Origin of the sequence: Allolucifera butyrica (assembly GCF_900476375.1) — a bacterium.
Taxonomy (GTDB): Bacteria; Bacillota; Negativicutes; order Sporomusales; family UPPP01; genus Lucifera; species Lucifera butyrica.
The window spans coordinates 1-53,267 of sequence record NZ_UPPP01000079.1 but is presented as its reverse complement, the minus strand read 5'-3'; the positions used below and the strand labels follow the sequence as shown (position 1 = coordinate 53,267).

Genomic DNA, 53,267 nt, shown 5'->3' with positions numbered 1-53,267 from the left:
TAACTTTACTACAAAAATTAATGATGTAACGGCCACGGTAGGACGGCAATCGTTCTATGTTGACGCGCAGAATGTGTTTATGTCTTCTCTGATTCTTGGTTTTGACGGCATTAAAGCCACAGCTCCGGTTGGCAATCTTAACCTGACCACAACGTTCGGCCACTGGATCAACGGAGTTACCTTTGACGGCGCTTCTGCCACAGGCAATCTGCAAAAATACGCCAACACCCTGGATGTAAGAAGCGTGTCAGTAGGATCCAAAGCGGGCAAGTTCGACTGGTCATTAGGATATTATGACTTGCATAATCCATCACTCGGAGTCGATCCGTTCAAATGGACGGTAGTAAACACCAACTATCTGTTCAGCCATAATATCGGCTTGAACAGCGAATACATTAAAAACAGCGCGAGCGATAGCGTGATTCCGTTCCCAGGCAAGAAAAGCGATGCTTATTCCATAAAAGTAACGATCGGTGATCAGAACCTCGACAAACCCGCAGCCCATAATTTCTCGATCAACTATGTCAATAAAGGCGCTAACGCTTTTGCCAACCAGTTCTCGGCGATGGGAGATTCCACCGGCAACAGTGATGCTGCAAACGGCTTAAACTTTGTTAACTGGGATCTTCAGTACGGCTATGCCTTCAGCAAAACCTTCAATACCGTTCTTCAGTACAGCCGAGTTATTCCGGAAAACGCAGGGGAAAGCGTCTCCGGCGCTGATAACCATTTCTTCCGCGCTGTATTGAATCTGAATTTTTAATAGTAGTAAGTCTTGAGAAAAGAGACTTGACTGTATAGATTTCCCTATACAAGTATTAGTCAAATACTATTAACTGGCCTGTGTTGGCAAATATAATAATTATGCTGGGAGGTGCGGCCCCTTTGCGCCGGCTATAAAAGCAGGGCTGCAAGGGGACCGCAGATTCCGTCTACAGAGATATAAGAGTAAAATGTGCCAAAATAGAGCGGTGTTACAAATAGTAACATTAATATGTGACATTGCCCAAAGCGGTAAGGTTGATATTTAATTCCCATTCTCTAAAATTTTGGCCTTTTTTGTTATTTTTCAATGCTTCAGAGTTTTCAGTATTGAAATTTATTTTGAACAATTAATATGGCACGTTTTTTGCACTAATAAATTATAAAGAGATTTAGCAGGAATCAAGCTTGGAAAAAATAATACGATGTGCAACTGAACGGGAAAGGGGTTAATGAGATGTTGGTGACCAATAAAGAAAACTTGTACCAGGCAAGAAAAAGCGGGTATGCAATTCCGGCAATCAATACGCAGGGAGGAAATTATGATATTATTTGGGCGGTTTGCCGGGCAGCGGATGAATTAAAGTCACCAATTATTCTGGCTCATTATGTTTCGACAGGCGCCTATTCCGGAAATGACTGGTTTGTCCAGGTGTCAAAGTGGTGTGCCAATAAAGTGTCTGTCCCGGTATCGATTCATCTGGATCACGGCGATAGTTTCGCCATATGCAAAGAAGCCCTGGAACTGGGCTTTACCTCCATCATGATTGACGGTTCAACAATGTCGATTAAAGAGAATGCCAAACTTACCAATCAAGTGATTGGCGAGGCCAAAAAATTTGATGTGCCGGTTGAGGCGGAAATCGGCGAATTGCTTCGTTTAGATGGGGCTGGACAGGCTTTAGAAAATAAAAATCTTGTAAACCCTGAGCAGGTAAAGGAATTTTTATCTTACTGCCAGCCGGATTCACTGGCCATCGGAATCGGAAATGCCCATGGGTACTATAAAGGGGAACCGGATATAAAATTAGAGATTCTCGAAGCTGTGAAAGAATTTACCGATATTCCACTGGTGCTTCATGGTTGTACCGGTATGGCCGAAGGCATAATAAAAAAAGCCATTAGTTTAGGCATTGCCAAAATCAACTTTGGGACGGAAATCCGGTATAAGTATGTGCAGCATTACAGTGAGGGTCTTAACACGCTGGATCATCAGGGACATTCCTGGAAGTTGTCGCAATATGCAAATGAAAAATTAACCGAAGATATTAAAGGCATCATTCGTCTGGCAGGTTCCGAAGGGAAGGCGTAACTATTAAAGCTAAGCTAGGAGGAGATTATTTTGAGCAGACAATTAAACCTCGGATTTATTACAACCTTATCCGGGAGATGGCCAAGAGAGCTTCCTGAGAAACGCAGGGAAGAATACGGAAGCTGGCTGCAGGATAAGCTGGCCCAGGTAAATATTATCAAAGCGGACCGGTTAGGCGATTCCCCGCAAGCCTTGGAAGCCATAGCCAACGATTTTAAAGCCAGGGCAGTGGATGCGATTGTTATGGTATATGGCGCCTTCACCGGGGACGATGCTCCTGCTTATTTGGCTGAAATACTGGGGGTTCCCATCATTTTATGGGCTCCCAAAGAGCCGGAATTTGATAAAGATACAAGGCTGTGGGCCAATGCGTTGGTGGCTGTCACTATGAATTCGGCTGCTTTGAAGAAATTGGGTCACACCTGTTATGCCGTTTATGGCGATAAAGAGGATCCCGCTACTGCCAGCAAGGTCATCGAGCTTGTGTCAGCCTATGCCACAGTTAAAAAATTGCGGGGAACCATGCTTGGACTGCTGGGATATCGTCCTACCGCTTTTTACAACTGCAGTTTTGATGAAAGCCTGATTCGCAAAGTTTTTGGTATCCGTATGGAAGAAACCGATTTGAAGGTTGTCTTTGATAAGATGGATAGCATTCCCCGGGAAATATACGAAAAAGATATGTCTCATATGGCCTCGGCCTATGCCACAGATCAATTGCCTGATAAGCATTTGGAGAATCACTCCAAGTTGTATCTGGCCTTAAAAGAAGTAGTAAAACAACAAGGCTATGATTTTGCCACCATCAAATGCTGGCCTGAAATGGGGAATTTACATACTACCCCCTGCGCCGTACTGGGCCGTCTGGCCGACGACGGGGTGCATATTGGCTGTGAGGGTGATGTGGATGCGGAAATCACCCAGATTGTCCAAAACTATTTGACGGGTTTGCCGACCTTCATCACGGATATGATTAATGTAGATGAAGCAAAAAATATTATGACCTTTTGGCATTGCGGCAATGCAGCTCCGTCTTTGCGTAATCCCAACCGGGAATACAGCATTAACAATCATCCGCTGGCAGGACAGGGTACTGCATTTTACGGCAGCTTAAAAGAAGGAAAGGTAACCATCGCCAGATTTTGCAATATTAACGGAACATACAAGTTGTTTTTGCTGCGGGGCTGTGCCGTGGATATGGACCGCTATACCAAGGGAGTTATGGCCAATGTGAAGGTTGAAACACCGGTAATTAAAATCGTGGAACAGATTTGGGAGGAGGGAATTCCTCATCATTACAGCATTGTTTGGGACGATATCGCTGACAAAATGATCTCTGTTTGCAAATTGCTAAATATTGAAGTGCTGGAAATGTAAACTATAGGCGCCTTTGAAATCCGCTCGAATACGGCGAAGAATCGAAAGGCGTAAAAAATACCGTGTTAGAAAAGGAGCTAAAAAATGCCAATTAGAAAAAGTTTTTTTGGCACGGCAATGAATGGCGAACCTGTACATTTATATACACTTACCAATAAAAACAGTTTATGTCTGGAAATAACCAATTTAGGCGGGCGCCTGGTCAGGCTGTTTTTGCCTGATAAAAATAATCAGTTCGCCGACGTCATAATGGGTTTTGACCGGATTGAAAGCTATCTCATTCGCAATCCATACTTTGGAGCATTGGTCGGACGTTTTGCCAACCGGATTTCCCATGCAAAGTTTGACCTGAACGGAGTAACTTATCAGCTTGATGTAAACGCGGGAGTTCATCATCTGCACGGCGGGCAGGGCGGTTTTGATAAATTAGTCTGGGATGCCTCCACGATTGTGGAAGAGGAGCAAGAAAAGCTGCTTCTAAAACTCAAAAGTAAGGATAACGAGGATGGCTATCCCGGCAATTTGGATGTTGCGGTGAAATATGCCTTAACCGATAAAAATGAGCTGATAATTGAGTACGATGCTGTTAGCGATAAAGACACTTATGTGAATCTGACAAACCATAATTATTTCAATTTGGCAGGACATTCCTCCGGTAGTATCCATAATCATTTCATTGAAATGAAAGCAAGTCATTACACCCCGACCGATGAATTTGGCATGCCTACGGGTGAAACCGCTCCGGTAGAAGGTACCCCTATTGATTTAAGAAAGAAGACCAGAATGGGGGACCGAATTCATAGCTTATTTCCGCAAATTATCAAGAACGAAGGATTCGACTTAAATTATATTCTTGATAAAACGGAAGAGTTTCAAAGTGTTTGCAAGGTTTGGGAACCGGATAGCGGGCGCACGATGGAAGTTTTCACAACGAAGCCGGCGATGCAGTTTTATACAGGTAACAATATAAAAAATAGCTTTGTGTTTGTTGGCAAACAAGGATATCTATATACGCAGCATTGCGGTTTCTGCCTGGAAACTCAATATAATCCCAATAGTCCTAATATTAGTACTTTTCCTGATGTTGTACTAAAAGCCGGCGAAGAATATAAACATAAAACCGTTTATGCCTTTGGCGTAGAATAGGTAAGCAAAACGGTAACGGCATTCATTTTGTAATCGTATCTATAGCTTCAATAACTATGTTAGTCATCGAAAACAGGTCCAAATAAAGAAAATACAAAGATGAGGAGAATTGTAAGTGGAAAATAAAAATTATTCACGTACTACCATGTTTGCCATAATATTGTTTGGTTCTGTAGGCGGACTTTTGTTTGGTTATGATACTGGAATTATTGGCAGTGCCTTAGTCTTTTTGAAGACACAATATCATATGACCCCAATGGAAGTATCCATGGTTACCAGTGCAATCATTGTTGGCGCATTTGTCGGCTCGCCGCTTTTTGGGACTCTGGCTGATAAATATGGCAGAAGACCGATTATCTTTATTATGGGCAGCGTATTTGCAATTGGTTCAATTGGGGCATCAAGGATCGATTCTTTAACTGCATTAATCATATGGCGTTTTGTCTTAGGTCTTGCTGTTGGCGGCGCGTCGGCAATCGTTCCTATGTATTTGTCTGAAATGGCTCCGACAAGAATTAGAGGGGCCATGGCAACATTTGACCAAATAATGATAAACACAGGTACAGTCTTATCTACCGTTGCCGGATATACGCTGGCAAGCTCAGGAAACTGGAGAATGATGTTTTTATTAGCCGTGATTCCCAGTATAATTATGATTTTAGGTATGGTATCAATGGCTGAAAGTCCAAGATGGTTGATTATGAAAGGACGCGTGGATGAAGCAAGGAAAATCCTGTTAAGAACAAGAACGCCGGAAGAAACGGAAGAAGAGATTAAAGGGATCGTCGCGATTCTATCGATCAAGAGCGAAGGCGGTATGAAGGAGTTTAAGAAACCTTATTTGAAAAAGATCTTGATTATGGGTTCTCTTGTTTTATTCTTTCAACAAATGACCGGTTTTAATATTATGGTGTTCTATTTACCGACAATCTTAATCGGAATGGGGATTGCCGCCAAGAACGCAATCGGGTTTACCGTCGCTTTTGCATCGTTAGGTATCGTTGCAACTTTATATTGTGCTAAGATCGTAGATAAAGTCGGCAGAAAGAAACTTTTGGAACAGAGTAGCCTTGTTATCGGTTTCTGTCTGCTGGCAATGGCAATATCCTTATGGATATTCGGCAACGATGTCAAACATGTTATGTTTGTTGCCATACCCGGTTTGATCCTTGTAAGAATTTACTTTAGTACCGGGTGGGGCGCCGGGGCATGGATTTACGTCTCCGAAATATTCCCTATCAGAGTAAGAGGCTTGGCGACAAGCAGTGCGGTTTGTACAAACTGGTTTGGAAACTTTTTGGTTGCATTTACATTCCCGCTGCTGTTATCAAGTGTCGGTTTAGCCTGGTCCTATTTTATATTCTTCGTTTTAAATATGATAAGTTTTGCATATACCTACTATAATTTATATGAAACTAAGGGACAAAGTTTGGAACAAATCGAAGGGCATTTCCGGGAGAAATACGGAGATCAAGTCGGCGCTTAATAAACTTGTGTCAATGCCAATTGAAAATGTATATTTTGCCGGATGAAAAATGTTCAACAACATTCCACCACAATCGTTCACCGGGAACTCTGCCAAGAGCTATCCCGGTTTTTCTTTGTTACAGTATGTAGCATTAAAATGGAACAGTGCTGTGTTACAATTTGGAACGCGAAAATAGTGCATCCTTAGGAGTAAATACTATATTTAGAGATTTTTCTTATATTTTACTCTATTCTTGTACCCTACAATCCGCATGATTAATTTGGCATGCATTTTGCATTAAATTATTACAGATTGGATACGAAACTGCAAAATAAGTTGTTAACTATTCTCTGCAGCAGGAAAAAGGGATTATCTTATAAGAAGGAGGAGGAAGTATCGAAATCTATAAGCTGAAATGCGTTTACTGCTATTTATAATGGCTTTAATATGGAGTATATGATGGCCGTAAGGAGACTTGGTAATGAAACATATTTTTGTTAATTTAAAACGCTTTGAAGTTGCACGCAAATTCGGTGGATTATGCGATGTGGATATACCGGAAAAGTGGATACAAAACGTGCTGGAAGAATGTATTAACCTTGGCCTCGGTGAGATTTCCAATACTCAAATATCATTTCTTTTGCCGGAGGCGCTAATTATTCCGGCAGTTAATAAGTTAAAAGAATTCCCTGGCGAAAAGACTGGAATGATAAATATCGGGTGTCAGGGTGTTCACAGAGAGGATATTAAGGTTGGCGGGAATTTTGGCGCATTCACTACCGTTTTTCCTGCTACAGCAGCGAAAACAATTGGCTGTGAATGGGCAATTATTGGCCATTCGGAAGAACGGAAAAATATCCGGGATATTATGGAGCATGGTCTTAAGAGCAGCGGTAATTACCCGTCTGAAGCAACTTCTGAGGCAGTGAATAAACTTATTAATAAGGAAGTCTTAGCTGCATTAGGCGCAGGATTAAAGGTCCTTTACTGTATCGGAGAAACAGCAAACGAGCGAGGGGATGGAACATTTGCCGAACAGGCCGGGCGCATAAAGGCGGTACTGCAAAAACAACTCCAGCTTGGTTTGCACGGCGCCATAAATGGGCTGGGTAGTAATGTTGCTATCGGCTACGAGCCGATTTGGGCAATAGGACCGGGTAAAACACCGCCCGATGCCGCTTACATTGATTTTGTATCCTCTTTTATTAAGGCAGAGGTTAAGAAGCTATATGATTCAGAAATTGCGGTTGTCTATGGCGGTGGACTGAAAGAGGAAAATGCCGGAGATATTGCGCAAGTGAAAAATATCGATGGCGGGCTTGTTGCATTAACCCGCTTTACCGGGCAGGTAGGTTTTTATTCCGAGGACCTGAAAAAAATCATTGACAAATATTTACAATAATGGAGTGTTAATAATGAAACGAATTGAATTTGAGTATGGGCATGGAACCCTGGAAGCTTTATTACCCGAGAATACTGATATTTTTCTTCCTGGAGAAACGGTTGCGGATCCTCCTTTTATCAATAATGTGGAAGAAGCCACAAGAGAATCAATCTTAAATCCCATCGGCGTTTTGCCAATAGCCAAACAGGTAAAAAGAGGATCCAAAGTAGCTATTATTTTTCCGGATAGAGTAAAGGGTGGAACGCAGCCTAATGCCCATAGAAAAGTAGCGATTCCAATTATTATCGATGAATGCCTAAAAGCAGGCGTAGAAAAGAAAGACATAACGCTGATCTGCAGTAATGGACTACATCGAAAAAATACAAAAGAAGAAATCAGATCGTTATTGGGAAAAGAAATTTTCGATGGATTCTGGTATTCGCATCAGATTGTTAACCATGATAGCGAGGATTGGGAAAATCTCGTGGATCTTGGTTATGACCGGCATAACAACCGGGTTATAATGAATAAGCAGGTTTATGAATCGGACTTGGCAGTTTTGATCGGACATACTTTAGGAAATCCCTATGGCGGATATTCAGGCGGATATAAGCACTGTGCCACGGGAATCACACACTGGAAGAGTATTGCGTCACATCATGTGCCGGATGTAATGCATGGAAAAGATTTTACGCCGGTTAGTAATCATAGCATGATGCGCAGCAAGTTTGATCAAATCGGTCAATTCATGGAAGAGCGTATGGGGAAAAAGTTCTTTGTTTGCGATGCAGTTCTGGACACCTATCAACGTCAAATAGCCATATTTACCGGATATGCCAAAGAAATTCAGCCACTTTCCTGGGAAATTGCCGACAAAAGGACGTATGTCCCCTTCGCAGAAAAGAAGTATGATGTCCTGATTTTCGGTATGCCGCAAGCTTTTCATTACGGAAACGGCATGGGCACCAACCCTATTCTTATGATGCAAGCAATATCTGCGAATATCATCCGGCATAAGCGGATTTTGAAAGACAATTGCGTAGTTATTTGCTCATCGATTTGCAATGGATACTTTCATGATGAAGAGTTTCCTGCTTACCGGGAGGTTTATGATTTATTCCAAAAGGACTACAACAATATTTTGCCGGATGTGGAAAAACAGGGTGAATTTCTGTCCAATAGACAAGAATATATTGATAAATACAGGTTTAACTACGGATACCATCCCTATCATACATTTTCCATGATTTCTTGCGGACACATTGCGGAAATGAATTGCTCGGCAATATACATTGTTGGTGCGCAGGTTCCCGGATATGCAAGAGGAATGGGAATGAAAACAAGAGCGACCTTTGAGGAAGCACTGCAAGACGCAACGAGGTATGTGGGAAGTAATCCGAATATACTGGCTCTGCCGAAGAGTTTCAAATTAGCGGCGGTTCATTTAACGATGAAGGAAGAATAATCTATAAGTTCTGGATATGTTGATCCAAGACACAAGGAGGGTATAACAAAGTGCCTATTGCAACTTTAAAGGATGTACTAAAGTCTGGTCAGGAAAAAGGGGCAGTCGGAGCTTTTAGCACCTACGACTTATTTACCGCCCAAGGAGTGATTGCCGGGGCGGAAAGGGCAGGGCTGCCGGTAATTACCATGGTTGGTGCGCCGGTACTTGACAAGCCTGGAAATGAAGAAGTGGGGAAGATTGTCGTTCAGCTTGCGGAACAGGCCAAGGTTCCGGTAGTCGTGTTATTAGACCACGCTAAAAGTTTTGAAAGCTGCGTGAAAGCGATTCGTCTGGGATTTAGTGCAGTTATGATCGATGGTTCGCATTTGAGCATTGAGGATAATGTAAAAGTGACGAAAAAAGTAGTAGAAGCCGCAAAGGCTGTTGGCGTATCCGTTGAAGGGGAGTTAGGCGCATTGGCAGGCGCAGAAGATGGTGAGACCGTCATGCGGGCCAAAATGACCAATCCGCTTGACGTTCCCAGTTTTGCTGAGGCAACCGGTGTGGATGCGTTGGCTATTTCGATAGGCAATGCCCATGGCTTGTATAAAGGCAAGCCAATGCTTGATTTTAATATTTTAGAAAAAAGTTGCGCTTCTACTGAGACGCCGCTGGTATTGCACGGTGGAACAGGAATAGACCGCAAACAGTTTGCCCGGAGCATTCAGTTTGGCATGAGAAAAATTAACATCGGCACTGAGATTAAAGTGACTTATATGGATACCTTTACTCAATTGCACACCGGAAACCGGGAAGCCTATGATTTAATCGGAGTGCCGCAGGCTTGTAAACAGGCTGTGGCCAATGTGGTTGAGAGTTATGTACGCTTCTTTTCTAACGGATGGAAGGAGGAAATATAATGAAAAATATAACACTTGACTGCTCCAGATTGCATTCCTATATCAGTAATGATGAATTGAATCAGGTTCTTACTGAAAACAAAGCGCTTATACAAGAAATTCTAAAACCGGTAAAAGAAAACAGCAATGATCTGGGTTGGGTAAATATAGATGGGATTGCAAACCATGAGCTGTTAGCTGACATTAAGGAAAAGGCAAAAGAGATCAGAGAAAAGGCCGATGTATTTCTGCTAATCGGCGTCGGCGGATCGAATCAGGGGGCACGGGCTCTTATTGAAGCATTAGGGGATAGTAAGGTTGAGATTTTATACACTGGCAATAATTTATCACCTAACTATCTCCATAAAATTATGGCTAAATTAGATGGCAAATCGATATATGCCAATGTGATTGCCAAAAATTTTGCAACCCTTGAACCGGGAATCGTATTTAGAGTGATTCGAAATTATATGGAGAAACGGTATGGCGAAGAAGAAGCAGGGAAAAGAATTATCGCCACAGGCTCACTAAATAATAGTAGTCTTGAGATGCTAGGCAGAAAAAAGGGATATACTTTGCTGCCATTTCCCCTGGATGTGGGGGGAAGGTACTCGGTCTTGTCTGCCGTGGGCCTTTTGCCAATCGCTGTGGCCGGAATCGATATCGATGAGCTGTTACAGGGAGCCAAGGCCATAAAAAATAGAATACACACGCAGGAGATAACGAAAAATGACGCTGTGGTGTATGGGGTAATTAGAAATATTTTACTTAGCAAGGGCTATCATATTGAGATTTTGGCCCATTTTGAACCCTTGTTTACCTATTTTTCCAAATGGTGGGTGCAACTTTTTGGCGAGTCTGAAGGGAAAGCGGGTAAAGGCATTTATCCAACGGCTTGTTCCTTTTCAGAGGATCTCCATTCATTAGGCCAGTATATCCAACAAGGCCAAAGGATCTTATTTGAGACTTTTCTTAATCTTGAAGACCAGGGTTCACAATATATAGTTCCTCACGAAGAGTCTGATGATGACGGTTTTAAGTATATCGACAGTAAGGATTTTGCTTATTTGAATAAAACGGCTTATGATGCTACAGTACAAGCTCATTCATCAGGAGGCGTTCCTTGTGTTGTACTTAATGTACCACAATTGACGCCATACTATTTTGGACAACTATTTTACTTTTTTGAATATGCTTGTTATATCTCTGGTTCAGTATTACGAATTAACCCCTTTGATCAACCCGGAGTAGAAGCGTATAAGGAAAAAATGTTCGCCCAGCTTAAAACGAAGAAATAAATCTGGAAGATATAATAATTAAATGGGTGGTAGGTAGAAATGAGTCAAACAAAGAGTGCAAATTTGGCTGTTGTCCATGGCGGAGGGCCAACCAGTGTATTAAATGCCAGTCTGTATGGTGTGATTGAAGAGGCTAAAAAACATGGAGCAATTAGCGGAATATTAGGAGCAAAAGGCGGTATTGCCGGTATACTGAAGGAACAATTTATCGACTTTAGAAAACAGTCGGCAGAGAATATCGAACGATTGCCGTTTACGCCTGCCTCAGCGATTGGCACTTCCAGAAAAGAACTGTTTGAAGAAGACTATGAAAATATTGTTAAAATCCTAGTCAAGAATAATATCAAATTTTTATTGTTTAATGGCGGCAACGGTTCAATGGATACATGCGGGAAAATTTATAAGGCTGCCAAACGGTTTGATATTAACGTAATAGGCATTCCTAAGACAATCGATAATGATATTGCAATTACAGATCATTCGCCGGGATTCGGTAGTGCTGCCAGGTATATTGCCGCTTCCACGGCGGAGGTGGCAGAGGATGTCAAAGCGATGCCAATCCATGTATGCGTTATTGAGGCAATGGGCCGAAATGCCGGATGGATTACGGCTGCGTCCGCTTTGGCCAGAAAAAATAAAGAGGATGCTCCCCATTTAATTTATCTGCCTGAGAGGCCATTTAATCAAATGGAATTTTTGCAGGATGTCAAAAAACTTTATGACAAGCTTGGCGGTGTAGTCGTTGTTGTTAGTGAAGGGCTAAAAAATGAAAAAGGGGAATCCATTGTACCGCCGTTATTTACGCAGGGACGCAGTGTATATTTCGGTGATGTAAGCGCTCACTTGGCCTTAATGATTGTTAAGGAATTAGGCATAAAAGCAAGAAGTGAAAAGCCGGGAATCTTTGGCCGGGCATCCATTGCCTATCAATCTTTTATAGACCGGGAAGAGGCGAAATTTGCAGGAGTATGCGCGGTTAAAGCATTGCTAAAAGGAGAATCAGGGAAGATGGTCGGATTTTCCCGGGTTTCTAATTCTCCCTATAAGTGTAACACCATCCTTATACCGATAGAAGAAGTAATGATGCATGAAAAAAAGATGCCCGATAACTTTATTAATGACAGAGGAAACGATATTACCGAGGCGTTTATAGAGTATTGTCAACCGCTCATTGGTGAGGCGCTGCCGCAGTTTACAGACTTTAGATAAAGTTGCAAGTGTAACGAGCCTGGCTAGCCGATAACTGTTTCCCGTCCTAGTAGCTGACAAGATGCTGAGATGTAGGAGTGCGAAGTATGGATAATAAAAAAGTTACTGCCGTCTCTGTTATGTTGCTATTATTATCACTAGTTACTATTTGGTTTGTTGAGAGCAGGCAAATAATAAATATAGTTCAAAGTTTTGTAGTTTTAAGTTTTTTTTACATGATAATCAAGCGATTTGTTCTCAAGCTAGATGGAAATACAGGCATTAATGAAGTGACTCAATTAATAAAAACGGGAAATTTAAGAAAAAAGCTGGTGAGTACTCACCAGCAACATGAGGATATTCAGTATATTTTTAATGAGTTTATCTTGATTACTAAGAAATTTCGCAAGGCAGTGAAAGACATTGCCAAGTTGGCAAATGTCGTGAGTGAAACGGCGAATGATTCCGTGGAACTGTCGGAAGGGATGCTGACTGCAACCGGCGCGGTGGCAAAAGGCGCTGAAGCGCAAGCTGGGGATACGGAGTCCTGTTTGCGGACCATTTCGGTTCTTTCCGGTAAATTTGACAACGTATGTACTGCCGTAGAAAAAACGGAAAATAAAATGCAATTACTGCTAAATGAAAGTAATTCAGGAAATGTAAATGTACAGGAAACCATTCAAAAGAGTAAAGAGACCCAGACAGTCTTTTTAAACGTGATCGACAGGGTGGAAAAGCTAAAACAAAGTGCGAATAATGTCAATGTCATTGTAACGACAATTACCGGTATTGCCAATCAAACCAACCTGTTGTCGCTAAACGCTTCGATTGAAGCGGCCCGTGCCGGAACGTCAGGCCGGGGATTTGCCATAGTAGCCGAAGAAATTAGAAAACTATCGGAACAAAGTTTTCAGTCAGGACAACAGATCAGCCAAATTATAAATTCCATTAAGACCGAAATTGAATCTACAACAGAGTTGATAGAGACAACCGGGGAAAAAATTGAGATACAGATGAAGTTTATTGCTACGGTAAGCGACGCCTTTGCCACCATTACCCGGAGTGTTAGGGAAGTGGCTGAACAGCAGGAAGTTGTAAAGGATAATATGCAAGAACTGGGGGATATGAAAAATATATTGACCGATGCAGTCATTAACATCGCAGCCGTAGCGCAGCAATCAGCAGCGACAAGTGAAGAATCTGCTTCGATGAGCATGCAATTGAAGCATGCAGAAGAGATACTCTATAATCTGGCCGAAAAACTAAAAGATACAGTCAGCGATACGGAATTATATATAAAAAGATATGACATCGAGGAAGAGATTGAACAAAAGACGAAAGTAGCCTTGGTCACAGCCAGTCCGGAAAATAACGAATTTCAACGAAAAATGGTCGAGAATGCAATTAAAACAGCAGAAAAATATGATTATGAATTGGTAGTGAAATACCCCCTGCAATCAACCTTGGAAGCGCAGCTTAAAATTCTTAAGGAACTCGAAATGACGGATATAAACTATCTACTTCTTGTTGCGGCGACGAAAGAAGGCGTAGCCGATGTGATTGACAGATTGCTTGCCAAAGGGATTAAAACCATCTGTATTGATTCCGATGCGCCAGGAAGCAAACGGTTATCATATATTGGCACGGACAATTATGGAGCAGGTAAAAACATGGGCAAGATTATCGCCAAGCATCTTAAGGGCAGTGGGAATGTAATTTTAAGCGCGCCGAATGATACCAGTGAAAATATGAAAGAGCGAATCCGCGGGGCGAGGGAAGTATTTTCCGGATATCCCAATATTAGAATTGTAGCATCGCAAATTGGCTTTCTTGATCCCGACGAAAAAGCGATGGCTATCGAAAAGGTAATTAAGCAGCAGCCGGAATGTGACCTTATAGCAGGGTTCAACGCTAATTTATTTACTAAGGCCATAGAAAAACTGGCCCCAAAAGGTCATTTAACCGGGAAAAAGATTGTGGGCTTTGATAACACGCCCAGCAATCTTACGGCTATAAAGGCAGGGGTGTTGGATGCCATCCTGGCGCAGCGGCAGGATATCTTTGGAGAAATAGCACTTAACCGGATTTATGAGGCTAGCCGTGGAAAAACCTTGAAAGATGTTGAGCTTCTGGATACATACGAAATTAATAAAGCTAATGTTTCTGCCGTTACCGGCAATTATGGGGAGAGCTTAAAAGATGCATAAGGGCGATTCGTCCGCTATAGCGAGTAATCATTGACACAAGGCAATCTTTAACCTGGCCGGTTTTATCGAACCTTATTTGGAGATGAATAAATTTGTTGCTAATGATGCTATATATTTTTATGGTAACATTACTCGCCGGACTCCTGCAAGCGATGACCGGCTTTGGCTTTGCTTTGATTGCCGCACCCCTGCTTATGTTGGTAATGAACTCGAAAGATATGGTTGTCTTCAATCTTTTGATATCGACTATTGTTATTGTAATAATGATATGCCAAACGTTAAGCAAGGGCCAATTTAAAAAAATCGGTATTCTTTTTGCAGTAAGTATTATTGGAACATATGCCGGCACAACTGTAATGGGAATAATTAATGATGATATTTTAGAAATTTTTATTGGAATTGTGCTGATTCTTGTTACTTTAGCTATGAATTCTAAAGTAAATATTAATATGGCTAACCATACGCTAGCTAAAATGGGAGCCGGCTTTTTTAGTGGTTTTTTAGGAGCTACAACCAGTCTCGGCGGCCCTCCGGTAATTTTATATATGATGAGTCAAAAAGAAGAAAAAGAAGTTATCAGGGCAAATTTGGCTCGTTTTTTCTTGTTAAGCAATATTATTACCATAATCATGTTTTATTTTTCGGGGAATTTACAAATAACGCATTTAAGTAGTTACCTATGGGTTGCTATTCCTGCAACTTTGATTGGTCACTGTTTGGGCGACAGAGCATTTTCTTTAATAAAGAAAAATAATTTTCAGCGAATTGTTTTGGGAGTCGTTTTATTAAGTGCGGTGGTAACAATTTGTCGTGGAATATGGCAAATTGTGCAATAATCTGCGACCTGATTATGACAATTAATTTCCGGGTCTAATCGCCTATATTGAGGCAGATTTAAGATCATACAGTATATAAAGAGGTGCTATATGAAGCAAATGTTGTTCCTAGGATCGTTTCCCGCTTCTTATTTTGTCCGCCATCCGAAGTGGAAGTGGTTTATTCTGTCCACAGTTCTCGTAGGTGCAACCATGTCGGCTCTGGATGTCAGCATTGTCAATGTTGCGATGCCCACCCTTGAAAATGGTTTTCAAGTGGATTTGGCCACAATCGAGTGGGTTGCTATGGCATACATGCTGACCTTGACCATATTTTTGCCTTTGTTTGGCCGTTTGGCAGATATGATGGGCCGGACAAAGTTATATAATATGGGGTTCGTTATTTTTGTAATTGGGTCCGCCTTGTGCGGCATGGCCTCAACTGCCGGCTTTCTTATTGGTGCCCGGATTGTACAGGCTATCGGCGCGGGATTGCTGCAAGCCAATTCGGTGGCAATTATCACCGAGGCATTCCCAGAGAACGAATTAGGACGGGCTATTGGTCTGCAGGGGGCGACCCAGGCGGTTGCTATGGCCATCGGACCATTTTTGGGCGGAATCTTAATTACAACAATCGGCTGGCGATCCATCTTCTACATAAACGTACCGATTGGCGTTGTCGGTACTATCGCCGCGCTGTACATTCTGCCCAAGAGTACTGTCCACAAAAAAGAAAAAATTGATTACTGGGGTACTTTGTCATTTTCGACCGGCTTAGCTTTTCTGATCTTAGGTTTTAACCAGGCCGGCAGAGCGGGATGGACATCTGTTACTATCATCAGCTACTTTTCGATAGCAGTCGTATTGTTGACAGCTTTCTTGATTGTCGAAAGAAAAGTTGCCTGCCCAATGATCGATTTAAGTTTATTCCGGCAATGGACCTTTTCGTCAGGAAACCTAATGGGATTATTTTCTTACTATATTCTGTTTGCCGTACTTTTCTTTATGCCGTTCTATTTTGAAAGGATTCTAAAACTAAGTCCGGCTATGGCTGGTTTATATTTAACTGCAGTTCCTGTAGCGATGGCAGCTATGGCGCCTATTTCCGGCTATGTAGCCGATAAATACGGGGCGAAAATCATGACCACTTCCGGCATGATTGCTTGCGCCTGCTCAACATTGCTGCTGTCATCAATAGACCACCTCGCCAATTCCTATATCCTATGGGGGGCGTTAATTACTTTGGGCATAGGTATGGGATTGTTTACTCCTCCCAATAATAGCTGTATTATGTGCAGCGTTCCTAAAAATCGACTGGGGGTAGCGGGTGGTATCCTCAACATGATGCGTTCTCTGGGCCTAATTTTTGGAGTCGCTTTATCCGGCTTGTTGCTTATGCTTGCCCAACAGCATTATATGACGAATCATCCGTTGGAGCCGGGTATAACTTCTTTGTCCCTTTACGACTCGGCTTTTTTGTATGGGTTTCGGTTAGTTATGCTGACTTTGGTTGCCATCAGCTTAGTTACTGTTGGATTGTCAGTTTCAAAAAATCGACAATAAAAATGTGCAAAAAGAAATAAACTTCTGCTCCAATATGTAGAATTTGGGCAGGAGTTTTGTCTGAAAACTGTTAGGGGGACGGGGTTAATGACACCAGTGTGTCGATAACCCCGCCCCCCCTGACACTATTTATCATGAGATTCATGATGTTCAATTAATATATCTATTGTAAGCCGAATATGCGCGTTGTAGAGATCAAGTGCGCGGTTACTGTCGCGTGCAAGCACCGCCTGCATTAATGTTTTATGCTCTGCAACTATCGGACGATTATTCTCACGCGGAATAGACCAGTTTCTGTAAAGTTCACTCATATTCCATAAACGGTTACAGATATCTAGCAATACAGGGTTATCACACGCTTCAATTAGCGCGCGGTGGAATTTACCATGTATTATGGACCAGTCATCATTTACACGAATATTATTATCCATAGAATATTTAGGGATTTGTTCTAAATGATGATGCAGTGCAACTATATTTGACTCCCATAAAACATCACCTTTGGAAATCGCTAATTGTAATGCTACTCCCTCGTTAATTCTGCGAGCTTCAGTAATATTTTCTAAATCTGATATAGAAAGAGTCATCACTGTAAATCCATAGTTTGGACTTTGCTTAGCGAGTCCCTGAGCTGCCAAACGTGTCAATGCTTCTCGTATCACAGCAGTGGATACGTTAAACCGTACGCGTAAATCCGCGGGCATCAAGGGAGTACCAGGAGAAAGACGACCTGATAATATATCGGTGCGGAGCTGTAAAAAAACACTTTCAGTTAAGGTTAAAGACCCATTTCGTTTTGACATAGTTAAAAAACCATCCTTTTTGAATAAGACTATGTATTTTAAAAACATAGTCTTATTACTTTTGATATATTATCAACAGTTTATAGTATACACAATATTTGTTTAAAAGTCGATTATCGTAAAAGAATCGATTCTCATTGACTAAAACGATTGTGCGGGGTATACTGACTTTAGTGATACTAATGTTGCGGCATTTGTTGCAACTAAAAAATTAGGAGGATGGTTATGAGTAAAGCTTTTTTTGCAAAGTTACCTAAGGTACCAAGTTTTAAAGTTACGAGCAAAGATGTTAAAGATGGTGAGGCATTTGCATTGCCTCAATTTTCTGGAATATTTGGAGTAGAAGGCGGTCAAGATATATCGCCGCAATTGTCTTGGGCCGGAGCACCGGAAAGGACGAAAAGCTACGCTGTAACTATATATGATCCCGACGCACCAACTGGGGCTGGATTTTGGCATTGGGCAGTTGCTAATATTCCTGCAAATGTAACCGAATTACCAACTGGAGCCGGAGATAACACTGGTTCGAAATTGCCCCAAGGAGCAATTCAACTTCCCAATGATGCACGTGCGGCAAGATTTATAGGAGCTGCTCCACCAGTTGGACATGGAGAACATTTATATGTAATAGTTGTTTATGCGTTAGATGTTGAAGATATAGGTGTACCTGCTGACGCAACACCGGCATTCCTTGGATTCAATATGAGTGGACATACTCTTGGACGCGCAGTTATGACTGCAACAGCAGAGATAAGGTAATTTCAATAGCTCGGCTATTATAAAAAGATAAGGCGGTGAAAGAGTATGAAGTTAGTCAATTTTAAAATAGGTGGAGAAATTCGTTTAGGAATTAAGGCGGATCAGGGTATCATAGATGTAGAAAGGGCAGCAGCTATTAATTCTTTTGCTGTACCTACTACTATGGAACAAGTAATTGAAACTGGAAAAAAAGGCTTACTTCAGTTAGCTGAATTGATGAAAAAAGAAGTGCAAACCATATCAGAAGATCAAATTACTTATGCACCAAGTGTGGCTAACCCTGAAAAAATCCTTTGTATTGGATTAAATTATTTGAGCCATGCTAAAGAATGTAACATGGTTATTCCTGAATCTCCAGTATTGTTTAGTAAGTACAATAATGCATTAGCCGCTCACAAGCAGATGATTCAACTTCCTAAATTAGCAGAGAAATTTGACTATGAGGCTGAACTAGTTATTGTTATTGGCAAAGAAGCTAAGAACGTTTCTAAAGAAGACGCTCTTTCTTACGTATTTGGCTATACTGTTGGCAATGACCTAAGTGCCCGTGAACTTCAATTTCGTACCGGACAATGGTTATTAGGAAAAACATGTGATTGCTTTGCGCCAATTGGTCCGTACTTAGTGACATCTGATGAAGTGGATCCTTCCAATCTTGATATCAAATGTGAAGTAAATGGAGATATTCGGCAATTTTCAAATACTCGTGATATGATTTTTGATTGTGCCAAAATTATAAGTTATATATCGCAATATATGACTTTAAAACCAGGTGATATCATTTTTTCTGGAACACCAAGTGGAGTAATTTTGGGTTATCCTGAAAAGGAACAATGTTGGCTGAAGTCCGGAGATAAAATTGAGGTTTCCATTGAGAAGATAGGCACCTTAATAAATATGCTAAAATAGTTGGATCCTTTTTTTGTATTTGCAGAAGGAAATTTTAGGAAGTAAGGCGAATGGATTTTTAGAAATCCGGCTAGGGTAACCACTGTCCCAGCCGAAATATTGGGGTGATTTTATGAAACCTGTTTTCCTGGTGGTCGATGTCCAACAGAAATTCTTTGAATATGGGCCCGAAACCGCGACTTCGCTGCATAAAGCAGTCTATTTTATTAACGAAGCGCTCGCGTTTTTCCGGGAAAAGAAGCTGCCAATCATCGTTGTACAGCATATCGACGAGGCAGAAGGCTTAGTCCCCGGTACTCCGGGCTTTGAACTGCCCGAATCGCTCAAGATTCTGTCCACCGACCGGCGCATTCATAAAACGTATGGCAACGCTTTTACCAAAACCGAACTGGAAACAGTACTGCGTAATCTGGGCGTTGATACGGTCATTATTAGCGGTTTTTGCGCCGAATACTGCATTCTGTCCACCTATCGCGGCGCGTTGGATAAAGACTTTACCCCCGCCTTGCTGCGCTGGACCCTCGCCAGTATAAATCCGGCAAACATTCCTTTTGTCGAGAGCATCAACGACACCATTTCGCTGAACATCTTGAAAAAGGCATTGGAATAGAGATAGACAGGACAATAACGGACGAAGCATAGCACCTTCCGGCCGGGTTGTTGATAAGTCTGCTGACAAAGTATAAAGGGACAGGAATTGGGACGGTTTTATCGTCCTTACCCTGTCCTTTTGACACGGCTACCATAGGGGGAAGATCTTTTGGACCTTTAACGGCATAATTAACAATTATCTAATTGACGAAAGGCTTGACCATTGACTATCATATAGATATATAGATAATAATCAATAAATCTAATCAATAAATCTAATCAATTATGTGCATCAATGCTTACCGATCTATCGGTTTCTAAGGCTCAGACGGCGAGATTATGAACGGGGTGCGGTCGGTTCTCAGCAAGATAAAAGGCTGGATTATTAGAACATTTGGAGAAATGAGTGAGCTAAGGTGAAGGAACAAGCCGAAATTTTTAAAGCATTAGGGGACCCGGTCCGGCTGGAAATTATAAAACTGCTGTTGGGAAAAGAATTGTGCGTCTGTGACATCTTGAGCGTCTTTAAAGTATCGCAGCCAACCATTTCCCATCATTTGAGGGCACTCAAATATGCTGGATTGGTCAATGACCGGCGAGATGGGAAATGGATCTACTATAGCTTAGTCCCGGAGACATTTGCGCAGGTGAGCGCGCTACTTCAAGAATTTGCGGAAAAATCGGTGATCAAGGAGCAATGCCGCATCTGTGAGCCGGGTGTTCAAAATAATTGCGAAGGTTTCAAAAAATTATTATAAACCGGATGGCTCGCCAAAAAAGCGGTTCATAAGCAGGAAGATTAGCCTACGGGAGAAATTGTACAATTAATTTGAGAGGAGTATTGTTATGGAAAAGGGTCCTGTTGCCGGAGGATGCTCATGTTCTTGTAACGGCGATACGCAAAAAAATGAAAACCATTGTTGTAATCAAATGCCTTCAGCAAATATCAACGGAAAATATATGCCTTGGATGACCGGAGAGATAGAAACTTCCGCAGGAAAAAAATTTCGAGTGAGTACTGAATATACAGTAAGTGATAGGCTTGGAGCATGGAAAGCGCGATGGGGTATTGGGAGGATGAACTATAAAATTCCGCCCGGTTTATATGGAGTGGGGAATCCCGATGCCGATTCCTTGGTGCTGGTCTCGGCTAACTATAAGATGAGTTTTGACCGGCTTCGCTCTGAACTAAAAGGCCTTAATCTATGGATTCTGGTGTTGGATACTAAAGGCATCAATGTTTGGTGTGCAGCTGGAAAAGGAACATTCGGGACCGAAGAGTTAGTCAATCGCATTAGCCTGGTGAAACTTTCGGAGATTGTGACCCACCGGACTTTGGTAGTGCCCCAGTTAGGGGCTCCTGGCGTATCTGCCCATAAGGTATTGCAACTGTCGGGTTTTAAAGTGGTGTATGGCCCGGTAAGGGCTGCAGATGTCCCTGCATTTATAAGTGCAGGATTGAAGGCTACTGCCGCCATGAGGGTAGTTCGTTTCGATATGCGTGATCGTTTGGTACTGGCGCCATTCGAATTGGTCAGTACCATCAAACCGGCGCTTATTTTGATCGCCTTTCTTTTTTTGATGAACTTGGCGGTAGGAAAAGAAGCTTTTACCTTGGGTCTGTTAAGCCATACCATGATTGACTTTATTCCCTACCTGGGAGCTATTTTAACAGGAACAGTTCTGGTTCCTCTGCTTTTACCGTACATTCCAGGGCCGGCTTTTTCCTGGAAAGGATGGCTGATGGGGCTATTATGGGCGGGGGTATATGTCTGGTGCAGTGCTTCTCAAGCAAGCTGGGGTTATGGTCTATTTTACTGTTTGATTTTACCTCCCATTGCTTCCTATCTTGCGATGAATTTTACCGGCTGCAGCACCTATACGTCTCTGTCCGGCGTGGCAAAAGAAATGAAATTTGCAGTACCGGCCCAGATTATTTCCGTAGTGGGTGGAATAGCACTTTGGGTCGGCAGGTTGTTTCTTGGATTTTAATGTAAGGGAGAATGAACCGTGATAAGACATACATATTTGAAAAACGTTGTGACTTTGACGCTAAATGCGAATAAGTGTATCGGATGTGGTATGTGTTTGAATGTATGCCCCCATAAGGTCTTTGGGTTGAATTCAGGTAAGGCTTGGATCAGTGACCGGGACCGGTGCATGGAATGTGGAGCCTGCGTTCGAAATTGTCCTGTTGAAGCGCTTGCGGTTAAGGCCGGGGTTGGTTGTGCCGCAGCCATTATACAAGGGAAGTTAAAAGGAACCGCTCCTTGTTGTGGTGGGTCGGAAGGAAATAAATCTTCTTGCTGTGGTTAATAAGATTGTCCCCTGTTCATGAATGTGTAAAGATTTCTGTTACCGTTAATCTCACTTTATTTTTGATCACAAAAAAAACAGTCTGGATGCCGAGAAAAAAGCATTCAGACTGTTATATATAATGAGAGGGGGAACTCTCATGCACGCATTTTTTCAAACTCAATTAGGGGCTGTCCTGTATAGACTACATGCTACATTATCCTGATTAGTATCACCCTAACTTTTAGTTAACTTGTTGTTATGTGTTAAATTTATCACAAATGTTTCCGTATTTCTATAAAGATTGTCTGAAAAGGTAGTTTCTTAGTCTAAAAATACCAATATAGCATATAAAAATCCTAATAATGCGTTTTGTGCGATACCTTTGAGCAAAACGTAACAGGCACTACGGACTTTGTGATTCCGTAATGCCTGTTTTTATATAAATATAATCAGCTAACCTACCTGTATAATATTTAGCTGTGCCCCGACGCTCGGAGCTAAGGATAGGGTCAACGCGACAGCCGAGTTATTACGCAACGTCAAAACATCACCGGCGGCTAAGGTTAGCATCGCCGTACCGCTCAATTCGCCTGTAGCTATTAAAGCTGAAACTGGCGTGGAAGCATCTACCGTACCATTTACTGCCAGGGCAATTTCGGAGCCAACCCCCGCTGTGATAGAAAGGTCGTAGCTTATTTGATAGGTTCCGGCATTAGTAACAGTAATTGTCGTAGTACCGGCTGTATGGCTTATATTCGCGAGTGGACCGTTATTGCTGAAGGGAACGTCAGCCCCGCCGAGAACTGTTGCATCGGCAATAGTCGCCAACTCATAAACATATCCATAGGATGCGACCCCTGTACCGGTAGCGCCGGTAGCGCCGGTAACGCCGGTAGCGCCGGTAGCGCCGGTAGCGCCGGTAACGCCGGTAACGCCGGTAGCGCCGGTAGCGCCGGTAACGCCGGTAACGCCGGTAGCGCCGGTAGCGCCGGTAGCGCCGGTAACGCCGGTAGCGCCGGTAGCGCCAGTTGTGCCGGTAACGCCAGTTGTGCCGGTAGCCCCGATAGCTCCTGCGGGGCCAGGATCGCCGGTCGGGCCAGTAGCGCCGGTAGCTCCAGTAACCCCGGTAGCTCCTGCGGGGCTAGGATCGCCGGCCGGGCCAGTAACCCCGGTAGCTCCAACAGCTCCAACTGCCCCGGCAGGTCCCTGTGGTCCAACAAGTCCTTGTGGTCCGGCAGGTCCCTGTGGCCCAGGAGGTCCAGGGGGTCCAGGAGGTCCTACTCCTACAATAAAGGTAGGGTCATGATGATGGTGGTGATGATGCCGCTCTTCTTCTTCTAAAGTGGTTTCTTGTGACTTTAAATCATCATCAAGGTTACTCATGGAACCACCTCCTAATTTAATGATTCGACTGTTAAGATAGAAATTACATAATATTATATGTGATAATAACGATATGTGCCTCTGCAATGAATAGTAGTAATATAAAAAAGTGATAATTCTTCAAGTACTTTCAGAAAGATGTAACTGTTGTTCAATTGTATGCTACATATTACGGTCATTCGATTGCTTATCAGAAGCAATAAATTGTTGCAAATATTTTCTGTTATGGTCTACTGCAGGGAAATCTGGATTAAAGACAGCGGCTGCTTCATTATGCTGATTGGCAAGAACGTATTCTCCTATCCTGGAATAGCATACACATAGTTGAATATGAGGCAGCCAGGTATAGCAGGCGCAATTGGTTACAGCCCAAGGGTTTGGAGGTTTTCCAACTTGAATTGCTAGCCTATACCAGAATATGGCCTGATTTATTACGTTTTGTTCAAGAAAATAGTAACCCAGACGACAGCAAAATTCGGCTCGGGGAACGTCATATTCAAACGATTTAAAAATATATTTCAATTGGTTGTTACTGTCTTTAATAGCGTAGAAACAATCGCAAAGTTTTCCGCATGCGGCAATATTGTCCTCAACCCAACCTTGTTTTGTTGCTAAAAATTTTTCATAATATTCAATGGCCCGGTTATACAATTTATGGTCCGATAATTCGTTAGCAAAGTAATATAAATCTCGAGGGGTAAAAGTATCACCATTTAGTAATCTTTTTTCATAAATACACAAATTTCGATAAGCATCATGCGTATGCGGTTTATGATAAATTGCAATATCACTGTTTAAAACATTTCCATATACCTCCAGATATTCATGAACGGCACCCACCCAACGGAATCTTTTCGTTGTCTTGACTAATCTATTTCTACGAAGTTGGCAGGTAACATTTCCACGCTCATCAAATGCAAGATTATACAGCATACTTACTGCATCGACATCAGAGTTTAGGGCCATTAAAATTTGATGAAATTTATTATAGTCCTCAGGAATCAAAACATCATCGGCATCTAACCAGAAGGTGTAGTCCCCATTCGCTAGGCTAAAAGCATAATTTCGCGCTGCTGAAAAATCGTCAATCCATTTAAAATCGTATATTTTATTAGTAAATTGGCTTACTATTTCTTTTGTTTTATCTGTAGATCCGGTATCTACTATAATAATCTCGCTCATAAGCGGGTAAACCGAACTGAGACAACGTGCAATATTTTGCTCTTCATTCTTAACTATCATGCAAAGACTAACCGATATGGGCAATGCAGATATAGCCATTCGGCTCCTCCCTGTGACGTTTATTATGCTAATTTGGCCGGCGACAATCATTCATTCCATCTAATAAGATTGGGGTTTTGTTCAAGGATAGAATCATATTGTTCTTTAATTCCGTATTTTGCATCCGGGTCTAGCGTCTTGTAGCGGGCATATTTTGCTAATTTCAACTCTGGAGTGGACCAACCTAGATGCTTTATACGGATTTCGCTTTCAAAAGAACTTAAGCAGTGAATATTTGACGGGAAACGGCCGCAATGTAAAGGAATTTCATTCCAACTATACTCGAAATTCGGATTGTAACGCACTAAAAAAGTCCGATAATATTTATGGGCACACCAATAAGCATCTTCTCGATAGTGTTCTTGGTCCCACATGTCATAGAGGCGAAACTTAACTATGTCAATATACGGGTTAGTAATATATTTATAAATTTCTAAGGCAATACGGTCCTCGAACAATTCGTCGGCATCCAGTATTAGAATCCAATCCGGGTTTTGCTGAATTGTTAATTGCCATAACTGTTTGCGCAAGATGATTTCATTGTTAAATTGCGGGAATTGATTGCTGATAATTTTATGGGGGACTTGAGCAAGAGCTTGATGGCATAGTTCCACAGTGGCATCATCACTGGCATCATCTAATAAAACGGCGGCATCAATAAATTTAGCCGTTTGTTTAAGAACAATATCTAAAAACTTTCCTGCTTCATTTCGAACTAACATGCCTAAGATCAACCTGGGTTTAGTTGGACGGTAATCCGGAAAATTGTCGAGCTTGTAAAAATGCAATAAAGATAATTCCGATTCCCGGTAAATATGGAATGGGGGATAGTGTGTATCGGCAAAAAGATCAAAACCGAGGGCTGCGGCACGAATACAAAAATGCCGGTCTTCGCCGATTAATTGCAAATTGTATAATTCCTGAAAGCTTACTCCGGCTTCGAGTGCCTTACGGCTGATTAGGGTACAAGCTCCGATCCCGCCAACTTTATACGTACCCGGAATTCTTAATCTATTTAGAAATTGGAATGACCGGGTGTTGATTTCAACTTCACTAAGAGTTTCGGTCCTCTGCTTCGCGTAGAGCTCATATTGCCCCCAAAGCCAGACTTGTGGCAAGGCAGGACTTTGGGGATTCCAACTGGTCCAATAGACTTCAGATATGATATCTTTTCCTAGACTTATTAAGTGAATAAGTGTGTCTGGATGTAACACAAGATCCGAATCCACTAGAAAAATATAATCGCAATTCTCCAATTTTGCCAAAGCAAGCAGTTGATCTTTATATGTAGCTACTTTCCACATTAGTTGTTCCGGCCAATAGTGGGTAATTTCGTCTCTTAAATATTCTCCGTCCGGCTTTCCTGCAATCAAAGTAGTTTTACTATGCTGCCGGGCAAATTCCTTTAACTGGGTGCTGGGCTCTTCATGGTCATCAACAAAGGCATACTTTACATCAAGAGTTTCTGTCTTCAATTGATTTAAAGACCAGAGGAACTCCTTTAAGATCATCGGTTTTTGTCTTACCGGGCTTGCAATCATAACATTGGTCATATCATACTCCTTTCTTGATAAGAATTATAAGGTTATCGTTCGAATGGAAACTGTGATTTGGAGCATGTGTCCGGCAGATATAGTTAATATCTGACTTATACATTATATGACAGCGAATGCTTTTGTGATGATGCGAAAAACGTTCCAACCTTCCCGAAACTAGGGGGCGAACGAAACTGTTAGGGGGACGGGGTTAATGACACCTGTGTGTCGAGAACCCCGTCCCATTGACAATGGTGCTTTTTTCCTGCAGCAATTTGCCTACCGCAAGCAAACGGCATAGTCTGGCGGCTGAAGCTTCTGTAAGCTGTGCCGCATGAATAATACAATCGTCAAGAATCATTGGTCGCGGGACAATACTCATCAAACCGTCAATTCCACATTGCAGTACCTTTTCACAGCCTTCTCCCAAACCGCCTGACAAACAAATCACCGGAACATGATACTTTTTAGCAATTTTGGCAATACCAACCGGAGCTTTGCCATAAGCTGTTTGAAAATCCGTATTGCCTTCACCGGTAATAACCAAGTCCGCCTGTTGTACCTTTTCCTCAAAACGAACAGCTTCCAATACAATATCTACCCCTGGGCGCAGTATGGCAGAAGTAAACAGCAAAAGCCCTGCCCCCAAACCACCTGCGGCACCGGCGCCGGCATACCGGGAAATATCCTTGCCAAAAGTTTGTGCGGCAATTTCAGCATAATGGCTAAGAGCCCGGTCCAAAGTTTTTACCATCAGCGGTGTTGCTCCCTTTTGCGGTCCGTACACGGCTGATGCCCCTTTAGGGCCGCATAAAGGGTTATTTACATCGCAAGCCACCATAATATTTGCTTCTGTTAACCGTTTATCCAGTCCCGTAACATCAATACGGGCTAAATCCTGCAAAGCAGCGCCGCCGTCGGGCAGTTCCCTGTTCGATGCATCCAAAAATTTTACTCCTAAAGCCTTGGCCATACCCACACCGCCATCATTCGTAGCACTGCCGCCAATGCCAATAATAACATCGCGCAGTCCCTGGTCAAGGGCTGCTTTGATTAACTGCCCTGTTCCATATGTCGTAGCTTGTAAGGGATTGCGCTTTTCTTCCGGCAGTAGCGTGATGCCTGAAGCGGCTGCCATCTCAATTACCGCTGTTTTAGTATCGCCAAGAATCCCCCAGCAAGCTGCTACATTATCTCCCAGTGGCCCCTTTACCTCTTCTTTGAGAGTACGTCCAAGCGTCGCTGTGACTAAGGCATCTACCGTACCTTCTCCGCCATCTGCAATCGGTACTTTGTAGATTTCAGCAGCATCAAAAACAGCTAAAATGCCTTTAGCTATGGCATTGGCCACTTCAACCGCCGATAAACTACCTTTAAAAGAATCCGGTGCAACAATAATACGCACAATGATTCACTTCCCTCTGCTAAATTCTTATGAAAAAGCCCAGCATATGTGCTGGGCTTTCGTAAATCAGTCCACCTTAATGACTTGACTTAAAAAGGCGGGAATAAACCGTTCCTGTAAGCATCTTTGCAATTCCGCCATCATGCCTAAGCCGGTACAATGCCCCGCCGCTAAAAACTCCGGAGCGTATTCTTCTATTTTAGACAAAGTCTTATCTTGCTGGTCTTTCGATACAGGACCCAGATGAGTACCGCCAATCCAGCCCTTTAATTGCGTCTGGCCGGCAAGCTGAAACCCATTCTCCACCGTATTTACCAATCCGGAATGCGTGCATCCTCCTATTACCACCAAACCGTCCGGACAAGAATAATACAGAGATATATCATCTTTAATTTCATCCTGGCAATCGCATTGGCATTCGTTGCTAACAACTAATTTGTCATCCCCTGTTTCATATGCCGTTACATGCGGAATTTCGCCGCTAAATATAAGTTGCGGAGCTATTTCTATTGGGTTAGCCGTTAAATGCCATATAGCTCCCAACGCTGTAAGATCCTCTTTAGTATCAGGAACGCCAATATAACACCTGCGGTTTCCGGCAACCGAATAACGGTTTTGAAAAATATCCGGATGTCCATATACAGGAATGGGTTTACTTCGATGCTGTAAAAGGTAACGCAGTCCTCCTGTATGGTCATAGTGGCCATGACTTAACACAATCGCGTCCAACTGGTTTGGATGAATGCCAAGCAAACTTAAGTTTTTTACCACCGCGTCCGATTGTCCGGTATCTAAAAGAATTTTTGCTGTATCCAGTTCAATCAGCAAGGAAAAACCATGCTCGCCCAAAAAAGGGCTTGGCGTTGAAATAGGAACATAATTATCAACAACAACTGTTAATTTCAATAAAAATGCCTCCTCCTAATAAAATGTATGTCAGCTTATAACTAAGCTAAATAACAGCAGCGAAATCAATCCCACAACGGAAGCGATTGTTGTAGATAACGTATAAGTTTTAAAAAGATCTCCCATCTGCATGCCGAAATATTCTTTTACAAACCAAAACCCCGGATCATTCACATGGGAAAATCCAATAGCGCCGGCGCCAATCGCAACAGCTACCAAAGCCGGGTCAAGCCCCGGATACGTCGCCAAAACCGGCGTAACCAGCCCTACTGCCGTAATCATGGCAATCGTTGCACCCCCTACGGCAAACCTCATAACAGCGGCAACACACCAGGCCAATATCAAAGGATTAATGTGCCAAGCCATCAAAACTGATTTAATAGCATTGCCGATTCCACTGTCCATCAAAATTTGATTAAAAGCCCCGCTGGCGCCAATAACCAGTAATATCGCCGCCATCGGCCCTATGGCAACTTCACTGAATTTTTGCAGTTGCTGCATAGACATACCCCTGTTTACCCCAAGCGTCCAATAGGACAAGAGTACTGCTAAAAACAACGCTGTAATCGGAGAACCAATAAAATTAATATAGATCATTGCCGGATGCGCTTTACCAAGGAAAAACTCCAAAAGGGTTTTGGAAATCATTAGTATAAGAGGAAAGAGTATAGTAAGCAGTGTAATCCCAAACGTCGGAAGTTCTGCTTCCGGAGTAGGTTCAGTCTTGCAAAGATGTTTCGGCGGATTTAATGTAAATTTATTTCCTACCATTTTGCCAAAAACTGGTCCAGCAATAGCTGCAGCCGGGAATCCTACAATAAGACCATATAAAATTACCTTGCCGATATCCGCATTCAATCCAACTGCAACCGCAGTAGCAGCCGGATGGGGCGGAACCATACAGTGCACCGTCAAAAGCCCAATAATCATGGGGACTCCAATCATTACCAAAGACATTCCGGCTTCAATGGCCACACAAAACAATAATGGCATCAAAAGCACAATACCTACCTGGAAAAAGACCGGTATCCCGCAAATATACCCGACAATCATAAGGGCCCAATGCGTATTTCGTTTCCCTAACACGCGGATCATAGTACGGGCTAACCGTTCTGCTCCGCCTGATATTTCCATCATTTTACCTACAATAGCCCCCAGGGCCAGAATGGGGGCCAGCATACCCAAGAATCCCCCGATACCTGTCTCAATGGATTTTAAAATCTTATCTAATGGCATTCCCGTAAAAAATCCGATAAAAAAACAAGCAGTAAGCAAAGCAACAAAAGCATGCACTTTAATGCGCACCGTTAAAAAAATAATTAAGGCAATTGCCAGCACCAAAACTAAAATCATTCCTGCAGTTTCCATTCCCATTCTCCTTCCTTTAGTACATATAGTTCTTTTGCACAAATATCCTCCTTTTACGAAAATTAAGACTTTAATAGTTTTGAATTACCTTATATAATAATTGTAAAGCTTCCATGGCAGTCAGACAATTGTTGTTAAAACAGAAAAATCTGATAATTATTGATATTCTTTGTGCAAAATAACTAAATTAGAAGGGGGAACGGAATGGTCTTATCGGATGAATTAGCACAAAAAATAGTAGATACCGTAATGAATTTGGTACACAGAAATGTAAATATATTTAATCGCGAAGGCATCATTATTGCCACCGGGCATCCCGACCGTTATAAAACCTTTCATAAAGGCGCTAAAGATGTTATTGATACCGAATCCGTGATTGAAATCTCACCTAACGAGCTTCCGTTATACCCCGGCGCTTTACAGGGCGTAAATCTGCCTATTGTATTTGATGACCAAATAATCGGCGTAGTCGGAGTGTTCGGAAATCCGGATGAAGTACGTTCGATCAGCTATCTTGTGAAAGCAATAACCGAGCTGATCTTAGAACATGAATTACTGCAAAAAGAAATCCGTTCGGAATATTTACTGCGTGAAAAATTCGTGGATTTTATCCTTTCCAACACTGCCGACCAGATTCCACCCAAAATAAAAAGAATCGCTAAAACGCTGGGACTAAACTTAGATCTGCCCCGTACAGTGGTACTGCTTGACTTAGCAAAACTAATTAACAGTTACACTTCTGAATACGGATCATCCGAATTGGTTCTAGAACGTACTACCAATATAGCTATCCAAAGAATCAATGAAAATGTTTTACTTTCCGAACAAGATTTGGCCATAGTGCTGGGAGAAAAATTAATTATTCTCAAAGCTTTTACAGCGTTTGAGAACAAAGAAATTCATCAATGGGCGGAAAGATTGCTTGCTACGCTTTCCATGAACAATCAAATCGAGTTCTTTTGCGGTATAGGCGCTGTCGCAAATTCGCTTTGCGAATATCATATTTCTTATGAACAAGCCCAATATTGCCTGACACAATGCACTAAGCATGCAAGCATTCGCACCATATATGACCATGATATCATCGTCCGTTATGCACTAAATAAGGCTGTTGAAACTTCCATACGACCTTCCTTGCAGTATATCGTAAAATCTTTTGCCGGCACAAATTTCCACAATAAAGAAATGAAACAAACCATTCTAGCGCTATTAAACAACAATCTGAACGTCAAAGCAACGGCCGCTTGTCTTCATATCCATCGTAATACCCTCTTGTACCGCTTGGACTGCCTGAGAAACGAAACAGGATTAGACCCATCCCATTGCATAGAGGATGCAATCTTGCTCAGACTACTTTTTAATCATCTTCACATAGATTAATAGGAGCGCACCTTGCTTCTTCTTCAAAAGATGCAATAAGGCCCTTAAAACCTTGTATTACTTGGTTTTAAGGGCCTTTAAAAAACAACGTCCCTTTTCTGGATTGACAGGAGCGACGATTGCTTTCTAGATTCTCTTCAGTGGGTCCAATCAATAATTTTGACGTTCGGCCCAACCTTCTTTGCGACTGCTTCCCTTATTTGGGCGAAGTGCGGGCAAGGAAAGCCAATGGGGTTACCTTTGGACATACAGGATGCGAACACAATCACCTCAGCGCCTCTGTCTACCAACATTTTCGCGCGGGCTACCGCTCTCTTGCCAGGGCATCCACCACACGAAACAAACCCGATGACTTCAACCGGCCCTGTTTCCTGGAAAGCAAGGGTTCCCTCTTTAGCTACCTTAAAATCGGTAGAGCCCGGACATAGGTCTTCTGTTTGCTGGCATCGCAGAATACCGACTTTCACAAATACCCCTCCTCGGGAAAAATAGGTTTTCAAAGATATTTCGACGGTAGATGCAAAAATCCTTCCATCCCCCCGCGGGAGGGGATCGTTGATCTTGACAGGCTGAAGAAAGTCAACGGCCGCCGGAGACATCCTGATGGAAAACTGGCAGGGGATGGGGTTAATGACCCTGTGTGTCGATAACCCCGTCCGGATATAATAAAGATTTATCGGTAAATGGCCGGTTTTTTTGTCACCTTTTTGTCACAAAATTGTTGTAATCTTTAAAAAGGAAAATTTTCCATATGGTTATATAGTCCTAGTAAATAGGGACTTTTATCCCTTTTATTTAAAACAAAGGAGGAATATGGGAATTCATGAAGTAATAGGAAAATAGTTTTTTGAACACTTGCTAAAATCAGAAGTTATAGGCTTCATAGTGAGATTTATTAACAATCTTTATTATAGCCGGTAAAAATTGAGCCACGTTACGAATGAATAATAAACTTCTGTCCTAATATATAGAATTTGGCAGGAGTTTTGTTTTATCCCAAATCAAAGTATTATTTTTAAGGTGCGAGTGCAAGTGAAGCAAAAGGGGAAAGGACCTGGGGTGGGAGAGTTTTACTAATCCGCTGGTAAGCACAAAACTACGGGGAGGAATTAGTGTGTCACTAATAACAGCTAGATGTACAAATTGCGGTAAAGAAATTCAGCTCGACGATGCTGGGGAAAGCGGTTTTTGCCTGTACTGCGGAACTAAAGTTATGCTACGGGAGGTGGTACAGAAGAATACTGCGGAGTTTGATTTAATACTTGTTAACGCCGGTCCCAATAAAATCAGCACGATTAATGTTATTCGCGATATAGCTCCCCGTCTGGGTCTTAAAAAAGCTAAAGACTTAGTAGATATGATACCATCTATTATTCAAGCGGGTGTATCTTACAAGGAGGCCGAAGCAAGCCGTTTGCAATTTGCCAACGTTGGTGCCCAAGTTGAGATTGTAGCTGCAGGATCAAAAAAACTAGAAACACCAAAACCACAGGCTCAATCGGAGCCTGCGGGAAACAGTTTAATTGGCACGATCTGGCATTTATATTTGGGAACCATGGGTATTATTGTTTGCGGCATCTTTCTGGCGATGTTACTTAATCTGGTTACGGGAAACACAGGGCACTACAGCCTTGCAGGCAGCCCCTATGGAAAGGTAGGTCTCCCTTTCACAGTGCAAATGGGGTTCATTCTGATGGATATATTGGGAAAGATGATACTTTTTCCAATACTGTTTTGGCTGTGCCGTTTAGTTCTCATGACAATTTGTTCCTACCGGGGAACTGTTTTTTGGTGGATATCAGCAGTATTTGCTGCAGTCATGGCATTACTTTTAGAAGGACGGTTTTTTGGCTGGTATTAGTTACAATATGGAAATTAACCTAAATGCCGAATAAACTGAGGGGGATTAACTGTGGATAATGAAAAATGTATCTATTGCGGCAGTAAAGATATTGAAAAGGGGGTTAAATTTGTGAGAGCCCACTCGGATGCGCATTACACTGTAGGTCCGGTATATGGCAAGAAAGACGCACTGCTGGGGATGCAGCAATGCGAGCCGGTATATGCTGATATATGTAAATCTTGCGGCAGTCTTCGTCTTTGGGTATGGGAAACAGATAGAGAATGGGTAAAATAAAAATGTAATATATCCAAAGAAGACCATCTACTATACGCATTGATCCAATAACAAAAGGTAGTACTGATTACTTTGGTGCCGTAATTAGTGCTACCCTTTATTTTTTCTAATCCGCAATCCGCTTTTCCCCTGCTATGGCCTGAATTGGCTTTATATCCTGAGTAACTTCCAGGACACCGGCAAAATCCCCTGTCTCGTCTTTTACGGCAAAATAGCGGATATAGACAAACTTCCCGCCCAATTCCAGCCAGAAATTTTCCTGGTCCTTACTGCCGTTCTTGAAATCCTCAACGATTTTTTCCACAATATGAACACTGGCAGGAGGATGGCAGTTTTCTACTTTGCGGCCGATAATAGTCCTGGCGCGGGGAAAAATCCGCTCTTTGCCGGCGGAAAAAAACTTGACCGCCCCATGCTTGTCAACGAATGTAATATCCACCGGCAAGTGGCTGAAAATAAGCTCAATCTCCTGAGGAGAAAGGACACCGGTTCCAAACTTGATATAACCTTGCTCATACCCGTTGGCCAGACTGTCCTTGCCGGCAGTCACATTTTCGCGCACCGGTTTCCAGTTGCGGCGGGGTTCGACCAGACAATATCCGATTTCGTCGCTGTCCTGCAGGACTTGATACCACTCATCTTCGCTCAGGGTTTGGACCGCCATTGGAAAAAGAATTTTTTCTTCCTTAAAAATCATTTCATCAATTTGGGCTATGGCTTCCTCCATCCTGGCGACCAACGGCTGCCGGTTGGCCGGTTGATAATGGCTGATCAAACTTTTGGCTTCTTTTAGCAGGTCTCTGATTTTATCATCGACACCCCACATCACTTTGGGCGGACCGGTAATCTCGTACTTTTCCAGAAAGGGAAAAATCAAATCTTCCTTACGCCGATAATGTTTATCCACATCCCAAAGCAAATTCAGTTTTTCGGCCAGCTTCAAAACGGCCGCTTTTTCAGTTTCGGCTGCCGCCTGCGCCAATTCGCCAAGGATGGGCATTACCTCTTGTCTGATTAGTTTATCAATTGCCCGGTTCTCATGAACTAAAATATCTACGGGATGTCCGGGCGGAACAGACAACTCAGGATTCTTTTCCAAGGCATCACGGAAAACAGCGGCATGCACATCGCACAGCCGTTGGACTTCCTTTATCGCCAGTCCTTCATTGATTAGACTTTGCTCAATAAGCGACAGTTCGGCAGGCTCCAAATCCTTGGCAATCGCATCAAACTTTTCTTTTACTTCCTCTACCGGTTTGCCCTGATGCAGTTCCCGAATGATCTCCTTGACCGCTTTTTGTCTGTATTCCCGGTTTTTGATCAGCTCACTCATGTTTTACCTCCCCCGATCTGTTGCAAAATTTGTCCTGTTATTTCCGCCCCAGAATGGCGGCGATGTCCTCATCCGGCGTTTTGGTCGGTTTGAGGCCAAAGTTTTTCACTAACACATCAAGAACATTGGGGGAGACAAAAGCGGGTAAACTGGGGCCAAGGCGGATGTCCTTTATGCCGAGATGAAGCAAAGTCAGCAGGATCGAAACCGCCTTTTGCTCGTACCAGGAAAGCACCAGGGAAAGGGGCAGTTCATTAACTCCGCAATTAAATGCGCTGGCCAGAGCCAGTGCAATTTTAACTGCCGAGTAAGCATCGTTGCATTGGCCTACATCTAAAAGCCTGGGAATACCGCCTATATCGCCCAGTTGTTTGTCAAAGAAACGGAATTTGCCGCAGGCAAGGGTTAAGACCACCGTGTCCCCGGGTAATTTCTCCACCAGCTCAGTATAGTAATTGCGCCCCGGTTTAGCGCCATCACAACCGGCTACTAAAACAAAATGCCTGATGGCGCCGGTTTTCACACCTTCTATGACTTTGTCCGCTATGCTGAGGACGGTATTATGGGCAAAACCCACCATAACCTTGCCCTTATCCTCATCTGCTCCAAAACCCGGCATTGCCCGCGCCTTTTCAATTACCGGTCCGAATTCTCCGTTCTTTACATGCTGTATACCGGGCCATCCCACCATACCTGTGGTAAATATATTATCCCGATAAACATCCCTGGGCTCTTGAATACAGTTGGTAGTCATGAGAATAGCCCCGGGAAACCGTTCGAACTCCTGGCGTTGATTTTGCCATGCCGTGCCAAAATGGCCATAGAGATGTTTGTGCGCTTTCAGTTTTGGATAACCATGGGCGGGAAGCATTTCACCATGGGTATAAACAGTAATTCCTTTGCCCTCGGTCTGTTCTAATAAACCGGCCAGGTCTTTTAGGTCATGGCCCGAAACGAGAATGCATTTCCCTTTCAAGTGGTCCAGCGGGACCGGGGTCGGTACCGGATGCCCGTATGCACTGGTATTCGCTTTGTCAAGCAGTTCCAAAGCCAAAAAATTTACCTCCCCGCACTTCAGGGCAAGAGCGACCCAATCGTTTAGGGAGAGGTCTGTTCTGACCAGGCTGGAAAGCGCCTCATAGATGAAGGTATACACGCTGGCATCCTCCTGGCCGAGAATAGCGGCATGGTCCGCATAGGCAGCCAGTCCCCGGATGCCAAAGACTAGAATCTGTTGAACCGATTGGGTATCTTCATCAAGGTTGGAGTTCCATACCTGACCGACCGACCGGCCTTGTTTTATCAGCTCGTCCAGGCTGGCAGCGGGTGTGAAACCAGCAGCCGGGTCCTCAAACCGGGTTTTGCCGCCGGCGCTGGCCACCTTTTCCTTCAGACGCTCACGATGTCCAACGCATTGCTCAATCAGCTCCTGTACCCGCTTGGCGTCAAAATTGACATTCGTAAGGGTACTAAAGATGGCCTTGGCAGTAAACCGGTCGGTATCCGGGTCTATGACGCCCACTCTCCGCCCCTCGCCGGCAAAATGAGCCAGACCTCGTAATGCATGCATTAACAAGTCCTGCATGTCGGACACTTCCGGCGTTTTTCCGCACACCCCCCGCACGGTGCAGCCTTTTCCCCGGGCGGTCTGTTCGCACTGATTACAAAACATATCGAGTTCATCTCCCTTTCCCTATCTGATCTGTAAATTATCAGCACTCTTCCCTAATAGGGTGTTACCGCAGGAAGTAAAAAATACGTTTTTATCTTGTCATGCTTTTGTCACAGTTATCCCTTATGATTAAGGCAAATCATAAAGGATGGTGTTTCTAGATGAAAAAGCTTTTCGTTTTATTAGCAGTTCTCGTTGCCGTTAGCATCTTTCCTTTAGCCGCATACGCTGACGGCTATCATCATCACGGCCGGGCGTACCACGAGCAAATGTGGAGAGACCATGAGCGGTCATGGCGCGAGCGTGACCGGGAATGGAGAGAGCATAGCGGTGACAGACACTGGCGGGAAGTACACGCCAGAGAATGGCATGATTGGTATCGTTGGCACGAAGACAATGAAAACGAATTCCATCTTCACGTATCGGATAACCATTTCGACCTTGATATTAATGGCTAAGTTTCAGGAATAGCAAAAAGCCGCTCTGGTCTTCGGACCAAGGCGACTTTTTTGTTTTGTCTCATGTTTTTATAAAAGGATTCTGTCTGCGAATGTACAATCTATAAGTAGTAGCCGGGAGGAGGAGACAAAAATGGCAGTTGCAAAATGCATGAAATGTGGAAAAGTATTTGAGACCGAGGGAGCAATATTGAAACCAATAGGCGACGGTGGATATTTAGAATGCTGTCCCAAATGCGGTAGTACTAATATCTATCATGTGGATGAATTTCCAAGTGAAGAGGATAGATTATGGAAAAACATTTGGTAAGGAAATGAAAGCATTTAGAATGATGCTGCCAGATTGCCTGTCTGGCGGCTTTTTTTATTTCAAGACAGGAAGGAACTTATTTTCTTTCTCCCTTGCAGCAAAGTAGTGAGTTACCGCAAGGGTGACACTGATCTTCGATCTGAATTGTCACGTGACCAATATTTAGGTGGAGTAGCCGGTGCTCGACATCCCGTAAAATGTTTTGCAGTTCCTTCACTGTAAAATTGCTATCCACAACGGCATGACAAGACAAGGCATTTCTCCCGGTTGTTATTGTCCAAACGTGCAAATCATGAACATCTTGAATCTCAGCCACGGAGAGGATGGTCTCGACAACCTTGGAAATTTCAACCCCTGCAGGCGTACCTTCCATTAATATGCTGACGGTCTGCTTCACAATGTTCCAGGCCCCGAAGGCAATTAATAAAGCGATAAGCACACTCAAAATCGGGTCTATGACATACCAATGGGTAAAAGAGATAATGATGCCTCCAATTATGACTCCGGCAGATGCGGCAGCATCCCCGAGCATATGGAGAACCGCGCTTTTGACATTAATGTTTTCGTCATGACGCATGCCCAAGCCAAGATACAGATTTAAAATAAGCCCTACACCCGCGCTGACAAACATCCAGGTCGGGGTGACCAACTCAGGGTTTTGAAAGCGATTATATGCTTCCCATAAAATCCAGAGAGTAATAAATATTAGGGTTATACCATTTATGAAAGCAGCCAAAATACCTGCCCGGAAATATCCGTATGTCAGCTTTTCGTTCGCTGATTTTTCCGACTGCTTGACAGCATACCAGGACAGTCCAATGGCGGCGATATCGGTAAGCACATGGCCGGCATCCGATAACAGCGCCAGACTATGGGAAATGAAGCCGCCGAATAACTCGACAATCAAAATAATAAGTGTTAAGACAAATGCGGTTTTTAATTTACCTGCGGGCGCGTGTGAATGAAATACGTCTTCATGATTGTGTCCATTATGATGCTCGTGACTGTATTTTTCCATAAATATAGTCTCCTTTGTCAATTTCCAATACATTAGGACTCTACAATTGAATTCGCATCCGTGTTATTATTCCTGATACCTCAACTAATAATTGGCGTATCAGGCGATGAACTTATTTTGGGTTTGATAGTCATCACTCTATCTGTGTGCTATATGTTTGATGCCCTGGGAAAGTAGCAGCGATATATGATCGTCATCAAGCGAATACCAGACCATTTTGCCCTCCTTGCGGTACTTGACCAAACGGGAACTGCGTAAAAGCCTGAGTTGATGCGATACTGCCGACTGCCCCATCTGGACTACGGCGGCAATATCGCAAACGCAAAGCTCCCGCTTGGACAGCGCGTGCAAAATCTTTATCCTGGTAGAATCGCCAAGTATCTTAAATGTCTCAGCTAGTTTATGAACCGCATCTTCGGAAAGCATTTCGGCTTTAGCAAGGCAAATATTCTGGGGATGTTCGCATAATTGTTCGCACACATCGCATTCGTGCTCTATCATATAATCACCTCGATACATGAACGTATATTCATGTATTATAATATATCACTCCAAGTTATTTGGTCAATAATTTTTACCGAATCGAGCCTGTTTAAAAGCGCGTCGGCCAATACCTCTTTCAATATTATCCAGACTATTTTCTAGGAAGTGACAATTAAAGCATTAAAGTGTATGTTTGAAGCAAAGTCACTTGAATTAATCATAAAGCGTGGTTTAATAAGAAGCATAAGATTAATAATTTTGGTTTGGAGGTATTAAAAATGGAATTACAGGTAGCGTTATTTTTAACCCTTGTAGGTGGAGTTATAATCTCCTCATGGATGCTTATAGCGACTTCTAGAAGTGTTTACAATCAACGTATGCGTATCATAGAAAAAGAAATTAAATCATTAGGTGGAAATATTATTAGTATTGAACAGGTGCAAAGAACGAACTGTCCTATTAATAATGACTACAAAGAAGCAGAATTAAGCTATAAATTCTTTAGAGTTAAATACGCTTTAGAAGATAAACTTAAAGAAGGCTGGGCGATACTAGCTATGAAGCAGAACTGGTATGGAGGGAATGGAGCAATTGACTCAAAATGGATGTGGCGTTTGAGGTAATATAATGGAAATTAGATTAGTATTTCTTATGGTTTGCGCCAATGGGCTGCTTTTAGTAATAAATATCTTTCTGATTAGTAAATGGCGGCAAAATAAACAGCAGATAAAAGCGTATCAGAATATTGAATTACTAAATAATGATTTAAGGGCTCAAAGACATGATTTTTTAAACCATTTGCAAGTGACTTATGGCTTGATTGAACTCAAAGAGTACGAGGAAGCATCCCGCTATCTCAATCAAATTTACGGTAAAATTAATCAGTTAAACAATAACATCAAAACAGAAAAGATTGCCATAAATGCTCTTCTGCAAACTAAAAGCAATGAGGCTGAACAGAAAGGGATTCGTTTTATTGTTAATGCAAGTTCTAATCTTTCTGAAATTGATATGGAAGAGTGGGATCTATGCGGCTGCTTAAGTAATTTAATTGATAATGCGTTGGAAGCAACCTCCAAGGTGGAAGAGGAAAAATGCGTTTGGATAAAGGTTTTTGAAGATATGAACAGCTATTTTTTTGAGGTTAGTAATACTGGGGAGAGTTTAAATGAGAAAGAGATAACTTCTGTTTTTAAAGAAGGCATAACAAGTAAGAGTCAAGCAGGACATGGCCTGGGTCTGTCTCTTGTTAAGAAAGCACTAAAAAACTATGGGGATGTTTGGGCTACCAGCGCTGAGTATGGGATGATCTTTACCATAAAGATTTTTAAAGCGACAAGTAAGGCATAAAGTTTATGCTTGAAGCACAGTGAATTGAATTAAATAAAACGTAGCGTAATAAAAGTATAAGCTAAAAGGGAAGAACATCTTAAAGTTCTAGAAGGAAAGGGGGTTCAACCGTTTTGTTTAATGTCATTACTGCTGATGATCAGGAAGGCATGCGTTTATTGTTGCGAAAAGCCTTATATACAATTAAAGATGTGGTTATATTAGGAGAAGCCGAAAATGCCGATCAAGCTGTTGAAATGGTTACACTTCGTAGACCTCATGCTGTTTTTTTAGATATAGAAATGGGGGAAAAAAACGGTTTTGATGCAGCTAAGCAAATTATTGATATTAACCCCAAGTGTATGATTGTTTTTGTAACAGCATTTCAACAATATATGCCACAAGCATTCGAACTATATGCTTTTGACTATCTTGTTAAGCCTTTTAAAATGGATAGATTAAAAGAAACAGTTAACAGGATGCAACACATTCAAGCCAATGAACAAGAATATGCTCAAATCCAAGGGGAAATAAGGGATGAAGTCCTCATTAAGGATAAAGAAGGACTGGCAATTGTTCATACTAAGGATATTATACTGATTCAGCGTGAAGACCGAACAACTACTATCATTACTGAACAAGGAAAATACCATACAACAGAAACGCTTTCAGAAATTGAAGCGAAACTGCCGGAAACCCAATTTATACGCAGTCACAAATCTTATATTATTCAAATTAGTAAAATTTACAGAATCGCTATGTACGGAAGATGGACGTATATTGTTAAACTTAGAGGCATAAAAGAGGATGCGCTGCTAACGAAGGAAAAGGCAACATTATTAGAACAGAAATTTAAAATGAAGATTGGTATTTGATATGATATAAATAATAGGACGAGGAGGGACGCTCCTTGTTTGTCATAATACTCGAGAGAAGAATGAATAATAAACTCCTGCCATCAATATACAGAATCTGGCAGGAGCTTTGTTTTCTTTTATGGGAAATAAAGATTAATAAAGGCGTTTTTGAGATAATATTATAAACTTTTACTCATATAGGTTAAAACTCCAACCTTGAGTTGAAAAGCAATAAAACTTTTTCAGGATTGACAGGATCGACGAAAACCGGGAATTTAGCCCCTATATTTAAAGAATTTAGGCTGATTAAGTTTACTGTTTCTTTATGTTCGATTTGGTAAGGGTCTCGATTAGGCAGATTTACTTGCAGTTGGAATCTAATTTGAGGAAGGTTGTTAATATAAATTCCGGTTTGTTCAAGGGACAGTATTTCTGCTTCGCCTCTTATGCCATTTTGGGCAAGATATATTTTTCTGGTATTGATTTTCTTGATGACTAAGAAAATTACTCCCGCGAGGACAAGAGGGAGAATGATGAACATTCCGCCCATCATGTAATAGAAGTTTGATAAGGTAGAACCGGTATACATGTCAGGTTCTGCTGTGAACCCACTGTAAAGAAACCATGCACCTATAAATAGAAAAGGGGCGGTTACTATAATAAGAATCCGTTTTGACAATTGCCACATAAAATCACTCCTCATTTTATTTTCGTTTTTGTTTTTAAATGCCAGTCCAAAATTATAACCGTATGGAAAATTTTTCTTCTTAAAGCTTATAATAAATTTGTGACAAAAAAGTGACAAATAAAAACCCGTCTATTGACGGGCATATCCAATTTATTATTTTACTTTCTGGACCGGCTATTTTGCTAAATTGGAGTGTTGTACCGGTTAAAAATGAACTGTACCCGTACAGTTCTCAGTTTCTGTTATTGTGATGCTATTTAATACTATATTACAATGTTTTCAAGAAAGTAATAAAAGAATTCTAACCTACAATTTAGCTCGAGAGGAAAAATGAAGGGGATTTTATGGAACAAATTTCAGGCAGAGAAATAATAAAACCGGAATATTGCCAAGAAAGCGCAGTACGGGCGTTCTTCTTTATAGGTGGTTTTGGAGCGGCTTCGTGGGCGCCGCTTGTGCCATTTTTAAAAGCGCGTCTGGCTGTAGGAGAGGATGTTCTCGGATTCATGTTGCTATGTATCGGAACGGGGTCTTTGCTTACAATGCCGTTTTCGGGATTCATGGTGAGATGGTTTGGCTGTAAACGCATACTTATGGGTGCAGCGCTTTTTTATGCGGTGTTATTGCTCGTTTTATGCACGGTTTCGAATTTTTGGCTTTGTGTGGCTGCAATGCTAGTCTTTGGCGCGGTTATGGGAATAATAGATGTCGTTGTGAATATTTGTGCGGTTGTATTGGAAAAAGCAACTGGCAAGCGGCTTATGTCGGGATTTCACGGCATGTGGAGCGTAGGTGGCTTTGTAGGCGCCGGAGCTTTTGGTTTATTGCTTCAGTTAGGAATTCCTGCATTTGGGGCTACATTTTGCGCGGCAACGGTTATTACAATACTGGTCTTTACTTTTGCCAGATTTCTTTTGGAGGAACACAGCGGAGAAATCGATAATTCACCATTTGCTGTGCCACATGGTATTGTGATTTTTATAGGCATTATTGCGATGATTTCTTTTCTCGTCGAGGGGGCAATTATGGATTGGAGCGGAGTGTTTTTAACATCCGTGCGCGGTCTGGACCTTTCATTTGCAGGTAGCGGATTTTCTATTTTCTCTGCGGCCATGCTCGCAATGCGGCTCGGCGGAGACTATCTTGTAAAGCGCTTCGGCAGCAAAAAAGTTGTATTCATTGGGAGCTTGTCCGCTGTCGCCGGTTTTTTAATTGTGATATTTGCCACTTGGCAGCCATTGGAATTTAGTGGGTTTTTCCTTATTGGTCTTGGCATGGCCAATATTGTGCCAATTTTTTTCTCATTAACGGGCCGGCAGAAGGTCATGCCAATCAATATGGCCGTATCTGCCGTGAGTACGATGGGGTACTTCGGTATTCTCGCGGGGCCGGCGCTCATCGGCTTTATAGCGCATCAGTCGAGTCTTGCGGTTTCTTTTTGTGTACTCGCAGGAATGCTCATTGTGCTGGACGGGCTGGCAATATATGTCTACCGAGTGCTCGATAATACTATTAAAATTTGATTCCTGCCGGGTGCATCATGTTTTTCGATCTATAGAAGCGGAGGGAACATTCCTTTTCTTTCTGATTGCTTCTTCTTGACATATTCACCTGAGGAGAATATATTTATATTGAATAAAATTTCAATCAATTGTGAGGAGTGTATATGTCGCCAAGGAATAAGATACTAAATGAGGAAATCAAGGATGCGCGCAGGGAGCAAATACTCTCCAACGCATTAAAGCTATTTGCCAGAAGGGGGCTTGCCGCGACGAAGATCACGGATATTTCTACGGCCTCCAATATTTCGCAAGGGCTTTTATATCATTATTACAAGTCTAAAGAGGAAATCTTCGTTGAACTTCTACACGATGCGTATGACAAGATGATTGCAGCTGTGCTGGCTTTAGAACGTCTTCCGTTAAGCCCCCTTGAAAAAATAAGGATGGCAATCGAAAAGCTTCTGCAAGGGTTTGCTGAAAATAAAGAGACCGCATATTATTATCTGCTTATTAATCAGGCGTCCATATTTGAAGCCATACCGGATGAGGCAAAAGAAATTGTCAAGAGCAGGTCTTTGCTACATGAAGTGATTACCCGAATCATAATCGCCGGGCAGAAGGACGGCACATTCAAAAAATATGATGCGCAGGATATGGCCGTGGTTTTCTGGGCGTCGTTAAATGGGCTGGCAATCTATAATGCCGTGCAAGGCGAGAATTTTAGAGCGCCGGATGCGAATATCCTTATCGGCATGTTTACTGAAAAAAGCAAATAGAAAAGAAGGAGAATAGAAATGCCAAGTTTACGTAGTCGGCTGTTTGCCTTTGTTTTAAGGCACAGGCATTTGCTCCGCTTTCAACTGCAAGAAAGGGCCTGGGATTTTAATACATCAATACCGGATTTTCGCCGGCAATGCGAGGAATTTCATAGAGTATTCGGCAAGTTGTTCGGCAAGCGAATAGACGGAATAAAAATATCGCCTGCTGCAGTGGCGGGTCTTCCGGCTGAATGGCTAATACCGGACGGAGCAGCAAAAGATAAAGTAATACTATATGCAATTGGCGGTGCGTATGTCAGTGGATCATGCCAGGATCACCGGCGTATTGTATCCAAAATCGCCAAGGGCAGTGGGGTAAGTGTACTACTGGTTGAGCATCGTTTAGCCCCCGAGCATCCTTTTCCCGCTGCATTGGATGACATGGTGACCGCTTATCGGTGGCTTTTGGCTGAAGGTATTTTGCCCTCTAATATTATGATTGTTGGCGAATCCGCCGGGGGTGGTTTGTGCTTAGCAACGCTGCTTGCCTTGCGGGATCAAGGCATTCCCCTTCCGGAGGCGGCGGTGGCTCTTTCTCCCTGGACCGACCTGAATCAAACAGGGGAGTCCCACCGAACAAACGCTGATGTTTGCCTGTCCCCGAAGAGGATGGCGCATGTCTGCAGTAAATATTATGCAGGAGACAATGACCCCTGCCTGCCGTGGATATCTCCGCTTTATGGGGATCTTTACGGACTTCCGCCCATACTTATCCAGGTAGGCGGCGATGAAACTCTGCTCGATGACTCGACCCGGTTTGCCGCAAAAGCGAAAGCCGCGGGCGTCAATGTTACGCTGAATGTTGGCGAAGGAATGTGGCATTGCTTTGCTTTAATGCCTTCTTTCATTCCGGAATGCCGACAGGCAATGGACGAGATATGTTCTTTTATAAAAACATACGTGATCAAATAAAGTGTCTTTTAATTTTAACCACCATCATCAATAAACTTCTGCCCCAATAATGTGAAATTTGGCAGGAGTTTTGTTTTTTATGGGAAGTCCCCGTCCCCTGACATCTGGATTTTCCGCATTTTGCGGTCACCAATAAAAGAAATAGTGGAACCTACAATAATTATAACAATTCCTGTGATCATGCTTGTAGTGATTGCTTCTTTAAGAATAAGCAAGGCCAAAAGGGGCGCTAAGGCAGGTTTTATAAAGAAAACCTGCGACCCAGTTGCTGTCGAAGTGGCTTCTATGCCTAAAAAATAAAGCATATATCCAAGTCCTGTGACAAATATGCCGGTAAAAATTAAATTTGGTAGCGTATGGAGGGTAACGCCATACAACAGTGGCACTCTAGACAGCAAACTCATGCCGTTTTCGGAGAAAAAGGCAGCAATTGGCTGAATTCGAGTAATAAGTATCAATAGTAAAATTTCTATGCTGCCAAACAAAAAGCTAAAACAAGTTAGTGCAGTGCCTCCATAATATTGAATACGCTTCTTTCCAATAATAGTATAAGCAGCAAATGCAACAGCAGAAAGTAAAATCAAAATTACTCCGGCTGTACTTCCAGTCATTCGACGCGGATCTATGATAACGGCTATACCAGATATATTAACAATCAAAGAAATTACCGTATATAGATAAACCTTTTCATGCAAAAACATAACTGCGAACAATACAGAAAAAACAGGAATGCTGGAAATTAGAACAGCCACAATATATATATAGCTCTATGTTAAAATTTTAGTGTCTGTCAAACTGGTTTAAAGTGGATGGTAAGGAGATGCTAATTGTTTAGTCTACCCGATATACTTTATAGATGATCTGGAGCCAGTTATTCAATACGAAGAAGGCTTTAGTGAAATCTTGTTGGGCGTTGGAGAAGAAAGGAGATTGAATGTATACCTATAAAAGCCCAGTTGGTACCTTTTGGATTAAACCCGATGGAAAAGGAAATTTTGTTTTAGGAATTGAAAATCAAGAATTGGAGGTTCACTACAGTCCATGGGTTGCTGCTGATAATGTTTCGATTCATGTTACCGGCTACCCGGAATGGGATAAACTAGGCGGGATAGTCTCCGGCCCTTCCGACCTAAGCGAATGGACTAAAAAAAATAATCCATATTCCCAACGAGACCACTGAAAAAGTCCACTTTTTCTATTCTACCGTATTCAAATTCATGAAACGATCACTTTTTCAGTGTTTCTGCTCCAACGCCTATTTTTTTAGTTTAATAGAAATTACTCTTATGCCTATTAATTACCGGTTATCTTATCCACTACTAACAAACCTGAATCTGCAGTTCATGACACCAAAGGAAAAATACGACCATTATCCCTGAAATGGGAAGACGGCGGGTATTCGAGATTGATCGGATTCTCAATGGGTGGCTGTTTTATTTTCTGCTAAGTAGGTTATTTTGCCCCGTTAAAAAGAGAAGCTGTAATGAATGTATATAAGTGAAAGCCGATATGCAGGAAACACATTGGCTATAAGAGTTTCTGGCTTATATTGGCTAAAAATAATTTTGGGAGGGTGATTTAAATGACCTATTACAAAGGAGCGGATTTGAGCTGGTTGCCTGCAATGGAGTCAAAAGGTTATACTTTCAAAAATTCAAGTGGTTCAACGCAAGATGAGATGACAATCATGGAAGAATTAGGGATTACTGCCGTTAGATTAAGACTATGGGTTAATCCTTCCAGTGACCCATATAATGGAATGTGTAGTGAAGCACAAGTCATTGCAATGGCAAAACGGGCAAAGGCAATCGGGGCTGCTATCATGTTAGATTTTCATTATAGTGATACCTGGGCAGACCCTGGAGCTCAGACAATCCCTACTGCTTGGTCCAATGATACTACGATGTCTGCATTAGGAACTCAGGTATATAATTATACCTATCAAGTTATAACTGATATGGTAAATGCTGGCGTAACTCCTACCTGGGTGCAAATAGGCAACGAAATTAACTCGGGTTTATTATGGCCGCTCGGAAATATTTCAAATGGTTTTTCCAATGTTGCATGGCTGATTAACTCTGGTTATAACGCAGTTAAAGCCGTAAACAGTTCAATTAAATGCATCGTTCACTTAGCCAACGGTTATGATAATACTACTTTTAGATGGTTTTTTGATGGATTAAAAGCAGCTAACGGCAAATGGGATATCGTCGGAATGTCGCTTTATCCCACGGCAAGTAATTACACTGCTTATAACAGCAAATGCTTAGCGAATATGGAGGATATGCAATCAAGATATGGTTCAAATGTTGTGATTTCAGAAGCAGGGTTTGTATACAATGACCCGACAACGGCTTCAAAGTTTCTCAGTCAGCTTAAAACAAATGTTAAAGCTGTAGGCGGGGTTGGAATATTTTATTGGGAGCCTGAATGTTATAATTGGAACAATTATACTATGGGAGCAACAGACCCTTCGACTAAAGAACCAACAAGCGCTATGTCCGCATACTGAAAAAAGTATAGATTAGATATTAAAAATAACATTTTGTTTGACCGGTAGCTTCGACTGCCGGTCTTTTATCCCATTGATTTAAAACAAAGGATGAATGTGGGGATTTCTGTTATACATGATGACAATCACGGCATTCGTGTAACTCGAACTGGATATTTACATGGGTAATGTGAAAGGTTCCGGCGAGCATTTCCTTAATTTGCTTTAGTAAAGGTTCGGTCTGAGAAAGCGGTATGTCGCTGGCAATTTCAATATGAGCAGACAGAGCGATTTGTTCCTCGGCCAGACACCAAACATGGATGTCCCTGGCGGCTGTTACATCGGGAAGCTGGTTCAAACAAGCGGTAATCTCCTGTAGAGATAAATTGTCAGGAATCCCTTCTAGCAGGATGATGATAATATCTTTTAGCATGATAAGCGCACCGCGTAAAATGGTTAGGCCCAGAATTCCGCTGAGAAAAGTATCAATCCAGTACCAATGAGTAAAATATATAACCACACCACCAGCCAATACTCCGATTGAGGCACAGGTTTCTCCGGCAAAATGGAGCCAGACACTGCGCATGTTGAGGTTGTTCTTTGCACCATCATGTATTAAATAAACAATGGCGGCGCTAATAATGATACCCACTATCGCTAATATGGACATGCCCGCAGTTTCGATGGTTTCGGGATGAAGAAAGCGCAGATAAGCCTGATACAGAATGTAAAAGGAGACGGCTACCAGCGAAACGTTATTGACCAGAGCAGCCAGAATTCCTACCCGGTGAAAACCATAGGTAGCCCACGCATTGGGAGGTTGCACCGCTTTTTTTATAGCCCACCAGCTAATGATAAGTGATAACAGGTCAGTCAGCAGGTGCCAGGCATCGCTGACTAAAGCCAGACTGTTTGTTATATATCCGCCAATCAGCTTGGCGGCAAAATGGAACGCTGTTAAAAAGATTGACAGGCTTAACGATTTTGCCGATTGCATATTTTTTTCCTCCTATTGTTCCAATTCCCGCAATCGTTTCATAGAATACAGTAGCTTAGGAAATGATAACGATTCTCGATATTTTTTAGAAATATTACCGCATATAAATTAATAAAAAAAGTGAATAACATTTAAGTGAGATATGCATACAATGCAGCAGAAAATTTAATAGGCTCTCCTAAAGGGGAGTAGCTAACGGATGATAAATCTCTTTTCTGATTTCCCCCAAGGAATTCCGCAAGGTTTGTAGAAGGCTGCACCTTCTATAAACGTTTAAGTAAAATGCCTATTTCTTTGCAAATACTTATATATGATATGTTTCTGTATGTCGATTGGTGAACGTTTACGACTAGATTTGGTTAATGGACAACCCCAATAAAAAATCCAAAAGCTTATGGCTTCTGGATAAATTAAAATGGTGGTAACGGGAAGTTTGCCTGACGGTACTGAAGTCGAATGTATAATCGAATAGAAACAGAAGACAGGCCGGTTGAGGTAAGTTTGGACACCTTAACCGGCCTGTTGCTATTATTTGGCTAAGTTTTAGTTTATCGATAATGATACGACACTCATGTTGTGGTGCTTTCTTGGAGCCGGCAAGGCATCGAATAAGTCCGTCAACGTTTCCGCTTTATGAAGCTGGCCGGATAGATTTCAGAATCGAAGGTGATGACGGTCTTATCAAGAGGAATTCCGTTCGTCTGGTAGGTGATGTTCGTTACCTGCAATAAAGGCTTTTTGTTGTCCACCTGGAGCAACGTACACAGGGCTTCAGATGGGAGAACGGCATGGACAATCTGGTGGCTGTAATCGATCATGATACCCTTTGCTTTTTCAAAATAAGCGATTTTTGAGGTCAATAAATGTTCAAGCGTAAGGTCGGAAAACGGCTTTACGGGAATGAAGCCTTCCTCGAAGCAATAGGGGTATCCGTTTGCCATGAGTATCCGTTTGTAGTTGTAGACCGGCTCATGCTCTGCGAGCTCCAACTGGGAGGAAAGCTTTTTGTCTGCCACGATGATTTGGAAGGAGATGACCCTGGAGGAAGGTAGTCTGCCCAGGGTACGCATTTCTTCAGAAAAAGGCAGGATTTTTGCCGAGCGTTCGATGATAGAGCTGTTCTTTGAGAAGATTACCTGTGATCCGCTGCCTTGCCTCTTCTTTACATATTTTTTTTCGACGAGAACCTGTATGGCCTGGCGGATGGTGACACGGGATACATGATATATCTTCGTGAGCTTTTCCTCGGTAGGCAGAGTCTTTCCCTTAGGATATACGGCATCTTCGATTTTTTGTATCAAATCTCCGGCAATGGCTTTATATAGTGGATTGGAAGAATACAAATCACTCACCTCTTATAATTTGTATTATACAAGGAAGAACATGCCGATTCAATATGGACGGAAATATAGGATTGCTATAGAAGAAGAATCAGATATATTGCTGTTTGATATGAAAAACCTATTCCCGCATAGTGGAATAAACAGTATTTTCATAATAATGAATACATGATTTGTATTAATATAATTTAATTTGTTATATCAAAAAAGGAGTTTGATATTGTTTCCTTTGTTTGTTGCGTATACACTGAACATACAATGTGAGATCGAAAGGTAGAGATATAAATGGATACTACGAAAATGAATATCCTGTATCTGCATACACACGATACAGGCAGGATGATCAGTGCATATGGGTATGGAATCCCAACACCGAATTATCAACGTTTGTGTGATGATGCAGTACTGTTCCAAAATGCTTTCAGCGTCGCACCGACCTGCTCACCGAGCCGGGCCGGGCTTCTGACAGGGGTATTCCCCCATCAGAACGGAATGCTGGGACTCGCGCAGAGAGGATTCTCCATTAGACAGGACTGGCATTTGGCAAACCTGCTGCGCCAAAATGGCTATCATACGGCTTTATGCGGTGTCCAGCATGAAATTGGTTACTATACGGATCATGCAATGGCGATTGGTACGCTGGGTTATATAGAGGATTTGAGTGCCAATCATACGCAGTATTCTGAAGAAAAACTCGTATGCTGGGATAAGGACAACGCGGATAATTTGAGCCGGTGGCTAGATGGCTACGACCGTGGAGAGCCATTCTTTGTTTCCTATGGGATGCATGCCACGCATAGGAAATATCCGGCGGAAATCGCAGAGGGAATTTCCATAGACAATTCGCAGCCGCCGCCCAATGTGCCTAACAATGAAGTCATGCGTAAAGATTTTGCGCAATATAAGACAAGCGCCAAGCTGGCCGATGATAATGTCGGTAAGGTCATCGACGCATTGAAGCGGAACAATCTGTATGATAAGACCATCATAGTTCTTACGACAGACCATGGGCTTGCTTACCCGTTTGCGAAATGCACACTCAATGACAGCGGCATAGGGGTCCTCCTGTCGATGCGTGTCCCGGGCTCAAGATATGGCAAGAATAGCTATGACGGATTGATTTCCCATATCGACGTAATTCCTACGCTGTGTGAGCTGGTCGCTATCAAGATGCCGGAGTATCTGGAAGGCAAAAGCTTTGCGGGGCTTTTTGCGGGGAAGGAATGCGAGGGAGACGAGGTGATTTTCGGTGAAATCAATTTCCATACCTCCTATGAGCCGGTACGCGCGGTACGGAGCAGGCGCTTTAAGTATATCCGGTATTTTGACGAGGATTATCTGAAAGTCAATTATTCCAATATCGACAATTCACCGGTCAAGGAATTCTATCAGGAACATGGCCTGTCGAAGGTGACTAAGGAATCTGAATGTCTTTATGATTTATATTATGACCCCTTTGAAAAGAACAATCTGGCACGGAATCCGGAATACCGGCAGGAGCTTGAACATATGCGGCGAGAGCTGTATGGATTCATGGTTCGGACAAAGGATCCTCTGCTTGAGGGACCAATCGAAATCCGGAAGGAATGGAAAGTCAATAAAAAAGAAACATATTCCCCGAACTCGAAAGATGCGGATGATTATGAGAGCTTGGGAAATTAAAGGAGATGAGAAAGGATGAGAGGCTTTTTGCTCGTAGGACATGGGACTTTACCGGAAGCGTTCAAGTATTCGTTAAGCATGATTGTCGGAGATGTATCGAATGTGTCTACGATATGCCTGCAGCCAGACCAAGGGAAAGAAGATCTGAAGAAAAAAATGCAGGAGATGTCGGATTCGTTCAGAGATTATGAAAAGGTCTTTGTTTTTGCCGATTTGCTTGGTGGTTCTCCTGCCAATGCGGCAGTAATGGAATTTTTGCCGCAGGAAAGATACGGGCTCATCAGCGGAATGAATCTGCCGATGCTATTGACGTCAATTCTGGGCCCGGATACTGATTTGTCCGCTGTGCTGAAGGCGGGGAGAAGCGGGATACAGGATATGAGAAAGGCTTTAGACAACCCGGTATCAGCAGTTGATGAAGAAAAAAAGACGGGCATCATGGAGATACGGAATGTAAGGATCGATGCACGCGGAATTCATGGTCAGGTCGCGACAGCCTGGGTACCGAAGCTTGGTGTGAACCGGATCATGGTTATCGATGATTTGGCTGTAAAGGATGAAATGCAGAAGATGGCTTTGAAAATGGCAAAGCCAAATCATATAAAGCTGTCGATCCTATCCACGCGTAAGGCGGCGGAACGGCTACAGGAACCTGGGGCTTATGAGGGAGAACGGCTGCTGGTGCTTATACAGCGCGTCGAAACATTGAAGGCGCTGGCGGGGCATGGATATCTGTTCAAGGAAGTGAATCTGGGAAATGTTCCGGCGCGTCCGGGAACAACAGCTTATCGCAAAACGGTATCCCTTTTGCCGGAAGAAGCCGCGATTATCCGGGAACTTATCGCAAAAGGAACGTATTTTACGGCACAAATGGTCCCCAATGACAATCCGGATGATTTCAATTCCATCATTGATAAATAGACCAGTATAATCGCTAACTATTGATGAGGCAGGAACCGGTCCAATACCAGATAGAGTAATAAGGAAAACTTTTAGCAGATACGCAAACAGTTTATATTGGGTTGTCTATATTAATATGCTAGGAGGGGAGGTGATTTTCTCCACAGCCAAATAGAACTTATTATTTACTTAGTTGAGAGTTATAAAAAGAAGCGGTGTTAAGATCGTCGCTAAGGGGGAGGATTTCTAAATGAAAAAAGTACTTATGGTTTTTATGGTGGTTGTAATTGTTATGAGCACTATGGCAATCGCGTCCGCGGCGCCTGCCAGTCCGTTCGCCGATGTTCCCGCCGGGAGCTGGGCTTACAGTGCTGTTAAACAATTGGTTCAGGACGGCATCCTATCCGGTTATGGCAACGGCGCTTTCCAGGGTAATAATCTTATGACCCGTTACGAAATGGCCCAAATTGTAGCCAATGCGGTAACTAAAGAAGATAAAGCCAACGCACAGGACAAGGCTTTAATCAACAAATTGGCCGCCGAGTTCGCGGCCGAACTGGATAGCCTCGGCGTACGCGTCTCTAAACTCGAAGCCAATCAGCCCAATATTGTGTTCAAAGGCAATGCAGTATTTCGCTATACAGACAAAGCATTTAATACTCCCAATAAACCTAGCTCCATGAATGAACAGTACCGGTTCCTGCTTGACAGTACCGCCAAAGTTGACAATAATACCAGCTTTTCTTTCCGCTATAACTCGGCAGCGCCGGATAAAGCAGACTTCTCAAACAATCCGTGGACAACCTTTGGGACAAACGCTCAAAGTTCCGGTACCATATCTACGATTGACCGGTTTAACTTTACTACAAAAATTAA

51 protein-coding genes are annotated in these 53,267 nt (G+C 42.5%); 35 read left to right on the top strand and 16 right to left on the bottom strand.

Features of this window, described 5'->3' with window-relative positions; all coding sequences use genetic code 11:
• From LUCIF_RS26120 to LUCIF_RS14800, 13 genes are all read left to right on the top strand, one after another.
• Positions 1–763: hypothetical protein (locus LUCIF_RS26120; protein ID WP_165866014.1), on the top strand; the 763-nt coding region annotated here is incomplete at its 5' end.
• 456 nt (positions 764–1,219) lie between these two features.
• Entirely contained in the window at positions 1,220–2,074 is an 855-nt protein-coding gene (locus LUCIF_RS14855; RefSeq protein ID WP_122628672.1) for a class II fructose-bisphosphate aldolase, read from the top strand.
• Positions 2,075–2,104: 30 nt separating this feature from the next.
• The gene (locus tag LUCIF_RS14850) at positions 2,105–3,451 is read left to right on the top strand and encodes an L-fucose/L-arabinose isomerase family protein (RefSeq protein ID WP_122628671.1); all 1,347 of its coding nucleotides are present in this window, start codon (positions 2,105–2,107) and stop codon (positions 3,449–3,451) included.
• A gap of 84 nt (positions 3,452–3,535) precedes the next feature.
• Positions 3,536–4,597, top strand: a complete 1,062-nt coding sequence (locus LUCIF_RS14845) for an aldose epimerase family protein (RefSeq protein ID WP_122628670.1) — start codon at positions 3,536–3,538, stop codon at positions 4,595–4,597.
• A gap of 115 nt (positions 4,598–4,712) precedes the next feature.
• A complete protein-coding gene (locus tag LUCIF_RS14840; RefSeq protein WP_122628669.1) occupies positions 4,713–6,083 on the top strand; it encodes a sugar porter family MFS transporter in 1,371 nt (456 codons plus the stop codon).
• Between the two features lie 463 nt (positions 6,084–6,546).
• On the top strand, positions 6,547–7,467 hold the full coding sequence (locus LUCIF_RS14835; protein WP_122628668.1) for a triose-phosphate isomerase family protein: 921 nt from the start codon (positions 6,547–6,549) through the stop codon (positions 7,465–7,467).
• Positions 7,468–7,480: 13 nt separating this feature from the next.
• Positions 7,481–8,914, top strand: a complete 1,434-nt coding sequence (locus tag LUCIF_RS14830; RefSeq protein WP_122628667.1) for a lactate racemase domain-containing protein — start codon at positions 7,481–7,483, stop codon at positions 8,912–8,914.
• A 50-nt stretch (positions 8,915–8,964) separates the two neighbouring features.
• Positions 8,965–9,816: a class II fructose-bisphosphate aldolase gene (locus tag LUCIF_RS14825; protein WP_122628666.1), complete on the top strand. Its 852-nt coding sequence runs from the start codon at positions 8,965–8,967 to the stop codon at positions 9,814–9,816.
• Positions 9,816–11,093 carry a glucose-6-phosphate isomerase gene (locus tag LUCIF_RS14820; protein WP_122628665.1) on the top strand — a complete coding sequence of 426 codons (1,278 nt, stop codon included), beginning with the start codon at positions 9,816–9,818 and terminating at the stop codon, positions 11,091–11,093. Before LUCIF_RS14825 ends, LUCIF_RS14820 begins: the two co-directional genes overlap by 1 nt.
• A 39-nt stretch (positions 11,094–11,132) precedes the next feature.
• The gene (locus LUCIF_RS14815; protein WP_122628664.1) at positions 11,133–12,302 is read left to right on the top strand and encodes a diphosphate--fructose-6-phosphate 1-phosphotransferase; all 1,170 of its coding nucleotides are present in this window, start codon (positions 11,133–11,135) and stop codon (positions 12,300–12,302) included.
• 86 nt (positions 12,303–12,388) lie between these two features.
• Entirely contained in the window at positions 12,389–14,488 is a 2,100-nt protein-coding gene (locus LUCIF_RS14810; protein WP_122628663.1) for a substrate-binding domain-containing protein, read from the top strand.
• Between the two features lie 119 nt (positions 14,489–14,607).
• Complete coding sequence (locus LUCIF_RS14805; RefSeq protein ID WP_165866013.1) at positions 14,608–15,324, top strand: sulfite exporter TauE/SafE family protein; 717 nt, start codon at positions 14,608–14,610, stop codon at positions 15,322–15,324.
• A 90-nt stretch (positions 15,325–15,414) separates the two neighbouring features.
• A complete protein-coding gene (locus tag LUCIF_RS14800) occupies positions 15,415–16,866 on the top strand; it encodes an MFS transporter (protein ID WP_122628661.1) in 1,452 nt (483 codons plus the stop codon).
• A 125-nt stretch (positions 16,867–16,991) separates the two neighbouring features.
• Here LUCIF_RS14800 and LUCIF_RS14795 read toward each other — a convergent pair whose 3' ends face one another.
• Entirely contained in the window at positions 16,992–17,669 is a 678-nt protein-coding gene (locus tag LUCIF_RS14795; protein WP_122628660.1) for a GntR family transcriptional regulator, read from the bottom strand.
• A 225-nt stretch (positions 17,670–17,894) separates the two neighbouring features.
• On the opposite strand from LUCIF_RS14795, the gene LUCIF_RS14790 reads away from it, so the two are divergent.
• From LUCIF_RS14790 to hgcB, 6 genes are all read left to right on the top strand, one after another.
• The gene (locus tag LUCIF_RS14790) at positions 17,895–18,428 is read left to right on the top strand and encodes a YbhB/YbcL family Raf kinase inhibitor-like protein (protein WP_122628659.1); all 534 of its coding nucleotides are present in this window, start codon (positions 17,895–17,897) and stop codon (positions 18,426–18,428) included.
• A 45-nt stretch (positions 18,429–18,473) separates the two neighbouring features.
• Positions 18,474–19,337: a fumarylacetoacetate hydrolase family protein gene (locus LUCIF_RS14785; RefSeq protein WP_122628658.1), complete on the top strand. Its 864-nt coding sequence runs from the start codon at positions 18,474–18,476 to the stop codon at positions 19,335–19,337.
• A 112-nt stretch (positions 19,338–19,449) separates the two neighbouring features.
• On the top strand, positions 19,450–19,947 hold the full coding sequence (locus LUCIF_RS14780) for a cysteine hydrolase family protein (RefSeq protein WP_122628657.1): 498 nt from the start codon (positions 19,450–19,452) through the stop codon (positions 19,945–19,947).
• Between the two features lie 397 nt (positions 19,948–20,344).
• A complete protein-coding gene (locus tag LUCIF_RS14775) occupies positions 20,345–20,686 on the top strand; it encodes an ArsR/SmtB family transcription factor (RefSeq protein ID WP_122628656.1) in 342 nt (113 codons plus the stop codon).
• Between the two features lie 88 nt (positions 20,687–20,774).
• Positions 20,775–21,920, top strand: a complete 1,146-nt coding sequence (gene hgcA / locus LUCIF_RS14770; RefSeq protein WP_122628655.1) for a mercury methylation corrinoid protein HgcA — start codon at positions 20,775–20,777, stop codon at positions 21,918–21,920.
• An 18-nt stretch (positions 21,921–21,938) separates the two neighbouring features.
• Positions 21,939–22,244 carry a mercury methylation ferredoxin HgcB gene (hgcB, locus tag LUCIF_RS27020; protein WP_207857747.1) on the top strand — a complete coding sequence of 102 codons (306 nt, stop codon included), beginning with the start codon at positions 21,939–21,941 and terminating at the stop codon, positions 22,242–22,244.
• Between the two features lie 435 nt (positions 22,245–22,679).
• Here hgcB and LUCIF_RS14760 read toward each other — a convergent pair whose 3' ends face one another.
• From LUCIF_RS14760 to LUCIF_RS14735, 6 genes are all read right to left on the bottom strand, one after another.
• On the bottom strand, positions 22,680–23,609 hold the full coding sequence (locus LUCIF_RS14760; protein WP_122628654.1) for a collagen-like protein: 930 nt from the start codon (positions 23,607–23,609) through the stop codon (positions 22,680–22,682).
• Between the two features lie 162 nt (positions 23,610–23,771).
• Positions 23,772–24,890 carry a tetratricopeptide repeat-containing glycosyltransferase family 2 protein gene (locus tag LUCIF_RS14755; protein WP_207857745.1) on the bottom strand — a complete coding sequence of 373 codons (1,119 nt, stop codon included), beginning with the start codon at positions 24,888–24,890 and terminating at the stop codon, positions 23,772–23,774.
• 47 nt (positions 24,891–24,937) lie between these two features.
• The gene (locus tag LUCIF_RS14750) at positions 24,938–26,443 is read right to left on the bottom strand and encodes a glycosyltransferase family protein (protein ID WP_122628653.1); all 1,506 of its coding nucleotides are present in this window, start codon (positions 26,441–26,443) and stop codon (positions 24,938–24,940) included.
• A gap of 193 nt (positions 26,444–26,636) precedes the next feature.
• On the bottom strand, positions 26,637–27,830 hold the full coding sequence (locus tag LUCIF_RS14745; RefSeq protein WP_122628652.1) for a glycerate kinase: 1,194 nt from the start codon (positions 27,828–27,830) through the stop codon (positions 26,637–26,639).
• 66 nt (positions 27,831–27,896) lie between these two features.
• A complete protein-coding gene (locus tag LUCIF_RS14740; RefSeq protein ID WP_122628651.1) occupies positions 27,897–28,736 on the bottom strand; it encodes an MBL fold metallo-hydrolase in 840 nt (279 codons plus the stop codon).
• 30 nt (positions 28,737–28,766) lie between these two features.
• Positions 28,767–30,104, bottom strand: a complete 1,338-nt coding sequence (locus tag LUCIF_RS14735) for a GntT/GntP/DsdX family permease (RefSeq protein WP_122628650.1) — start codon at positions 30,102–30,104, stop codon at positions 28,767–28,769.
• 204 nt (positions 30,105–30,308) lie between these two features.
• Here LUCIF_RS14735 and LUCIF_RS14730 point away from each other — a divergent pair, with 204 nt between their 5' ends.
• Positions 30,309–31,484, top strand: coding sequence for a CdaR family transcriptional regulator (locus LUCIF_RS14730; RefSeq protein WP_122628649.1), 1,176 nt, complete (start codon positions 30,309–30,311; stop codon positions 31,482–31,484).
• Positions 31,485–31,621: 137 nt separating this feature from the next.
• Here the strand turns inward: LUCIF_RS14730 and LUCIF_RS14725 are convergent, their stop codons facing one another.
• Entirely contained in the window at positions 31,622–31,951 is a 330-nt protein-coding gene (locus tag LUCIF_RS14725; protein ID WP_122628648.1) for a CGGC domain-containing protein, read from the bottom strand.
• 647 nt (positions 31,952–32,598) lie between these two features.
• Between LUCIF_RS14725 and LUCIF_RS14720 the strand changes: the two genes are divergently transcribed.
• Together LUCIF_RS14720 and LUCIF_RS14715 are read left to right on the top strand one after the other, a co-directional pair.
• Complete coding sequence (locus LUCIF_RS14720; RefSeq protein WP_207857743.1) at positions 32,599–33,345, top strand: ribosomal protein L7/L12; 747 nt, start codon at positions 32,599–32,601, stop codon at positions 33,343–33,345.
• 51 nt (positions 33,346–33,396) lie between these two features.
• Complete coding sequence (locus LUCIF_RS14715) at positions 33,397–33,621, top strand: hypothetical protein (RefSeq protein WP_122628647.1); 225 nt, start codon at positions 33,397–33,399, stop codon at positions 33,619–33,621.
• A gap of 106 nt (positions 33,622–33,727) precedes the next feature.
• Here LUCIF_RS14715 and LUCIF_RS14710 read toward each other — a convergent pair whose 3' ends face one another.
• Entirely contained in the window at positions 33,728–34,954 is a 1,227-nt protein-coding gene (locus LUCIF_RS14710) for a DUF438 domain-containing protein (RefSeq protein ID WP_122628646.1), read from the bottom strand.
• A 37-nt stretch (positions 34,955–34,991) separates the two neighbouring features.
• The gene (hcp, locus tag LUCIF_RS14705; RefSeq protein WP_122628645.1) at positions 34,992–36,626 is read right to left on the bottom strand and encodes a hydroxylamine reductase; all 1,635 of its coding nucleotides are present in this window, start codon (positions 36,624–36,626) and stop codon (positions 34,992–34,994) included.
• A 269-nt stretch (positions 36,627–36,895) separates the two neighbouring features.
• Here hcp and LUCIF_RS14700 point away from each other — a divergent pair, with 269 nt between their 5' ends.
• Together LUCIF_RS14700 and LUCIF_RS26115 are read left to right on the top strand one after the other, a co-directional pair.
• Positions 36,896–37,084, top strand: a complete 189-nt coding sequence (locus tag LUCIF_RS14700; protein WP_126720601.1) for a hypothetical protein — start codon at positions 36,896–36,898, stop codon at positions 37,082–37,084.
• 133 nt (positions 37,085–37,217) lie between these two features.
• Positions 37,218–37,394 carry a hydrogenase maturation nickel metallochaperone HypA gene (locus LUCIF_RS26115; protein WP_165866012.1) on the top strand — a complete coding sequence of 59 codons (177 nt, stop codon included), beginning with the start codon at positions 37,218–37,220 and terminating at the stop codon, positions 37,392–37,394.
• Positions 37,395–37,470: 76 nt separating this feature from the next.
• Here LUCIF_RS26115 and LUCIF_RS14695 read toward each other — a convergent pair whose 3' ends face one another.
• Positions 37,471–38,412, bottom strand: coding sequence for a cation diffusion facilitator family transporter (locus LUCIF_RS14695; protein ID WP_122628643.1), 942 nt, complete (start codon positions 38,410–38,412; stop codon positions 37,471–37,473).
• 138 nt (positions 38,413–38,550) lie between these two features.
• On the bottom strand, positions 38,551–38,838 hold the full coding sequence (locus tag LUCIF_RS14690) for an ArsR/SmtB family transcription factor (protein WP_207857750.1): 288 nt from the start codon (positions 38,836–38,838) through the stop codon (positions 38,551–38,553).
• 335 nt (positions 38,839–39,173) lie between these two features.
• Here LUCIF_RS14690 and LUCIF_RS14685 point away from each other — a divergent pair, with 335 nt between their 5' ends.
• The 3 genes from LUCIF_RS14685 (at position 39,174) to LUCIF_RS14675 (ending at position 41,099) form a co-directional block, all read left to right on the top strand.
• The gene (locus tag LUCIF_RS14685) at positions 39,174–39,518 is read left to right on the top strand and encodes a hypothetical protein (protein WP_122628641.1); all 345 of its coding nucleotides are present in this window, start codon (positions 39,174–39,176) and stop codon (positions 39,516–39,518) included.
• Between the two features lie 4 nt (positions 39,519–39,522).
• A complete protein-coding gene (locus LUCIF_RS14680) occupies positions 39,523–40,245 on the top strand; it encodes a sensor histidine kinase (RefSeq protein WP_122628640.1) in 723 nt (240 codons plus the stop codon).
• A 113-nt stretch (positions 40,246–40,358) separates the two neighbouring features.
• Positions 40,359–41,099: a LytR/AlgR family response regulator transcription factor gene (locus tag LUCIF_RS14675; protein WP_122628639.1), complete on the top strand. Its 741-nt coding sequence runs from the start codon at positions 40,359–40,361 to the stop codon at positions 41,097–41,099.
• A gap of 184 nt (positions 41,100–41,283) precedes the next feature.
• On the opposite strand, the gene LUCIF_RS14670 is transcribed toward LUCIF_RS14675, so the two are convergent.
• Positions 41,284–41,769 (bottom strand): hypothetical protein, encoded by a 486-nt coding sequence (locus LUCIF_RS14670; protein ID WP_122628638.1) that lies wholly within the window; start codon positions 41,767–41,769, stop codon positions 41,284–41,286.
• Between the two features lie 344 nt (positions 41,770–42,113).
• On the opposite strand from LUCIF_RS14670, the gene LUCIF_RS14665 reads away from it, so the two are divergent.
• The 3 genes from LUCIF_RS14665 to LUCIF_RS14655 all read left to right on the top strand — a co-directional run bounded on the left by LUCIF_RS14665 (position 42,114) and on the right by LUCIF_RS14655 (position 45,001).
• Positions 42,114–43,292: an MFS transporter gene (locus tag LUCIF_RS14665; protein WP_122628637.1), complete on the top strand. Its 1,179-nt coding sequence runs from the start codon at positions 42,114–42,116 to the stop codon at positions 43,290–43,292.
• A gap of 143 nt (positions 43,293–43,435) precedes the next feature.
• Complete coding sequence (locus LUCIF_RS14660; protein ID WP_122628636.1) at positions 43,436–44,047, top strand: TetR/AcrR family transcriptional regulator; 612 nt, start codon at positions 43,436–43,438, stop codon at positions 44,045–44,047.
• 18 nt (positions 44,048–44,065) lie between these two features.
• A complete protein-coding gene (locus tag LUCIF_RS14655) occupies positions 44,066–45,001 on the top strand; it encodes an alpha/beta hydrolase (RefSeq protein ID WP_122628635.1) in 936 nt (311 codons plus the stop codon).
• A gap of 77 nt (positions 45,002–45,078) precedes the next feature.
• Here the strand turns inward: LUCIF_RS14655 and LUCIF_RS14650 are convergent, their stop codons facing one another.
• Positions 45,079–45,753, bottom strand: a complete 675-nt coding sequence (locus tag LUCIF_RS14650; RefSeq protein WP_122628634.1) for a DMT family transporter — start codon at positions 45,751–45,753, stop codon at positions 45,079–45,081.
• Positions 45,754–45,935: 182 nt separating this feature from the next.
• Between LUCIF_RS14650 and LUCIF_RS14645 the strand changes: the two genes are divergently transcribed.
• Both LUCIF_RS14645 and LUCIF_RS14640 read left to right on the top strand, forming a co-directional pair.
• Positions 45,936–46,181 carry a hypothetical protein gene (locus LUCIF_RS14645; RefSeq protein WP_122628633.1) on the top strand — a complete coding sequence of 82 codons (246 nt, stop codon included), beginning with the start codon at positions 45,936–45,938 and terminating at the stop codon, positions 46,179–46,181.
• Positions 46,182–46,583: 402 nt separating this feature from the next.
• Positions 46,584–47,513 (top strand): glycoside hydrolase family 53 protein, encoded by a 930-nt coding sequence (locus LUCIF_RS14640; RefSeq protein WP_122628632.1) that lies wholly within the window; start codon positions 46,584–46,586, stop codon positions 47,511–47,513.
• 109 nt (positions 47,514–47,622) lie between these two features.
• Here the strand turns inward: LUCIF_RS14640 and LUCIF_RS14635 are convergent, their stop codons facing one another.
• Positions 47,623–48,489, bottom strand: coding sequence for a cation diffusion facilitator family transporter (locus tag LUCIF_RS14635; protein ID WP_122628631.1), 867 nt, complete (start codon positions 48,487–48,489; stop codon positions 47,623–47,625).
• A 617-nt stretch (positions 48,490–49,106) separates the two neighbouring features.
• Positions 49,107–49,832: a GntR family transcriptional regulator gene (locus tag LUCIF_RS14630; RefSeq protein WP_165866011.1), complete on the bottom strand. Its 726-nt coding sequence runs from the start codon at positions 49,830–49,832 to the stop codon at positions 49,107–49,109.
• Positions 49,833–50,114: 282 nt separating this feature from the next.
• Between LUCIF_RS14630 and LUCIF_RS14625 the strand changes: the two genes are divergently transcribed.
• From LUCIF_RS14625 to LUCIF_RS14615, 3 genes are all read left to right on the top strand, one after another.
• Complete coding sequence (locus LUCIF_RS14625; protein ID WP_207857740.1) at positions 50,115–51,491, top strand: sulfatase family protein; 1,377 nt, start codon at positions 50,115–50,117, stop codon at positions 51,489–51,491.
• Between the two features lie 15 nt (positions 51,492–51,506).
• The gene (locus tag LUCIF_RS14620) at positions 51,507–52,412 is read left to right on the top strand and encodes a PTS sugar transporter subunit IIAB (protein WP_122628629.1); all 906 of its coding nucleotides are present in this window, start codon (positions 51,507–51,509) and stop codon (positions 52,410–52,412) included.
• A 229-nt stretch (positions 52,413–52,641) separates the two neighbouring features.
• Positions 52,642–53,267: S-layer homology domain-containing protein (locus LUCIF_RS14615; protein WP_133306301.1), on the top strand; the 626-nt coding region annotated here is incomplete at its 3' end.

What these genes read in the sequence shown, in the direction of transcription:
- LUCIF_RS14855 (WP_122628672.1), top strand. Translation starts at nt 1,220, where the DNA reads ATGTTGGTGACCAATAAAGAAAACTTGTACCAGGCAAGAAAAAGCGGG.
- LUCIF_RS14845 (WP_122628670.1), top strand. Translation starts at nt 3,536, where the DNA reads ATGCCAATTAGAAAAAGTTTTTTTGGCACGGCAATGAATGGCGAACCT.
- LUCIF_RS14835 (WP_122628668.1), top strand. Translation starts at nt 6,547, where the DNA reads ATGAAACATATTTTTGTTAATTTAAAACGCTTTGAAGTTGCACGCAAA.
- LUCIF_RS14830 (WP_122628667.1), top strand. Translation starts at nt 7,481, where the DNA reads ATGAAACGAATTGAATTTGAGTATGGGCATGGAACCCTGGAAGCTTTA.
- LUCIF_RS14820 (WP_122628665.1), top strand. Translation starts at nt 9,816, where the DNA reads ATGAAAAATATAACACTTGACTGCTCCAGATTGCATTCCTATATCAGT.
- LUCIF_RS14815 (WP_122628664.1), top strand. Translation starts at nt 11,133, where the DNA reads ATGAGTCAAACAAAGAGTGCAAATTTGGCTGTTGTCCATGGCGGAGGG.
- LUCIF_RS14810 (WP_122628663.1), top strand. Translation starts at nt 12,389, where the DNA reads ATGGATAATAAAAAAGTTACTGCCGTCTCTGTTATGTTGCTATTATTA.
- LUCIF_RS14805 (WP_165866013.1), top strand. Translation starts at nt 14,608, where the DNA reads ATGGTAACATTACTCGCCGGACTCCTGCAAGCGATGACCGGCTTTGGC.
- LUCIF_RS14800 (WP_122628661.1), top strand. Translation starts at nt 15,415, where the DNA reads ATGAAGCAAATGTTGTTCCTAGGATCGTTTCCCGCTTCTTATTTTGTC.
- LUCIF_RS14795 (WP_122628660.1), bottom strand. Translation starts at nt 17,669, where the DNA reads ATGTCAAAACGAAATGGGTCTTTAACCTTAACTGAAAGTGTTTTTTTA.
- LUCIF_RS14790 (WP_122628659.1), top strand. Translation starts at nt 17,895, where the DNA reads ATGAGTAAAGCTTTTTTTGCAAAGTTACCTAAGGTACCAAGTTTTAAA.
- LUCIF_RS14785 (WP_122628658.1), top strand. Translation starts at nt 18,474, where the DNA reads ATGAAGTTAGTCAATTTTAAAATAGGTGGAGAAATTCGTTTAGGAATT.
- LUCIF_RS14780 (WP_122628657.1), top strand. Translation starts at nt 19,450, where the DNA reads ATGAAACCTGTTTTCCTGGTGGTCGATGTCCAACAGAAATTCTTTGAA.
- hgcA (WP_122628655.1), top strand. Translation starts at nt 20,775, where the DNA reads ATGGAAAAGGGTCCTGTTGCCGGAGGATGCTCATGTTCTTGTAACGGC.
- LUCIF_RS14760 (WP_122628654.1), bottom strand. Translation starts at nt 23,609, where the DNA reads ATGAGTAACCTTGATGATGATTTAAAGTCACAAGAAACCACTTTAGAA.
- LUCIF_RS14755 (WP_207857745.1), bottom strand. Translation starts at nt 24,890, where the DNA reads ATGGCTATATCTGCATTGCCCATATCGGTTAGTCTTTGCATGATAGTT.
- LUCIF_RS14750 (WP_122628653.1), bottom strand. Translation starts at nt 26,443, where the DNA reads ATGACCAATGTTATGATTGCAAGCCCGGTAAGACAAAAACCGATGATC.
- LUCIF_RS14735 (WP_122628650.1), bottom strand. Translation starts at nt 30,104, where the DNA reads ATGGAAACTGCAGGAATGATTTTAGTTTTGGTGCTGGCAATTGCCTTA.
- LUCIF_RS14730 (WP_122628649.1), top strand. Translation starts at nt 30,309, where the DNA reads ATGGTCTTATCGGATGAATTAGCACAAAAAATAGTAGATACCGTAATG.
- LUCIF_RS14710 (WP_122628646.1), bottom strand. Translation starts at nt 34,954, where the DNA reads ATGAGTGAGCTGATCAAAAACCGGGAATACAGACAAAAAGCGGTCAAG.
- hcp (WP_122628645.1), bottom strand. Translation starts at nt 36,626, where the DNA reads ATGTTTTGTAATCAGTGCGAACAGACCGCCCGGGGAAAAGGCTGCACC.
- LUCIF_RS14700 (WP_126720601.1), top strand. Translation starts at nt 36,896, where the DNA reads ATGTGGAGAGACCATGAGCGGTCATGGCGCGAGCGTGACCGGGAATGG.
- LUCIF_RS26115 (WP_165866012.1), top strand. Translation starts at nt 37,218, where the DNA reads ATGGCAGTTGCAAAATGCATGAAATGTGGAAAAGTATTTGAGACCGAG.
- LUCIF_RS14695 (WP_122628643.1), bottom strand. Translation starts at nt 38,412, where the DNA reads ATGGAAAAATACAGTCACGAGCATCATAATGGACACAATCATGAAGAC.
- LUCIF_RS14690 (WP_207857750.1), bottom strand. Translation starts at nt 38,838, where the DNA reads ATGCTTTCCGAAGATGCGGTTCATAAACTAGCTGAGACATTTAAGATA.
- LUCIF_RS14685 (WP_122628641.1), top strand. Translation starts at nt 39,174, where the DNA reads ATGGAATTACAGGTAGCGTTATTTTTAACCCTTGTAGGTGGAGTTATA.
- LUCIF_RS14680 (WP_122628640.1), top strand. Translation starts at nt 39,523, where the DNA reads ATGGAAATTAGATTAGTATTTCTTATGGTTTGCGCCAATGGGCTGCTT.
- LUCIF_RS14670 (WP_122628638.1), bottom strand. Translation starts at nt 41,769, where the DNA reads ATGTGGCAATTGTCAAAACGGATTCTTATTATAGTAACCGCCCCTTTT.
- LUCIF_RS14665 (WP_122628637.1), top strand. Translation starts at nt 42,114, where the DNA reads ATGGAACAAATTTCAGGCAGAGAAATAATAAAACCGGAATATTGCCAA.
- LUCIF_RS14660 (WP_122628636.1), top strand. Translation starts at nt 43,436, where the DNA reads ATGTCGCCAAGGAATAAGATACTAAATGAGGAAATCAAGGATGCGCGC.
- LUCIF_RS14655 (WP_122628635.1), top strand. Translation starts at nt 44,066, where the DNA reads ATGCCAAGTTTACGTAGTCGGCTGTTTGCCTTTGTTTTAAGGCACAGG.
- LUCIF_RS14645 (WP_122628633.1), top strand. Translation starts at nt 45,936, where the DNA reads ATGTATACCTATAAAAGCCCAGTTGGTACCTTTTGGATTAAACCCGAT.
- LUCIF_RS14640 (WP_122628632.1), top strand. Translation starts at nt 46,584, where the DNA reads ATGACCTATTACAAAGGAGCGGATTTGAGCTGGTTGCCTGCAATGGAG.
- LUCIF_RS14635 (WP_122628631.1), bottom strand. Translation starts at nt 48,489, where the DNA reads ATGCAATCGGCAAAATCGTTAAGCCTGTCAATCTTTTTAACAGCGTTC.
- LUCIF_RS14625 (WP_207857740.1), top strand. Translation starts at nt 50,115, where the DNA reads ATGGATACTACGAAAATGAATATCCTGTATCTGCATACACACGATACA.
- LUCIF_RS14620 (WP_122628629.1), top strand. Translation starts at nt 51,507, where the DNA reads ATGAGAGGCTTTTTGCTCGTAGGACATGGGACTTTACCGGAAGCGTTC.